44 protein-coding genes and 3 pseudogenes (1 of these 47 running past the window's edge) are annotated in these 57,671 nt (G+C 68.3%); 25 read left to right on the plus strand and 22 right to left on the minus strand.

Features of this window, described 5'->3' with window-relative positions:
- Positions 1 to 14: 14 nt before the first annotated feature.
- Both FNH08_RS01250 and FNH08_RS01255 read right to left on the minus strand, forming a co-directional pair.
- The gene (locus tag FNH08_RS01250) at positions 15 to 647 is read right to left on the minus strand and encodes an acyl-CoA-like ligand-binding transcription factor (protein ID WP_228033800.1); all 633 of its coding nucleotides are present in this window, start codon (positions 645 to 647) and stop codon (positions 15 to 17) included.
- Positions 648 to 716: 69 nt separating this feature from the next.
- Positions 717 to 1,346: a TetR/AcrR family transcriptional regulator gene (locus FNH08_RS01255; protein ID WP_152769349.1), complete on the minus strand. Its 630-nt coding sequence runs from the start codon at positions 1,344 to 1,346 to the stop codon at positions 717 to 719.
- Between the two features lie 351 nt (positions 1,347 to 1,697).
- On the opposite strand from FNH08_RS01255, the gene FNH08_RS01260 reads away from it, so the two are divergent.
- From FNH08_RS01260 to FNH08_RS01270, 3 genes are all read left to right on the plus strand, one after another.
- The gene (locus FNH08_RS01260) at positions 1,698 to 2,732 is read left to right on the plus strand and encodes an AraC family transcriptional regulator (RefSeq protein ID WP_152769350.1); all 1,035 of its coding nucleotides are present in this window, start codon (positions 1,698 to 1,700) and stop codon (positions 2,730 to 2,732) included.
- A gap of 116 nt (positions 2,733 to 2,848) precedes the next feature.
- The gene (locus FNH08_RS01265) at positions 2,849 to 4,183 is read left to right on the plus strand and encodes a flavin-containing monooxygenase (protein ID WP_152769351.1); all 1,335 of its coding nucleotides are present in this window, start codon (positions 2,849 to 2,851) and stop codon (positions 4,181 to 4,183) included.
- A 67-nt stretch (positions 4,184 to 4,250) separates the two neighbouring features.
- Complete coding sequence (locus tag FNH08_RS01270) at positions 4,251 to 4,982, plus strand: SDR family NAD(P)-dependent oxidoreductase (protein ID WP_152769352.1); 732 nt, start codon at positions 4,251 to 4,253, stop codon at positions 4,980 to 4,982.
- 52 nt (positions 4,983 to 5,034) lie between these two features.
- Here FNH08_RS01270 and FNH08_RS01275 read toward each other — a convergent pair whose 3' ends face one another.
- From FNH08_RS01275 to FNH08_RS01300, 6 genes are read right to left on the minus strand one after another with little or no spacing between them, the layout of a single operon-like run.
- Positions 5,035 to 6,510 (minus strand): aldehyde dehydrogenase, encoded by a 1,476-nt coding sequence (locus FNH08_RS01275; RefSeq protein WP_152769353.1) that lies wholly within the window; start codon positions 6,508 to 6,510, stop codon positions 5,035 to 5,037.
- A 23-nt stretch (positions 6,511 to 6,533) separates the two neighbouring features.
- Positions 6,534 to 8,036, minus strand: a complete 1,503-nt coding sequence (locus tag FNH08_RS01280) for a xylulokinase (protein WP_152769354.1) — start codon at positions 8,034 to 8,036, stop codon at positions 6,534 to 6,536.
- Positions 8,033 to 8,728, minus strand: coding sequence for a class II aldolase/adducin family protein (locus FNH08_RS01285; protein WP_152769355.1), 696 nt, complete (start codon positions 8,726 to 8,728; stop codon positions 8,033 to 8,035). Before FNH08_RS01285 ends, FNH08_RS01280 begins: the two co-directional genes overlap by 4 nt.
- Positions 8,729 to 8,757: 29 nt before the next feature.
- Positions 8,758 to 8,988, minus strand: a complete 231-nt coding sequence (locus FNH08_RS01290) for a hypothetical protein (RefSeq protein WP_152769356.1) — start codon at positions 8,986 to 8,988, stop codon at positions 8,758 to 8,760.
- A complete protein-coding gene (locus FNH08_RS01295) occupies positions 8,985 to 9,767 on the minus strand; it encodes an FAD-dependent oxidoreductase (protein ID WP_152769357.1) in 783 nt (260 codons plus the stop codon). The genes FNH08_RS01290 and FNH08_RS01295 overlap by 4 nt, the downstream gene beginning before the upstream one ends.
- Entirely contained in the window at positions 9,764 to 11,152 is a 1,389-nt protein-coding gene (locus FNH08_RS01300; RefSeq protein WP_152769358.1) for an NAD(P)/FAD-dependent oxidoreductase, read from the minus strand. Before FNH08_RS01300 ends, FNH08_RS01295 begins: the two co-directional genes overlap by 4 nt.
- A gap of 338 nt (positions 11,153 to 11,490) precedes the next feature.
- Here FNH08_RS01300 and FNH08_RS01305 point away from each other — a divergent pair, with 338 nt between their 5' ends.
- Together FNH08_RS01305 and FNH08_RS01310 are read left to right on the plus strand one after the other, a co-directional pair.
- On the plus strand, positions 11,491 to 12,282 hold the full coding sequence (locus FNH08_RS01305) for a DeoR/GlpR family DNA-binding transcription regulator (RefSeq protein WP_194238324.1): 792 nt from the start codon (positions 11,491 to 11,493) through the stop codon (positions 12,280 to 12,282).
- 90 nt (positions 12,283 to 12,372) lie between these two features.
- Positions 12,373 to 13,260 carry a GNAT family N-acetyltransferase gene (locus tag FNH08_RS01310; RefSeq protein ID WP_152769360.1) on the plus strand — a complete coding sequence of 296 codons (888 nt, stop codon included), beginning with the start codon at positions 12,373 to 12,375 and terminating at the stop codon, positions 13,258 to 13,260.
- A gap of 330 nt (positions 13,261 to 13,590) precedes the next feature.
- On the opposite strand, the gene FNH08_RS01320 is transcribed toward FNH08_RS01310, so the two are convergent.
- Positions 13,591 to 14,649, minus strand: coding sequence for a LacI family DNA-binding transcriptional regulator (locus FNH08_RS01320; protein WP_322723444.1), 1,059 nt, complete (start codon positions 14,647 to 14,649; stop codon positions 13,591 to 13,593).
- 420 nt (positions 14,650 to 15,069) lie between these two features.
- On the opposite strand from FNH08_RS01320, the gene FNH08_RS01325 reads away from it, so the two are divergent.
- The 4 genes from FNH08_RS01325 to FNH08_RS01340 all read left to right on the plus strand — a co-directional run bounded on the left by FNH08_RS01325 (position 15,070) and on the right by FNH08_RS01340 (position 20,964).
- Positions 15,070 to 16,014 (plus strand): NAD(P)-dependent oxidoreductase, encoded by a 945-nt coding sequence (locus tag FNH08_RS01325; protein WP_152769361.1) that lies wholly within the window; start codon positions 15,070 to 15,072, stop codon positions 16,012 to 16,014.
- A 71-nt stretch (positions 16,015 to 16,085) separates the two neighbouring features.
- Entirely contained in the window at positions 16,086 to 17,345 is a 1,260-nt protein-coding gene (locus FNH08_RS01330) for a M24 family metallopeptidase (RefSeq protein ID WP_152769362.1), read from the plus strand.
- 362 nt (positions 17,346 to 17,707) lie between these two features.
- Entirely contained in the window at positions 17,708 to 19,183 is a 1,476-nt protein-coding gene (locus FNH08_RS01335) for an NAD-dependent succinate-semialdehyde dehydrogenase (RefSeq protein WP_322723446.1), read from the plus strand.
- A 128-nt stretch (positions 19,184 to 19,311) separates the two neighbouring features.
- Positions 19,312 to 20,964: an amidohydrolase gene (locus FNH08_RS01340; RefSeq protein WP_152769364.1), complete on the plus strand. Its 1,653-nt coding sequence runs from the start codon at positions 19,312 to 19,314 to the stop codon at positions 20,962 to 20,964.
- 586 nt (positions 20,965 to 21,550) lie between these two features.
- Here the strand turns inward: FNH08_RS01340 and FNH08_RS01345 are convergent.
- The 4 genes from FNH08_RS01345 to FNH08_RS01360 all read right to left on the minus strand — a co-directional run bounded on the left by FNH08_RS01345 (position 21,551) and on the right by FNH08_RS01360 (position 29,140).
- A complete protein-coding gene (locus FNH08_RS01345; protein WP_152769365.1) occupies positions 21,551 to 22,936 on the minus strand; it encodes a purine-cytosine permease family protein in 1,386 nt (461 codons plus the stop codon).
- Positions 22,937 to 24,232: 1,296 nt separating this feature from the next.
- Entirely contained in the window at positions 24,233 to 25,423 is a 1,191-nt protein-coding gene (locus tag FNH08_RS01350) for an NAD(P)-dependent malic enzyme (RefSeq protein WP_322723448.1), read from the minus strand.
- 125 nt (positions 25,424 to 25,548) lie between these two features.
- On the minus strand, positions 25,549 to 26,913 hold the full coding sequence (locus FNH08_RS01355; protein ID WP_152769366.1) for a dihydrolipoamide acetyltransferase family protein: 1,365 nt from the start codon (positions 26,911 to 26,913) through the stop codon (positions 25,549 to 25,551).
- A gap of 43 nt (positions 26,914 to 26,956) precedes the next feature.
- Positions 26,957 to 29,140, minus strand: coding sequence for an alpha-ketoacid dehydrogenase subunit alpha/beta (locus tag FNH08_RS01360; RefSeq protein ID WP_152769367.1), 2,184 nt, complete (start codon positions 29,138 to 29,140; stop codon positions 26,957 to 26,959).
- Between the two features lie 142 nt (positions 29,141 to 29,282).
- On the opposite strand from FNH08_RS01360, the gene FNH08_RS01365 reads away from it, so the two are divergent.
- Complete coding sequence (locus tag FNH08_RS01365; RefSeq protein ID WP_152769368.1) at positions 29,283 to 29,837, plus strand: VOC family protein; 555 nt, start codon at positions 29,283 to 29,285, stop codon at positions 29,835 to 29,837.
- Between the two features lie 19 nt (positions 29,838 to 29,856).
- The gene (locus FNH08_RS01370; protein ID WP_322723450.1) at positions 29,857 to 30,492 is read left to right on the plus strand and encodes a GntR family transcriptional regulator; all 636 of its coding nucleotides are present in this window, start codon (positions 29,857 to 29,859) and stop codon (positions 30,490 to 30,492) included.
- A gap of 256 nt (positions 30,493 to 30,748) precedes the next feature.
- Here FNH08_RS01370 and FNH08_RS01375 read toward each other — a convergent pair whose 3' ends face one another.
- Positions 30,749 to 32,026: an MFS transporter gene (locus FNH08_RS01375; RefSeq protein ID WP_152769369.1), complete on the minus strand. Its 1,278-nt coding sequence runs from the start codon at positions 32,024 to 32,026 to the stop codon at positions 30,749 to 30,751.
- A 77-nt stretch (positions 32,027 to 32,103) separates the two neighbouring features.
- On the opposite strand from FNH08_RS01375, the gene FNH08_RS01380 reads away from it, so the two are divergent.
- Positions 32,104 to 32,994: a LysR family transcriptional regulator gene (locus tag FNH08_RS01380; RefSeq protein WP_322723453.1), complete on the plus strand. Its 891-nt coding sequence runs from the start codon at positions 32,104 to 32,106 to the stop codon at positions 32,992 to 32,994.
- Between the two features lie 381 nt (positions 32,995 to 33,375).
- Positions 33,376 to 34,065: an isochorismatase family protein gene (locus FNH08_RS01385; RefSeq protein ID WP_152769371.1), complete on the plus strand. Its 690-nt coding sequence runs from the start codon at positions 33,376 to 33,378 to the stop codon at positions 34,063 to 34,065.
- Positions 34,066 to 34,185: 120 nt separating this feature from the next.
- Here FNH08_RS01385 and FNH08_RS01390 read toward each other — a convergent pair whose 3' ends face one another.
- Positions 34,186 to 35,289, minus strand: a complete 1,104-nt coding sequence (locus tag FNH08_RS01390) for an AraC family transcriptional regulator (protein WP_194238325.1) — start codon at positions 35,287 to 35,289, stop codon at positions 34,186 to 34,188.
- A gap of 428 nt (positions 35,290 to 35,717) precedes the next feature.
- Between FNH08_RS01390 and FNH08_RS01395 the strand changes: the two genes are divergently transcribed.
- Both FNH08_RS01395 and FNH08_RS01400 read left to right on the plus strand, forming a co-directional pair.
- Positions 35,718 to 37,112 carry an amidohydrolase family protein gene (locus tag FNH08_RS01395; protein WP_152769373.1) on the plus strand — a complete coding sequence of 465 codons (1,395 nt, stop codon included), beginning with the start codon at positions 35,718 to 35,720 and terminating at the stop codon, positions 37,110 to 37,112.
- 138 nt (positions 37,113 to 37,250) lie between these two features.
- On the plus strand, positions 37,251 to 37,868 hold the full coding sequence (locus FNH08_RS01400) for a TetR/AcrR family transcriptional regulator (RefSeq protein WP_322723455.1): 618 nt from the start codon (positions 37,251 to 37,253) through the stop codon (positions 37,866 to 37,868).
- 94 nt (positions 37,869 to 37,962) lie between these two features.
- Here the strand turns inward: FNH08_RS01400 and FNH08_RS53825 are convergent.
- From FNH08_RS53825 to FNH08_RS01425, 5 genes and pseudogenes are all read right to left on the minus strand, one after another.
- Positions 37,963 to 38,223: pseudogene (locus FNH08_RS53825) on the minus strand (DUF1275 family protein); the annotation flags it as partial.
- The gene (locus FNH08_RS53830; RefSeq protein ID WP_152769374.1) at positions 38,121 to 38,483 is read right to left on the minus strand and encodes a DUF1275 family protein; all 363 of its coding nucleotides are present in this window, start codon (positions 38,481 to 38,483) and stop codon (positions 38,121 to 38,123) included. The gene FNH08_RS53830 and the pseudogene FNH08_RS53825, both read right to left, overlap by 103 nt.
- A 30-nt stretch (positions 38,484 to 38,513) precedes the next feature.
- Entirely contained in the window at positions 38,514 to 39,182 is a 669-nt protein-coding gene (locus tag FNH08_RS01415; protein ID WP_152769375.1) for a nucleotidyl transferase AbiEii/AbiGii toxin family protein, read from the minus strand.
- Between the two features lie 5 nt (positions 39,183 to 39,187).
- Positions 39,188 to 39,580, minus strand: coding sequence for a hypothetical protein (locus tag FNH08_RS01420; protein ID WP_152769376.1), 393 nt, complete (start codon positions 39,578 to 39,580; stop codon positions 39,188 to 39,190).
- A gap of 150 nt (positions 39,581 to 39,730) precedes the next feature.
- Entirely contained in the window at positions 39,731 to 40,711 is a 981-nt protein-coding gene (locus FNH08_RS01425; RefSeq protein ID WP_152769377.1) for a PucR family transcriptional regulator, read from the minus strand.
- Positions 40,712 to 41,054: 343 nt separating this feature from the next.
- On the opposite strand from FNH08_RS01425, the gene FNH08_RS01430 reads away from it, so the two are divergent.
- The 8 genes and pseudogenes from FNH08_RS01430 to FNH08_RS01465 form a co-directional block, all read left to right on the plus strand.
- Entirely contained in the window at positions 41,055 to 44,333 is a 3,279-nt protein-coding gene (locus tag FNH08_RS01430) for a S8 family serine peptidase (protein WP_152769378.1), read from the plus strand.
- A gap of 227 nt (positions 44,334 to 44,560) precedes the next feature.
- Positions 44,561 to 45,118, plus strand: a complete 558-nt coding sequence (locus FNH08_RS01435) for a DUF1269 domain-containing protein (protein ID WP_194238326.1) — start codon at positions 44,561 to 44,563, stop codon at positions 45,116 to 45,118.
- A gap of 107 nt (positions 45,119 to 45,225) precedes the next feature.
- Complete coding sequence (locus FNH08_RS01440) at positions 45,226 to 46,590, plus strand: alpha/beta hydrolase (protein ID WP_152769380.1); 1,365 nt, start codon at positions 45,226 to 45,228, stop codon at positions 46,588 to 46,590.
- Between the two features lie 69 nt (positions 46,591 to 46,659).
- Positions 46,660 to 47,262 (plus strand): hypothetical protein, encoded by a 603-nt coding sequence (locus tag FNH08_RS01445; RefSeq protein ID WP_152769381.1) that lies wholly within the window; start codon positions 46,660 to 46,662, stop codon positions 47,260 to 47,262.
- A gap of 103 nt (positions 47,263 to 47,365) precedes the next feature.
- A complete protein-coding gene (locus FNH08_RS01450; RefSeq protein WP_322723457.1) occupies positions 47,366 to 49,138 on the plus strand; it encodes an AMP-binding protein in 1,773 nt (590 codons plus the stop codon).
- A gap of 572 nt (positions 49,139 to 49,710) precedes the next feature.
- Complete coding sequence (locus FNH08_RS01455) at positions 49,711 to 50,466, plus strand: SDR family NAD(P)-dependent oxidoreductase (RefSeq protein WP_152769383.1); 756 nt, start codon at positions 49,711 to 49,713, stop codon at positions 50,464 to 50,466.
- A gap of 47 nt (positions 50,467 to 50,513) precedes the next feature.
- On the plus strand, positions 50,514 to 51,521 hold the full coding sequence (locus FNH08_RS01460) for a bile acid:sodium symporter family protein (protein WP_152769384.1): 1,008 nt from the start codon (positions 50,514 to 50,516) through the stop codon (positions 51,519 to 51,521).
- 332 nt (positions 51,522 to 51,853) lie between these two features.
- Positions 51,854 to 52,078, plus strand: a pseudogene (locus FNH08_RS01465) (dihydroxy-acid dehydratase domain-containing protein); the annotation flags it as partial.
- 405 nt (positions 52,079 to 52,483) lie between these two features.
- Here FNH08_RS01465 and FNH08_RS01470 read toward each other — a convergent pair.
- Positions 52,484 to 52,870, minus strand: a pseudogene (locus tag FNH08_RS01470) (transposase); the annotation flags it as partial.
- Between the two features lie 99 nt (positions 52,871 to 52,969).
- On the opposite strand from FNH08_RS01470, the gene FNH08_RS01475 reads away from it, so the two are divergent.
- The gene (locus FNH08_RS01475) at positions 52,970 to 53,800 is read left to right on the plus strand and encodes an IS5 family transposase (RefSeq protein WP_322723459.1); all 831 of its coding nucleotides are present in this window, start codon (positions 52,970 to 52,972) and stop codon (positions 53,798 to 53,800) included.
- 568 nt (positions 53,801 to 54,368) lie between these two features.
- Here the strand turns inward: FNH08_RS01475 and FNH08_RS01485 are convergent.
- The gene (locus FNH08_RS01485) at positions 54,369 to 55,208 is read right to left on the minus strand and encodes a class I SAM-dependent methyltransferase (protein ID WP_194238327.1); all 840 of its coding nucleotides are present in this window, start codon (positions 55,206 to 55,208) and stop codon (positions 54,369 to 54,371) included.
- 420 nt (positions 55,209 to 55,628) lie between these two features.
- On the opposite strand from FNH08_RS01485, the gene FNH08_RS01490 reads away from it, so the two are divergent.
- A protein-coding gene (locus FNH08_RS01490; protein WP_152769388.1) for an alpha-galactosidase crosses the window boundary here: on the plus strand, positions 55,629 to 57,671 show its 5' portion. 168 nt of this gene lie beyond the right edge of the window; the window shows 2,043 of its 2,211 coding nt (coding positions 1-2,043); its start codon is at positions 55,629 to 55,631; its stop codon lies beyond the right edge, outside the window.

The raw sequence follows: 57,671 nt of genomic DNA on the forward strand, positions 1-57,671 counted from the left end.
GGGCTCGGGGGCGGTCATGGGGCGCTCCGGGTTGAGGTGTGGTCTGGGGCGAGCAACAGGTGCAGGAGGGCGACCGAGCGCTCCACGTAGGGCACGGGGGAGTCGGAACCGTCCGTGGTGAGGTCCGACGACCAGCGCTCCATGCCGGTGCGTACGGCGGCCATCGCCACGGTGGCGATCAGGTCGGGGATGCCCTCGTCGGCGTCCGGGCCCATGCGCTGGGCCACGGCCGCGGCCAGGGACTGCCGGAAGCCGTCGAAGCGCGTCATCAGCGCTGCGAACACCGACGGCGTGCCGTGCGCCAACATGAAGATGTCGTGCACTTCCTGACGCTCCGGTGGGTCCGCGGCCATCTGGTCCACGATCGCCCGGGTCAGCTCTTCGAGGACGGTACGGGGATGGGCCGGCCCGCCCGCGACGAAGGTGTCCAGGAGCTGCGGTGGAAGCGCGCCGGGCGTCCGCCCCACCACCGCGACCTCCTTGCTGGGGAAGTAGTTGAAGAACGTGCGCGGGGAGACCCCGGCCTCCGCGCTGATCATGTCGACGGTGACCTTGTCGAAGCCGTGTTCCCGTGCCAGGCGCATCACTGCCTCATGGATGGTCTGGCTCGTCTCTCGTCGCCTGCGGTCACGCAGGTCCTCTCGCATGGGCGTCACGAGACAATGATTGCACATTCTGCAATTCTTGCGTCAATGCAGAATGTGCAGAGTGTGCAATCACTTGTCGTGCGCGGTCCCGATCGTGGTGCCGTCCGGTCGGGTGACCAGGCGAATCAGGTCCGTCCAGGTCTTGTGGAGGTGGTCCGCGGACACCCCGTGCTCGCGGGTCAGGAAGTCCACCGTCTCGAAGGTGGCGAACGCGAGCAGCGCGTTGGCGAGCAGGTCGTGTTCGGCGTCGACTCCCGCTTCCCTCAAGAGGGTTGCGACATGACGGCGGCACGCGCGGCCGGATTCGGAGGCGTTGCGGTTCTGGGGACGCAATTGCCGTGCCAGGGCGGAGCCGAGATCGGTGACGGCGGTGGCGCGGTCGATCAGCGCACAGCCGAACGCGGCCAGCCGGTCCACCGGCGGTGCGCCCGGACCGAGAGGCGGCGGGCCGCAGGTGTAGGCCTCGCGGAAGTCGGCCTCGGCCTCGTCGAGCAAGGCGCACAGGAGGCCTTCCCGGTCGCCGAAACGGCGGAAGAGCGTGCCCTTTCCCACCCCGGCTTCCTTCGCGACCGCTTCCATGGTCACGTGCTCGGCGCCGTGCTCACCCACCAGTCGGCGCGCGGCGGCGAGCAGCAGGGCGCGGTTGCGGGCGGCGTCGGAACGCTCGGCACCGGCGGTGGTGCAGCGTGTCGGAGTCATCGGCCTTCTCCGGTCACGGGCGCATACGCGTGCCCGTAGTCGATGTGAAGTTGGAGGTCATGAGGAACAGGCCCGGGGCGCCCCAGTCGGCTTGTTCGGGTGGTCGGTGCACTGACCGATGGTGGGGGGATGGGGGGGGAACAGCCGTGTGAGGACGGTCGCCACGGACAAGGGTTCAAGTGCGCGGAAGAAGCCTGCGCGACGGGTGTGAATCCTACGGCCACTTCCGTCAGCCCACGCAGCCCGGGTGAGGGCGGCGGAACAGGGATCCGGTCATGACCGCGGGCGCGTCGTCAGCGGCCGGTCCGGCACAGGCTCGTGCCGGACCGGCGGGCCGTCTAGGGTGACGGCATGACGCGGCCCCCGGCACATGAAACGACCGCCGCATCGATCGCACCGCACATCATCCGCTACTTGATGCTGGTCGCCGAGGAGTCGGGTGTCTCGCTCGAAGCGATCGTGGAAGCGGCGGGACTGTCGTCCGACCTCCTGGACGCGCGGGGTCTTCGTGTCTCGTTCAGGCAGGGCAGACAGGTCATCGAGAGCGCGATGGCGGCACTCCCCGTGCCTGCCCTCGGCATCGCGGTGGGCCTGCGCCAGCCGATCACCTCGACCGGCATGCTCGGGATGGGCATGATGTCCTGCGCGACGGTTCGGGACGCAATAGATCTCGGGGTGCGCTACCAGTACCTGGCAGGCTCGATGGTGCATTCATGGACCTCGGACGAGACCTCGTCGGTCGCCCTGATCGCCGAAGTGCACGGTGCTTCACCACAGGTCGACGAGTTCCTGATCGACGAGGCGTTCGCCAATGTCACGAGAATGGCCCGCGATCTGACCGGCCCGGAATTCTGTCCGGAACGCGTGGAGCTTGCCCGAGCGGTACCGGCCGACTCGCGGCCCTACGCCGAGTGTTTCCGGTCACCGGTGGTCTTCGGGGCAGGGCGGAACGCGTGGATCGTGTCGAAATCGGCCTGCAGGACCCCGATCAGCACCGCTGACCGCTGGGCCTGCGCAGAAGCGAGGTCCCTGCTGGATGACGAGGTCGCGGAGGCCATGGACCTGCACGAGCTCGTCGCCGTGCTCTCGACGCGGGTCGAGGAGGCACTGCCCCGAGTCGTTCCACTGGAAGGCCAGGCCCGCGTGCTGGCGCTGAGTCAGCGGACGTTGCGCCGACGGCTCGCCGCACTCGACATGACCTACTCGACCGTGGTGGACGAAGTCCGGCGACGCATGTTCAGCAGGCTGATCCGTCACCACGACCTGTTGCTCGCCGATATCGCGAGACAACTCGGCTACACGGACGAGCGGTCCCTGCGCCGCGCCGTACGGCGCTGGTTCGGGCAGTCGGCCAGTGAGTTGCGTGAGTCCGGCCCACCCTCCTGACCGGACAGGGCGGGCTCGTGGCTGGCCTCTGCTGTCCGGAAGTCTGGCACACGCGGACCGGTGAATTGCCGAATGCACCGCCTAGCATTCCTTCTGTCCGAACAGAGGAGAAGAGGATGCCCGTTTGCATAATTGGCGCCGGCCCGGCCGGTCTCGCCATGGCCCGTGCGCTTTCCGAGCGTGGCATTGAATACCGTCAGCTTGAGCGCCACACCGAGGTCGGCGGTATTTGGGACGTACGCCGAACCGACGGCCCGATGTATGAATCGGCGCACTTCATCTCCAGCAGGACCTTGTCGGGTTTCAGTGGTTATCCGATGCCGGACTCCTATCCGGATTACCCGGGGCACCGGCAGGTGCTCGGCTACCTGCAGTCTTTTGCGGACGCCTACTCGTTGACCCGGAACATCGAATTCGGTGTAGAAGTCTCTTCGGTCCGCAAGAATGCGGACAGTTGGGTGGTGACGCGTAGCGACGGCCTGTCGGAAACATACGAGTCAGTGGTCGTCTGTACCGGATCCCAGTGGTATCCGAATATTCCTGACATCCCGGGTGACTTCACCGGTGAGGTGCGGCACAGCCAGACGTACAGCCATCCTTCGGAATTCACGGGGCGTCGAGTTCTCGTCGTCGGTGCAGGAAACTCGGCATGCGACATCGCGTGCGACGGGGCCCGCAACGCGGTGTCCGCATCCATCAGTATGCGACGCGGCTACTGGTTCATACCCAAACACATCCTCGGGGTTCCGGCGGACGTGTTCGCCAGCAAGGGGCCCCGGCTGCCCAGACGTGTCCAGCAGGTGCTGACCCAGCCGCTGCTCCGTCTGCTCACCGGTGACCCTGAGAGGCTCGGCCTGCAGAAGCCCGATCACAGGCTCTTCGAAACCGCGCCTCTGATCAATTCCCTGCTGCTTCACCATCTGCAGCACGGGGACATCACCGCCCGCCCGGGCATCCGTGACGCAAAGGGCAAAACGGTGCGTTTCACCGACGGGACAACAGATGACTTCGACCTGATCATCCTGGCCACCGGCTACCGGCACCGAGTGCCTGTCGCCCAGGAGTTCTTCGGTGATGAACAGCACCCCGACCTCTACCTGAGCTGCTTCCCCAGGGAGTGCCAGGGCCTGTTCGGAGTCGGTTTCATCGAGGCCAACACCGGTGCCTTCCATCTGTTCGACGCCCAGGCCCACCTGGTTGCCGGCTATCTCGACGATCTCGGAAAGCGTCAGCCACTCGCGCACCCGTTCACGGAACGGATCCGCAATGACCGGCCCGACCTGTCGAACGGTCTGAGGTTCGACGACTCGCCGCGGCACACCGGGTACGTCGACGCCGATGCCTACACGACCTACCTGGAACAGGTCAGCCGCACGTACGGCTGGCCGCTGGTGTCCGGTCCTCCGCGCCGCTCGTCCGACGCGGGTCCGACGACGAAGGCGGTACGGTGAGCTTCCGCCTCGGGTTGTCTGTCGAACAGGCCGGCGCGGCGTCGGCCGACACCGGTGGGTGGCGCGGATGAACCTTCGCTCCGCGCTTGTGACGGGCGCGTCGTCCGGTGTCGGACTGGCCGTGGCACGCCTTCTGCATTCCCACGGAACACGCGTCGCGCTGGTGGCACGCCGTGCCGAAAAACTCGATGAGCTTGCTCAGGAGATGGGCGATCGAGCGATCGCCCTGCCTGGCGACGTGGCGAACCCGAATTCCGTCTCCAGCGTCATGGAGAAGGCTTTCACCGAGTTGGGTGACATCGACCTGATAGTCAATTCTGCGGGCATCATCAAACCCTCGGCACTCACAGAAATCACTGACGAACAGTGGCGTACCACGATCGATGTCAACCTCTCGGGAAGCTTCTACATCGCACGCGAGGCAGCGCGGCGGATGTCGTCGGGATCCATCATCAACGTCGGCTCGGAACTCTCGGTCCTGGGTATGGCCCTGAACGTGGATTACTGCGCGGCGAAGGCCGGCGTCATCGGCCTCACCAAGGCACTCGCGATGGAGCTCGCGCCGAGAGGGATTCGTGTGAACGCGGTGTGCCCCGGGCCCATCGATACACCCATGATGGACGCCGAGATGCAATGGTTCTCCGATCCCGAGGCCGCCAGGGAGTCAGCGATCGGCAGAGTTCCCCTGAAGCGATTCGCCACCTCGGCGGAAGTCGCTGAAGCAATCCTGTTTCTTGCTTCCGCGCCCTTCGCAACGGGAACATGCCTGGCTCTTGACGGCGGGACGACCGCAGGTTGAGGGACTGAACCGTTCCGGGTTCGGTGGGCGTTCTCCGACCTGCCCACGGTGCTCAGCGCAGCGTAATCCAGATGGTCTTGAGCTGGGTGTACTGCTCGAACGCTTCGAGACCGTTGTCACGGCCGCCGAACCCGGAGGTCTTGTAGCCGCCGAAGGGCGTACTGATGTCGCCTTCGCTGTATCCGTTGACCGCGACGGTGCCGGCTCTGACACCGCGGGCGAGTTTGAGGGCCCGGTCGATGTCGTGGGACCAGACGGTGGCGGCCAGCCCGTAGTCGGTGTCGTTGGCGATGGCGAGGGCTTCCTCGTCGGTGTCGAACGCCAGCACCGCGACGACGGGGCCGAAGATCTCCTCCCGGGCCACCGCCATCGTGGGGGAGACGTTGTCGATCACGGTGGGTGCGACGAACCAGCCGCCGGAGTCCTGGTGCAGCCGCTCGCCTCCGGCGACGACCGTGGCGCCGTCCTCCTTGGCCTGCTGGATGTAGCCCAGGACCCGGGTGAGGGCGGACTCCTCGATCAGCGGGCCGATCGCCGTCTCGGGGGCGGTCGGCTCGGCTACGCGACGGCCGTTGGCTTCCTTGACCAGGGCGGCGACGAACTCGTCCTTGATGGAGGAGTGGACGAGGATCCTCGATCCCGCGGTGCAGTTCTGGCCGGCGTTCCAGAACGCGGCCTCGGCGAGGTCGGCCGCCACCTCGGGGATACGGTCGGCGTTGTCGGCCGTCACGATCTGCGGGCTCTTGCCGCCGCATTCGAGGACGATGTTCTTGAGGTTGCTGTCGGCCGCGTAGCGCAGGAACGCGCGCCCGACCTCCGTCGATCCGGTGAAGGAGACCACGTCGACGTCGCGGTGCAGGCCCAGGGCCTTGCCGGTGATGTGGCCCAGTCCGGGAACGACGTTGAGGACGCCGGCCGGAATGCCGGCTTCGGCGGCGAGTTCCGCGATGCGCAGGGTCGTCAGGGAGGCGAGCTCCGGGGGCTTGACGACCACCGAGTTCCCGGCCGCGAGTGCGGGAGCCAGTTTCCATGCGAGCATCGCGGCCGGGAAGTTCCAGGGAAGGACGGCACCGACGACACCGATGGGTTCACGCACGATCAGGCCGACGTGCTCCGAACCGGTCGGTGAGGTCTTGCCGTAGACCTTGTCGATGGCTTCGGCGTACCAGCGGAAGGTGTTGATGACGTCCGGCAGGTCGAAGTCACGGCAGTCGGTGATGGGCTTGCCGGCGTCGATCGACTCCGTGAGAGCCAGCTCCTCGCGGTGTTCCTCGACGAGGTCCGCGAACGTGAGGAGGATCTTCTTGCGTTCGGCCGGTGGGAGTTGGCTCCAGACACCGCTGTTGAACGTCTTGCGGGCGGAGGCGACCGCTCGGTCGACGTCCCCGGTGCCGCATGCGGCGACGTGGACCAGGACCTGGCCGGTCGCCGGGGCGAGGGACTCGAAGGTCGCACCGTCGGTGGCGTCGGTGAAGGCCCCGTCGATGAACGCCTGGGTGCGGATGGTGGGTGGGAGTACTGCCGGCATCGGTGTTCCTTCGGGTATGCGGCTCAGCGCAGGACGGTGAGCCCGGCTAGTTGGGGGAAGACCTGGTCGCGCGTACGTTCCCAGTGCAGGCGCAGATCCTGGTAGGTGTGGTGGCTCGCGGGAACAGGCTGGATGGGCGGATCGACCCGAACCACGGCGTCCACTCCTTCGCGTGGGGTGGCGAAGGCGTCTGATCCGACACCGGCAAGAATCGCCGCGCCGATGGAAGGCGCCTCGACGCGCAGGGCCGGGACCAGGGGGTGACCAAGGACATCCGCCTTGATCTGATTCCAGGCCGTGCTGCGTGCTTCTCCGTCGGAGATCGTCAGGCTCGTCATCCGCAGTCCGCGCTCGGTCAGCGCGTTGAGCAGGGCCGGGTACTGGTACGCGATGCCTTCGAGTGTGGCGCGGACGAAATGCGGCAGGCCGTGGTGTCCGGAGATCCCGTGGAACACCGCGCGAACATGGTCGTCCTGGATCGGGACGCTGGCGCCCTCGATGTACGGGAAGCACAGCAGACCGTCGCTGCCGGGCCCTACCTCGTCGGCGCCCGCGATGAGTTCCTCGTACGGGGCATTGGCGCCGAAGGCACCGCGCAGCCAGCGCAGGGTGGTGCCGCTGCCGACCGCGACCATCTCGTGGAGGTAGCGGTCGGGCACGACGTGCGGCATCAGTCCGAGCATGCCGGTCGGATCCAGCACGGGGCGTTCCGCGACCGCGCGCCAACTCATGGAGGAGCCGGTGCCGACACTGACGCCGCCGGGCTCGATGACGCCCGAGCCCAGGGCGGCGGCGGGGTCGTCGCCCCCTCCGGCCACCAGCGGGGTGCCGGGGACCAGACCGATCTCATGGGCGGCCGTGCCCAGTTCGCCGCGGACCTGCCAGGGCCGGTACTTGACCTCGGGCAGCAACTCGCGCGGAATTCCGTACACGTCGCACAGCTCTTCGCTCCAGGTCTCGGTTCGCCAGTCGTTGAGGATGCTGCGCGTGGGGCTGGTCGGGTCGGTTCCGATGTCGCCGGTCAGGCGGAGGGCGAGATAGTCCTTCGGCTGCAGGACGTGCCGGACCCGGCGCCACAGGTCCGGCTGGTGCCTCCGCGTCCACAGCAGGTTGGGCAGAACCAGCCCGGGGATGGGGAGCGTGCCGGTGATGTCGACGAGGCGACGGCGTCCGAGGCGGTCGTAGGCCGTGGTCGTCTCGTCGGGGGCACGCCGGTCGCTCCAGTGGATGACCGGCGCCAGCGCGCGACCCGCCTCGTCGGTCAGCACGGCGATGTCGCGCTGACCGACCAGGCACAGGGCTCCTACGTCCGAGGCGGCGACGTCGGCCTGGGCGAGGGCCGCCGGGATGGCTCGGGCGAGTGCCCGGTACCAGTCCTCGGGGTCGTTCTGAGCCCATCCCGGGTGGGGCCGGTACATGGGGTAGTGCTGCTCGGAGACGGCCACCACACCTCGCTGCGGGTGCACCAGTGCGGCCTTCAGACAGGAGGACCCGACATCGGCTCCGATGAGCCAGGGTCGGCTCATGCCGACACGGTCCGCGGAGCCGGCAGCGGCTCGGGAGCGCCGGGGAACTGCACGCGCCAGTAGGAGGCGATCCACTCGACCTGCTCCTTGGGCAGTTCGTCCACCTCGTCCTTGAACTGCCTCGCGGACAGGTACACCTCGCACGCGCCCTCGACCACCGAGGCGGTGTGGAAGGCGTGCTCCAGGTCGACACCGATGGCCAGCAGACCGTGGTAGCGCATGAACGTCGCGCCCCGGTCCTCCAGCGCGGCCGCGGTGAAGTCGGCCATCTGGTCGGTCTCGGGCTGCGAGTAGGGGGAGGTGAGGACGGCCCCGCCGGTCGCCTCCACCAGACCGGTCAGGATGGGCGGCAGGGTCCAGCCCAGGTTGGCGAAGGTCATGACGGCCTTGCCGTGGGTGTGCACGATGGAGCCGATCTCGGGGCGGCGCTTGCAGATGAGGGTGTGCATCGGCACCTCGGAGGTGGGGGCGCGACGGCCTTCCACCTGTTCACCGTCGAGGGTGACGACCGCGATGTCCTCGGGCTCCAGGAAGTCGTACTGGGTGCCGGTCGGCGTGCAGGCCAGCAGGTTGGGCTCGCCGGGGATACGGACGCTGATGTTGCCGGCCGTGGAGTACACCAGCCGCTCGGACTGGAGCTTGCGGGCGAATGTGACGACCTTCTGCCGGGTGTCGAGCCACTTCGTTGCCATGGTGTGTTCCCTCGCTTCGGTTTGCGGGTTCAGGAGGATCGGCCGTGCGCCGTGCGGCGCCGGCCGAAGACGGTGACGATGGCGGATCTCAGGGCCGCCGCACCGAGCGCGACCCTGATCAGCCGTGGGATGTCCTTCCGGCTGATCTGGACGCGGGCGGGCCAGGCACCCATGACGCCCTCCAACTCGATTCCGGCCCTGGTGTACCGGAGCTTCGTGGGCTCGAACGGAAGCTCGCCGATCGGTGAGCTGACTTTCATGCGCTCTCTCCCTGCGAATGGATCCACGCCCGTGCGACCGCGGCCCCGTCGGCGGCCCTCTCCACGGCGCCGACCACGGTCAGGGACTGGACGAAGGTGACGCCGTCGGCGTCGTCGAACAGCGCGCCGTCGACATTGCGGTTGGGACGGGCGTCGGCTGCGAGCACGATTCCGTCGCAGGTGATGCCGACGGTGTCGGCTCCGGTGTGTACCCGGACGCCCTCGACGCGGTGGGTGCCCAGGACTTCGACACGGCCGTCAGGGAAGCGCTCGTCCGCCCAGTCGGCATCGCCCAGGCCCAGGACGGTGCTTCCCCTGTGCCGGAGCTCCGCGGCCAGGGGGGCTGCCCAGATGTCGTTTCCGATGATCAGCGGACGTTGCCAGAGGGCCACGCCGCTGGTGAGGAGGTGTTCGACGACGGTGGCCGGCAGGACGCCGGCGGGTCGCTGCCCGGTGATGCCGAGATCGGCCTGGGTCGCGGGACGACGGCCTCCGGCGTAGAAGAGATGGTCGCCGGGCAGCCGCTCGACTCCCATCGGTGAGATCAGCAGCAGTCTGCGGTCCTGCCAGCGGACGGCCAGGGCGCCCAGGCGCAGCGCGACTCCCGCGGCCTCGGCCCGGGCCGTCAGTTGCCGGACGTGGGGCTCGTCCCACCCGGTCTCGCCCCCGGTGACGGGGATGCGGTCGATGAGGACCACCCGGGCACCGGTGCCTTGGGCGAGGGCGACGGCGCAGCCCAGGCCGCTGGGACCGGCGCCGACGACAAGGTACGTGGTCATGATCCGACGGTCCCTCGGGTGGTGTGCATCACGGTGGCCGGATCGGTGCCCGTGTTCATGGCGGTCATGAAGGAGATGCCGGCCAGGCAGAGCGAGCCCTGACAGCGGCCGTAGCCGGCGCCGGTGCGCTTGCGTACCCCCTCGACGGACGTGGCGGGCACAGGGCCGGTGAGAGCCGCTTCGATCTCCGCGGAGCTGACCTGCTCACAGGCGCACACGACCATCCCGGACGACGGGTTCTCGGCGATCAGCCGCTCGGGGTGCTCACTGGTGCGCAGCCTGGGCACCGGGGGGAGAACCCGCTGGGCGGAGGGCCGGTCCGGGGCATCGAGTCCCGCCTCGCGCAGAAGGCCGAGCGTGTAGTCGGCGGCGGCGGGCGAGATGCTCACCCCGGCCGAACGGTCGGTGCAGTGCAGCAGGTTGGGGACCTTGGTGTCGAAACGGAGACGGTGCTGCTCGTCGCCGGCAGGACGGTTGGCTGCGAACGTCTTCATGATGTAGGCGTCGCGGACCTCCGGCACCAGCCGTGCCGCCCGGTCCACGACGGACTCGATGGTCTCGGCATCCGTGGCGCGGTCGTCGGGATCCTCGATGTCCTGGGCCGTGGGCCCCAGGAGCACCGATCCGTGTGTGGTCGGCACGACGTTGGTGCCCTTGGTGTCCGGCAGATGCGTACAGAAGACGATCGATGACAGCCGCTGCCCGAAGGCGCGGTCGACCACCGCGTACTGGCCCTTGCGGGGCCGGCTGACCAGGGGTTCGCCGCCCGCGATGCGGCTGATCCCGGCAGCGCCGACTCCGGCCGCGTTGACGATGAAGCGGGCGGTCAGGCGTGAGGTGGGGGTGATGACGGCGAGGACTTCGTCGCTGTCCCGCTCGATGCCGACCACTCGCTCCGCGAAACGGAAGTCGCATCCGTTCGTCGCGGCCAGACGGGCGTAGGCGGCGGTCAGCCGCATGGGGTCGACGATGCCCTCGTCGGGTAGCAGCAGCCCTGCCACCGCATGCGGTGTGACCAGAGGTTCCCTGGCCAGGACCTGACGTGCGTCCAGGGCCTGGACAGCCACTCCGCAGGCGAGGACTTCCTGATGTGTGTGCTCCAGGCGTTCCGCCTCGGCGGCGTCGAGGGCGACCATGACCCCGCCGATACGGCGGTACGGCACGTCCAGGCGCGCGCACACCTCCTCCCACAGCGGGGCACTCGTGTTGATCAGCTGTGTCTCCAGCGTGCCCGGGGCGCCGTAATAGGAGACGGCGACGCCGGCGTTGCCCTTGGAAGCATGTTCCGCGACGTCGTTCTCGGCCTCGACGAGACCGACGCGCGTCTCGGTACGGGCCAGTCGCTCCGCAACGGCCGTTCCGAGAACGCCGCCTCCGATGATCAAGACGTCATAGTCGGATCGCGGCGACACCGCGCACCTCGCTTCCCAGGAGAGTTTCGGTCATCCATTTATGTTCGTTAGAACATTTATTGTCGCGTAATGAACACTAGATGCTTGTTCAAGTGACATGCAAGCCTTTCGGTTCTCCGGGTCGTCCTGTTGGGCCCGCGTCTGTTCCCTGGCTCTCGCCGAACGGAAATGTTCGTTCGCTCGCGCATCCGGAGACGTGCGAACATGAACCGTGTGCGGTGACGTGTTCCGTGGCCCAGCAGTACGGTTCAGTCCCGCGAGCAGTGGTGGCCGCCACGGCCCCTGAGACACCCGGAGGTCAGGCAGTGCCCGTGTCCGCATCACACGACACGCGATGGGATGCCGCCGCGCGCCGTGCGCACATCCTGGAGGTTCTCGAGACGCAGGACTTTGTCGGGGTCAAAGAACTGTCCGAAGAGTTCGGCCTCACCGCGATGTCCGTACGACGTGACCTCACGGCCATGGCGAACGACGGTCTGATCACTCGTGTCCGCGGCGGAGCCGCCAAGCCGCCGCCCGCGGTGAGTTCACCCCAGTACGCCCAGGCGGCAAGCAGAAACCTGCACGCCAAGCGGATCATCGCCGCACGGGCGGTGGAACTCCTGGAGCCGGGGCTCTCCGTCTTCTTCTACTCCGGTTCCACGGTCGCTCGCGTCGCCGCACACCTGCCTCGGGAACTGCACTCCACGCTCACCGTGGTCACGAACTCGCTGCCCGTCATCGAGGAGATCAGCAGCTGGCAGGACCCCCATCTGGTCGCTGTCGGCGGAACCTATCTCCACTCCTACATGACATTCGTCGGTCCGCAGGCGGTGCTGGCGGTCGAAGGGATGAACGCCGATGTCGCGGTCATCGGATGCGACGGACTGAGCTCCGACGGGGGTCTCACCACGCCCCATCAACTTGTCGCGGAAATCGGATCGACCATCGTCCGCCAGGCTGCTCGAACCATCGTTGTGGCCGACTCGACCAAGATCGGAAGGCGTGGGTTCACGCAGATCGCGCCGATCGGCGCGATCGACGTACTGGTCACGGACCTGGGCGCGGACCGGGACGAGTTGGCCCGACTGGAGGATGCCGGAATCGAGGTCATCGTCGCCTAATACGCCTTCGCGGAATCTGCACCATCTGTTCGCGTGCCCGACGTTGATGCTTGCGATGAGTATCGGAGGTCGAGCGGTACCGTCGTTTCCATGATCAGGCGTGTGCACTTCGCCCCATCGACCCACGGGCCTGTCGTACCCGCGCAGATCCGCTCCGGAGAGCAGTTCGGTGCCGAGGTGGCCATGGGATCCGCGATGGTCTCCATGCGCGTCTGGCGCTTGAGCCCGTTCGCCATCGATGTCGAGGTCCCCGCCGCGGTGCCATTGGTCGGCAAGGCAGCGCCCGACGCCACGCCCGAGAGCATGGCCGACGCCGACGACGCCCGGTCGCGCATCTTCATGCTGTGCGTGGGCGGGCAACTCGTCGCGACGAGCCGGGCCATCTTCCATCCTGACGGAGCGAAGCTGGAGCACGAGCGCTATGTGCCCTCGCCGCCGGGGTTTCCGACGAACGACGAGCTCGTCGAGGCATCGCGGGTCGCCACCCATCCCGACTTCCGGCGAAGCGATCTTCTGTTCATGCTCCTCAAACACATGCTCCTCGTCAACCTGCAGGCGGGGCGGCGATGGACGGTCGGGTCGGCCACCGAGAAGCTGGTGCCGCTCTACAAGCGCATCGGCGCACACTTCCCCGGTGTGACGTTCGAGCTGGCGACACTGAACAACGAGAAGCATCACCTGTTCATGCTCGATCTGCCCGCGCTGCTCCGCGGCCGGGGTGTGTCTCCCCTCGTCTGGAACTACTTCTTCGAGGACCCCTTCGACTTCGCCCGGATCGCCGGGGTCAACGACCTGTCAGCCGCCGACCGCTTGCGGATGAGGTGCCGACGACTTCTGCGACCGCTGGTCATGTATCTGCGCAAGCGCCGGAGCAAGGCATCGCCGAGTTCCCGGCCGTTCGTCTCGCACTACGCGGTGTTCGCGCAGTACAACAGCCAGTGCTTCGGGCCGGCCGCCGCAGCCTGCTCGCATACATGAGATACCAGAGGGCGTTCCGTGAGGGCTATGTCCGTACTGCCGCGGGCGACGAGGCGTTTGAGTGTTGCGCGCAGGCTTTCGGTGTGGTTGACGGTGCTGGCCAGGGGCGTGTCCGCTGCGGGTGGGTCGTCGGTGGCCGAGGCCGCCATCACCACCCCCGCGATGATCAGCCCGAGCGCGTCCACGGCCAAGCCCCGCTTACGCCCTGGCACCCGCTCCGCAGCACCCTTGCCGGTCGTCGCGGTCGGCTCTCTCCCGTGCCTGACAGCGCAGCAACCTGATTGGGTGGGCCTGGCGACGAGGTGCCTGTCACACCACTTGCGGTGCGGCTCAGCCGAGTCCCCCCTCACGGTCCGCCACGTCCGCGGTCGATTCCCGTACGACCAGATGCAGGGGGAACAGCACGGTCTTGGCCACCGGCGCCCCGCCGGCGGACTCTTCCGAGCTGTCCAGTTGTTCGAGCAGCAGGCGCGCCGCCTCCGCGCCGAGTTCGAGATGCGGCACATGGACAGTGGTCAGCGGGGGCTGGAACTCGTCCGCGAACTGCATGTCGTTGAATCCGACCAGCGATATGTCCTGCGGGCAGCGCAGTCCCCTGGCACGCAGCACATGGAGCGCTCCGAGCGCGATCAGGTCGTTGCCGGCGACGATCGCCGTGGTGGCCGGGTGGTGGTCGAGGAGTTCCTCCGTGGCCCGCTCTCCCGCCGCCACCGTATAAGCCTGAGCTGGTACGACGAGGGCCTGCTCATGGCTGATTCCCGCAATCTCCATCGCATGACGGAAGGCCCGGGCCCGGGTGATCCCGGTGGACACGTCCTGCGGCCCGGCGACATGAGCGATGGACCGGTGCCCTCGGTCCAGCAGATGCCGGACGGCGAACAGGATGCCGGTGTTGTCGTCGCCCGCGACGAGCGGGAAGAGCGGCTGATCGGTGCATCTGTTGAGCAGCACGATCGGCACACGGGACTTGTGCGCCTCTTCCAACAGTGCGTGTTCGCGCTGCGCTGTGGCAACGATGAACCCGTCGACCTGGCGCCCCAGCAGAACGTCGAACTGGTGGCGCTCCTTGGCCTCGTCGTTGTCCGTGTTGGCCAGCAGCGCGGTGTAGCCACGGGCTGTGAGTACCTCCTCGATTCCCCGTGCAACCGGAGGGAACAGCGGGTTGGTGAGATCGGGCAGAAGCACCCCGACCGTGAATGAGCGGTTGGTGCGCAGGCTGCGGGCGGCGGTGTTGAGGGTGAACCCCAGCTCCTCCGCAGCAGCCCTGACCCGCCTGGCTGTCGCCGCGTTGACCCGGCCGCTCGTACTGGGGTTGAGAGCACGGGAGGCCGTGGCCTTGTGGACACCGGCAAGGCGTGCGACGTCGGACATGGTGGGGCGCTTACTCACTCGCGCATTCTATGTACGCCCCCGCTTCACGACAACCGATCGCCGTGCCGACGCGCCTGCCGACAGCGTCGGCCGGCTCGGGCGTTTCCCAGCCCTTTCCACGATCTTTGACCTCGCCCCAGGATGCAGGCGTCGCACCCCTTGACAGCTGTGAAACCTCAGAGCAAACATGACATGGCGATCGGTTGCAGAAATCAGGACTGAAGCGATGCATCGACTTCCGCTCATCTCGAAGGCAAAAGATGATCAGCGCAGATCAGTCCGCCGTTCCTTCCCTTCGCGATCCAAGCATGGCAGGTGTCCAGTGGAGGCAACCGAATGCACTCCATACAGCGCCATCGGCCTTCCACGCCTCGGCCGGGACTGTCGAGGGCCGGCTTGGAACCCCTGCTGAGCCGTCTTCCAAAGTGAGGAAACACCATGACGTACGCAGCCACGGACCGTCCCCGTATCGGCTGGATCGGTGCCGGCCGGATGGGATACCAGCTCGCCTCGCGGCTGCTGGACGCCGGCCATGATGTCGCCGTCTACAACCGGACGCGGGCCAAGGCAGCGCCGCTGGCCGACCTGGGCGCGACGATCGTCGACCGGCCCGAGGAACTGGCCGACCGCGATGTGGTCTTCGTGATGGTCTCTGCCTCCGCGGACCTGGAGTCCGTCACCACCGGCCCCGGAGGCGTGCTCACCGCGGACACCGCGCCGGGCGTGCTGATCGACAGCTCCACCGTCTCGACCCAGGTCTCCGCCCGCGTACGGGAGGAAGCCGCCAAGCGGGGCACCGACTTCCTGGCCGCCCCCGTGAGCGGCAACCCGAAGGTGATCGCGGCCGGCAAGCTGACCGTCGCCGTCTCGGGCCCGCGCGAGGTGTTCGACTCCGTCGAGCCGCTGCTGAACCTGCTGGGCCGCGGTGTGACCTACGTCGGTGAGGACGAGGTGGCCCGTCTCGTCAAGATCGCGCACAACGTCTTCCTGGGCGTGGTCACCCAGTCGCTGACCGAGATCACGCTCCTGGCGGAGAAGGGCGGCGTCAAGCGTTCGGCGTTCCTGGAATTCCTCAACGACTCGGTGATGGGCTCGGTCTTCACCCAGTACAAGTCGCCGGCGCTGGTCAACCTGGACTTCAAGCCGACCTTCACCAACATCCTGCTGCGCAAGGACTTCGACCTGGGGCTGACCGCGGCCCGTGAGCTGGAGGTCCCGATGCCGGTGGCGTCCGCCACCGCCCAGCTCGTCCAGGCGGCGATCGGCGCCGGGCACACCGAAGAGGACTTCGCCACGCTCCTCCTTGAGCAGGCACGCCGCTGCGGCATCACGCTGGAGCCGGAGAACGTCGCGGTGGACGACGGCCTGACACCCGAGTCCTGAGCGCTCCTCCTCCGACCACCCGCACGGCCGCCGGTGAACGCCGGCCGAAGCGACAAAGGACCGACCACACGATGACAGTGACGAGCACGAACAGCTCGCGCCCCATCCCCGCACACGGACACAGCGCGGTCGACTACGAGACGCGCGTCGACTACGACCGCTTGCGGGCCTACCGCCTGGGGCGCGCCCGTGCTGCCCTGGACGCGGGCGAATGCGGTGCTTTCCTGCTGTTCGACTTCTACAACATCCGCTACACCACGCAGACATGGATCGGCGGTGCCCTTGGGGACAAGATGACCCGGTACGCGCTGCTGCCCCGTGGTGGAGAGCCGGTGCTGTGGGACTTCGGTTCCGCGGCCAGACACCACCAGCTCTTCGCACCCTGGCTGAAGCCCGAGAACTCCCGTGCCGGCATGCTCGGCATGCGCGGCGCCATCGCTCCGGACGCCGGTCTCATGGCTTCCGCCGTGCGCGAGATCAAGGGCATGCTCGAAGACGCCGGCGTCGCGGACATGCCGGTCGGTGTCGACATCGTCGAGCCGCCGTTCCTGTTCGAAATGCAGCGGCAGGGCCTGAAGGTCGTCGACGCCCAGCAGATGATGCTGGACGCCCGGACCATCAAGTCGCAGGACGAGATCGCTCTGCTCTCCATGGCGGCGGCCATGGTGGACGGCGTCTACCAGGACATCGTCGACGTGCTCAAGCCCGGAATCCGGGAGAACGAGATCGTCGCGCTGGCCAACAAACGCCTCTACGAGATGGGTTCCGACCAGGTCGAGGCCATCAACGCGGTCTCCGGCGAGCGCTGCAACCCGCATCCGCACAACTTCTCCGACCGTCTCATCCGCCCCGGTGACCAGGCATTCTTCGACATCATCCAGTCGTACAACGGTTACCGGACCTGCTACTACCGCACCTTCGCGGTCGGCAGTGCCACCAGCCCGCAGCGCGACGCCTACACCAAGGCACGCGAGTGGATGGACGCCGCGATCGCCGTGGTGAAGCCGGGAGTCGGCACCGACGAGGTGGCCCGAGTGTGGCCGGCCGCGACCGAGTTCGGCTTCGCCGACGAGATGGCCGCCTTCGGCCTCCAGTTCGGGCACGGCCTGGGTCTCGGCCTGCACGAACGGCCCATCATCAGCCGCCTCAACAGCCTGGAGAACCCTGTGGAGATCCAGGAGGGAATGGTCTTCGCCCTGGAGACCTACTGCCCGGCCTCCGACGGCTTCTCCGCCGCGCGCATCGAGGAGGAGGTCGTGGTCACCGCGGACGGTCCGCAGATTCTCACGAAGTTCCCGGCGCAGGAACTGTTCGTCGCCAACGCGTACTGACAGGACCAGCCCCGTCCGGGCCGCTGCGCCGGCCCGGGCCGACAGCGCCACCAGACGCAGCGAACCAGTGACGACGGCGGACGGGCGCCCGCCGATCCCATGGGGGTACGAAGCGAGCGGCCACCCGCGCCCAGGACGGCATGGGAGCCGTCGGCGATGACGGCCCACCGCTCGCTGTGGAGACACCCGGCTGTGCGACGGGCGTACAGAGCGGCGATTGCTGAGGAGAATCGCTTTCGGCTCGCGTCGGCCCTCGGTTCTGTGTCACTCCGCACATGCCAAGCCCTGACGCCGACGCGCAGCACCACCCGGCGCCCCTCGGCGGACCACAACATCAAGACCGTGCAGAAGGCGATGAATCAGTGAGCGCACACAACTCGGGCTCCCCAGCCCGACTCCGTATCGACAAAGTCCCCACCGGCCTGTTCGTCGGCGGCCACTGGCGTCCGTCGAGCGACGGCTCCCGCTTCGATGTCATGGACCCGGCCACCGGCGAGAAGTTCGCTGATGTCGCCGACGCGACCACACAGGACGCGCTCGCCGCCGTCGCCGCGGCCGACGCCGCCCTTCCCGGCTGGGCCGCCACCCCGCCACGGCAGCGAGCCGAGCTCCTGCGCCGCGCCTTCGACCTGATGACCGAGCGGGCGGAGGAGTTCGCCGAGCTGATCGTCATGGAGAACGGCAAGGCCCTCGTCGACGCCCGCGGCGAGGTCGCCTACGCCGCGGAGTTCTTCCGCTGGTACGCGGAGGAGGCCGTGCGAACCCTGGGCAGCGTCCAGACCGCCCCGTCCGGCTCCAACAAGATCCTCGTTCTGCACCAGCCGGTCGGCGTGTCGGTCCTGGTCACGCCATGGAACTTCCCCGCCGCGATGGCCACCCGGAAGATCGGCCCGGCGTTGGCGGCCGGCTGCACCGTGGTACTGAAGCCGGCCAGTGAAACACCGCTGACCGCGCTGGCCATCGGCGCCCTCCTCCAGGAGGTGGGCGTTCCCGACGGTGCGGTCAACGTGCTGCCCTCCCGCCGCTCCGGGGCGGTCGTCGGCGCGATGCTGGACGATCCCCGGGTACGCAAGCTGTCGTTCACCGGCTCCACCGAAGTCGGCAGGGTCCTGCTCGCCGCCGCCTCCAGGACCGTGGTCAACTGCTCGATGGAACTCGGCGGCAACGCGCCGTTCCTGGTCTTCGCCGACGCCGACCTGGACGAGGCCGTGGCCGGCGCCATGGTGGCGAAGATGCGCAACGGCGGTGAGGCCTGCACCGCGGCGAACCGTTTCTACGTCGAGGCTCCCGTCGTCGGCGAGTTCACCCGCAGACTGGCCGAGGCGATGGGCGCTCTCAAAGTCGGTCCCGGCCTCGACGAGGGCGTGCAGGTCGGCCCGCTCGTCAATGCGGAGAGCCGGGACAAGGTCGCCGTACTCGTCGAGAGCACCGTGCGAGCCGGCGCCTCGGTGGTGACCGGCGGCGAGCCGTCGGCGGGTAGGGGCTACTACTACCCGCCGACAGTGCTGAAGGACGTGCCCCCGGGCGCGCCCGTACTGGAGGAGGAGATCTTCGGCCCCGTGGCCCCGGTCGTCGGCTTCACCACGGAGGACGAGGCGGTCGACCTGGCCAACGCCACCGAGTACGGTCTTGTCGCCTACGTCTACACCACCGATCTGGCCCGCGGCCTCAGGGTGAGCGAGCGCCTGGACTCCGGCATGGTCGGCCTCAACCGTGGCGTCGTGTCCGATCCGGCGGCACCCTTCGGCGGCACGAAGCAGAGCGGCATCGGCCGCGAGGGCGGCCACGAGGGTCTGCTCGACTACACGGAGTCCAAGTACATCGCCCTGGCGTGGTGACCGCGTTCTGTCACTCATGGGGACCGCGTCCGTCACCGCAGGGCACATCGGCCGCTTCCGTGACCAAGCCCCCCGCGCACTCAACAGCCCTCCGGACATCGAAGTCCCGGAAGGAAAGGAACCCCGGAATGGAGCATTCCCAGCCCGCCTCCTCACCACCGGACACGGTCTACGTCAACGGCCGGATCTGGCCAGGGCTGCCTGTCCACGGCGACACGGCCGGTGAGGTCAGGGAACACGAGGCCCTCGCGGTGGCGCGAGGACGGGTGGTCGCCGTGGGCAGCGTCCCGGGCCTCCTCGCGCTGGCGGGACCGGCCACCCAAATCGTCGACCTTGACCACCGGAGGGTGATCCCCGGCCTGGTCGACGGCCATATGCACGCGGTACGGGCGGGCTCCACCTGGTCCAGCGAACTGCACTGGTCCGGGATGCCGGCGCTGGGGCATGCGCTGGAGAGCATCCGGGCCGCCGCCAGGGGCTCGGCGGCCGGCGCGTGGATCCGGGCGATCGGCGGCTGGCATCCCTGCCAGTTCGACGAGAACCGGCCGCCCACGCAGGTGGAACTCGACGCGGTGGCGCCCGACCACCCGGTCTATGTGCAGGGTCTCTACGACGTGGGGATCCTCAACAGCCGGGCAGCCCGCACCGTGGGCCTGGCCGAGTGGACGGACCTGCCCGGCGACGCTGTGGAGCGGGACCCCGCCACCGGGCGGGCCACCGGGGTGATCCGGGGGCTGGCGGCGTTCACCCGGTGCATGGCCGCCATCCCTCACCCGAGCCACGCCGAACAACTCAGCTCCACCAGGGCGATGTTCGCCGACCTCAACGCGGTGGGGCTGACCGGCGTGGTCGACCCCGGTGGCTTCGGGATGTCGCCCGAGCGCTACGAGCCCCTCTTCGATCTGTGGCGGGCCGGAGAACTGACCACCCGTATGAGGCTGTACGTCTCCGCGGTCGACGCCGGACAGGAGCTCGACCAGCTCGACGGCTGGCTGCGCCACACGCAGAGCCGCTTCGGTGACGACCTCCTGCGGATCCTCGGTGTGGGAGAGATCATCCACTACGGCTGCCACGACTTCGAGGGGCTCACACCGTTCGAGCTGGGCGACCAGTCCTACAAGGAACTGCTGGCCATCACCCGGCGGGTCGTCGAACGCGGCTGGCCGATGCACATACACGCCGTCCTCGACTCGACGATCGACCGAATCCTGGACGCATGGGAGACGGTCCACCGCGAGACCCCGCTCGACGCACTGCGTTTCTCCCTCGCCCACGCCGACACCATCAGCCGCCGCAACATCAGGCGGCTCAAGGCACTTGGCGCCGGAGTCGTCGTGGACGACCACCAGGTGTTCAAGGGCGCTTCGTCGGAGCGCGGCTGGGGCCCGGGCAGCATGGAGACGGTACCTCCGCTGGGAGATCTGCTGGAGGCCGACTTGCCTCTCGGTGCGGGCACGGACGCGACCAGGGCCTCCTCGTACAGTCCTTGGCTGTCACTGTGGTGGCTGGTCGAGGGCCGTTCCCTGGACGGCTCGGTCCAGCGCGCCCCGCGACACCGTCTCTCTCGCGAACAGGCACTTCACCTCTACACGCGCGGCAGCACCTGGTTCTCCTTCGAGGAGCCCGACCGGGGCCATCTCCACCCTGGAGCCCGGGCCGATTTCGCCGTTCTCAGCGACGACTACTTCAGCGTGGCCGCCCAGGTGATTCCCAGCATCACGTCGGAGCTGACGGTGGTCGGCGGACGTGTCGTCCACCGGTCCGCGGCCTTCGCGGCCTGACACCACGACCGGGCCGAACGCCCGGGCGCCTCCTGCGCTGTCAGGCGCTTCGCTCAATCCCCACCGCGTGCGCCGCGAACCCAGGCCGGCGCACCCAACGCACTCCAGGCCCGGCGAGCTCCGGGCCTGGAGTGTCTGCCGTTCGTCTGGCTCCGCGAGAACCAGTCGTGAAGGGGCTGTGCGACAGGCCGGCACTACCTGCGCGCCTTTGTGATGCGCTCCTTCGCCGGCAAAGCCTTGCTCCCCGCGGACACCGCGGCGGAAAAGAGGAGCCGCCTGGGTTCGCGCCAGCGGCAGACGCCCGACCGGCAGGCACCCGGTCTGCCGGTCGCTTCGGCCATCGAAGCCCCGCTTGCGGCACGTGCCCACTTCCGACGCCCTGAACAGCGAGCGCCCGGGCTGGTCGCCGACCGACCAGCCCGGACGATGGCCGCACCACGCTGCCGGGCCGTCCCAGGGTCTCCCGAAACCGTGCCCCACCCGCCGTGCGCTGAAGCCGTCGGGCTCCGGCGCACGGCGGGTGGGGCGGGGGCCCATGGGATCAGCCCCGGTACCGCCGCTCCCGTTCCGGGGGCAGTGGTGGCACCTATGCGGGGGACGTCGCTGCCGGGGCCGAGGTGTCTTTGCGGCTCTGCGCCAGGGCCGCCTTCCGGAAGTCCGTGCTCCCTTCGGCGCAGGACGCGCAGATCGCCGCGTCCTCGGCGGTGGGGTCACGGTCCACCTCGATGGCGGTGTTGTACCGCTTGCACCGGTGGCAGCGAATCATGGTCGTCCACGGATCCGTCACCTCGTCGCGCGGGTCGTCACCGCGCTGGAGGACCGGGGAGCGGCCCCATCGGGCGGTGGCCGTGTACAGGACCCAGGACAGCGCGAACACACCGATCAGGACGCCCTGGGTGTACCAGGCGCCGGGGGCGCCGTACTCGGTGATGAGGATGCCGGTGACCGATGGGACCAGCCAGGCGACCAGACCGACGGAGAACCGGCTCAGGCGGCCGGGGCGGAACTCGGGGGTGTCGGACTTGCCGTCGCGGTCGTGGGCGAGGTGGGCGAGCATCACGCCGACCCAGGCGACGACGAACACGCCCTGCCAGGCGAGTGCGGTCAGGAGGTAGGACAACACGTTGGTGAGCATGAACACGTAGGTCAGTGCCCCGGTGACCAGGACCCAGACGAAGCGGGGCCACTGGATGCGCAGCACCTGGGCTGCGACGGCGTCCAGGTTGGAGGAGGCGAGGAAGTAGTTGGCCGTGTTGATGCGTGTCTGGCTGACGAAGATGAGGAGCAGTCCGGCGAAGCCCAGGGTGTTCAGCACGGCGTCGACGATGCCGGTCTCCGACGCCAGTTGGCCGGGGAACACCGCTTCCATGACGAAGAGGCCGATCAGGCCGTTGCCCATGAAGGTGGCCACGTAGAAGACCGGGCCGAATGTCACCAGTCCGTGGAAGCGCGAGTCGGAGGTTCTCCCGAACCTGGCGAAGTCCACCGTCGACATCATCATCACGGAAAGGCCGAGGTAGATGCAGAAGGCGTAGAGCCAGCCGGGCAGGTCGCCGGTCGCGGCCGGGGCGGCGACGCTCAGGAACCTTCCGTGGAATCCGTGCTGGGTTCCGGCTGTGACGACCAGAGCGATCATGCCGATGACATAGAGGGGCAGCAGCCATCCGTTGAGTCTGTCCAGCCACCTCTGGACGCCACCCAGGGCGAGCGGGATCGCGTAGAGGACGCAAACGGCGTACCAGATGCGTATGTCGCTGTTCGGGGCGAAGTAGTGCTGGAAGGTGACGGCGATGACGGACCCTTCGAAGACCGCGTAGTACAGACAGGTCGCGCCCAGGATGAGCGGTGCGAGCGTGGCGCCGACGTAGCCGAACAGGCGCCGCGATCGCATGGCGACGCTGAGGCCGGATTTCGCGGCGTAGCGGGCGAGCACCATGTTCACCGCTCCGAAGAGGGCGGTTGCCAGGGCCATGCCGATCAGGGCGTCGGTACTGCCGACCGCCTGGGCGGTCGAGACAGCGGCGTGAGCCAGAACATCGCGCTGAACAGGGACCAGAAAGCCATGTTCAGGGAGAGCCGGCCAGGGCGACCGGCGCGCGGGGCGACATGCAGCGGATCGTTTCCTGATTCCACGCCGGAAGCGGGAACGGCGGAGTGATCTCTCATGTCGAGCGGTTGGCGCGCGTGGGAGGACGTTTGAGCAGTCACATCAGGGTCCTTCGCGAACGTAGCTGGTGGGAATACCAGCCGGATGTGGATGAGGTGTGACGGACCGGATCTTCCTGGCCGCCCCGAGCGGTGCCTGGATCGGAGTCGGCTGCTGTGTGCTCGGTCAGGGTGTGAGGAAGGCCGTCAATCGGGTGGCGGATGGCCCTGGTCCCAGCGGGGGCGGGCCTGTGGTGCACGACTGTCCGACGCCGGCTTCCTGCGCGATCGCCTGCGTGAGCGCGGTTCTCGCGCTGTGAAGAGTGAGGATGACCAAGGCCAGGCCCCTGTGGGCCACAAGGCCGGTGGCCCCGACGACGGCGGCCCTGGCACCGAAGACGTCCGTCGACGCGAATCACATGATCATGGAGAGGTGGGATTGGCTCCCAGGAGAAGGTCAGTGAGGGGCGCGGCACCACCGTCGACCAGGTCGCGGCTCGCTCTGCGGTCCCGGCGAGGCGGCGCCCGGCCCGTCGGTGCGGTGGTGGCGGTCACGATGACTCCTTTGTCTCCCGCTCTGATCTCCGGTGCGGCAAACCGGTGACCGGGATACGGGTGGTCGGGCACACGCGTTGCCGTGGTGCGGTGATGAGGACGCGCGGCGGCTCTGCCCGCTCTTCCTTCGAGGGGTTGCCTCGGGACACAGCTGGGCCTCGGGTGGGTCGGCGGCGCGTCCGATGCGGACGGTCCGTTCGGAGAGCCGGCACACGTGGGTGGACCGCCGGCTCTGCCTCAGTGCGGGCTCCCCGCTTCTCTGCAATCGGATGCATGCGGTGAAGTCATGGAAAGAGAGCGGAAAGAGACCGACTCGCAGTCCTTTGCACCAGCTCGCACTCGAGCCCTGATCTGCCTGTTCGGACCCGATCTGCAACCGATTGCAGTACGCGCCATGCTGACGGTGCGCCCCAGGAGCTGTCAACCCTTGTGACGCCGGCCAGAGAACGGGGATGCCCGGTGGGTTGGGGGAGCCGCCGGTATGCGGCTCACACGCAGGAGCGCCGGCCATGCGGTGCACGGCCGGCGCGAGCGCCCGTACGCGTGGCCGCGTGCGGCGTGGCGAGGATTATCGGCGGGCGACCCCGTCGGCCCTGGCCGCGCCCGCCACTGCGTCAGCGATCGCGGGGACGACCCGCTCGTCGAACGGGCTGGGAACGATCCGCTGTTCGGACAGTTCGTCCTCCACGACCGCGGCCAGTGCCCGGGCCGCCGCCAGCTTCATGTTCTCGGTGATGCGGGTGGCGCGCACCTGCAGAGCGCCGGCGAAGACCCCCGGGAAGGCAAGGACGTTGTTGATCTGATTGGGATAGTCGGAGCGCCCCGTGGCCACGACCCTCGCGTACTTGTGCGCGATGTCGGGATGGACTTCAGGCGTCGGGTTGGCCATGGCGAACACGAAGCAGTCCTTGTTCATCCCGGCGACCGCCGCTTCGGGCACGGTCCCGGCGGAGACACCGATGAAGACGTCGGCGCCGATGAGGGCCTGCTCCAACGAACCGGTCCGGCCGGCCTTGTTGGTAGTGGCAGCGAGTTCCTGCTTGACCGGGGTCAGGTCGTCGCGTCCGAGGTGCAGCACGCCGCGGCGATCCGCGACAGCGACGTCACCGATGCCTGCCTCCACGAGGATCCTGGTGATGGCCACACCGGCCGCACCGGCGCCGGAGATCACCGCCCGCAGCTCGCCCAGTGAACGCCCGGTGAGTTTCGCGGCGTTTCGCAGCGCGGCCAGGGTGACGATCGCGGTGCCGTGCTGATCGTCATGGAAGACCGGTATGTCGAGGCGCTCCTGCAGGCGGCTTTCGATCTCGAAACAGCGCGGTGCGGAGACGTCTTCGAGGAAGATCCCGCCGAAGGAAGGCGCCAGGCGGGCTGCTGTGTCGACGAGTTCAGTGACGTCGGTGGAGTCGAGTGCGATGGGGACCGCGTCGATGTCCGCGAACTGCTTGAGCAGGACGGCCTTGCCTTCCATGACCGGGAGGGCGGCATATGGACCGATGTCTCCGAGGCCGAGCACTGCGGTGCCATCAGTGATGACCGCAACGGTCGAGGATTTCCACGTGTAGTCGTATACGAGATGCGGCTGACGCGCGATGGCGGAGCACACCAAGGCCACACCGGGCGTGTAGGCGAGGGACAGGTCGCCTGCGTCGTTGAGCGGCACGGTCGGGCGCGTCTCAAGCTTTCCGCCTTGGTGGAGTGCGAAGGCCGCCTCCAGCAGTTCGGTGTCCGTCTGTGCGAATGGGGTGTGTGATTCCACGGGTGTACGAGCCTCATGTTCGGTCGAAATCCGAAGGGTTCTGCGCTGGGGCCGCCAGGTCGCGTCCCTGAGTGGAAGAGCGAGGAGAAGGGCCTGAAGGACCCGGACTACCGGTAGGACCTCTACTAAACGAGCGTGAGCAAGGGCTGCTCCATCGCCTTGGTGAACTCGCTCATCCAGCGTGCCGCGTCAGCGCCGTCGACGGCCCGGTGGTCGACGGAGAGCACCACCCTCATGACGGTCGCCGTGGTGAGGGTTCCTTCGCTGCTGATGACCGGCTCCTTTCGGCCTGCGCCGACCGCGAGGATGGCGGCCTGGGGCGGGTTGATGATGGCGGTGAACTCCTCCACCCCGAACATGCCGAGGTTGGTGATGGTCAGGGTGCCGCCCTCAAGGTCACCCTGGACGAGCCGTCCGGCGTTGGCTTGCTCGACGTACTGCTTGACCTGCGCTGCCACGCTGCTCAGGGCCCGCGACTCCACGGACCTGACGACCGGGGTGACGAGGCCTCGGGAGGAGGCGATGGCGATGCCGATGTCGGCGGAGGCGTAGCGGAGCATGGCCTCGTCCTGCCAGATGGCGTTCATCTGCGGTACCTGCTGGTGCGCGTACGCCGCAGCCTTGATGACGAAGTCGTTGACCGAGACGCGGACGGCGGAGACCTGGTTGATCTCGTGCCGAAGAGCCAGGAGATCGTCTATGCGGGCACTGCCCTTGAGATAGAAATGCGGCGCCTGCTGCTTGCTCTGCGTCAGGCGGGCAGCCACGGCACGCCGCAGGCGTGTGTGCGGGATGGTCTCGGCGACGCCCGGTTGTGCCGGTGCGGCATACCGGCCGGCCTCCACAGCCGGTGAATGGGCGGGCGACGTGGTGGCCGGGTCGGCCTTGGCCGGCAGGGCCCGGCTGACGTCGACCGGGTTCTCCGCCGAGGACTTGGGGGCCGAGCCGTTGTCCGCAGCCGTGCCACCGCCTGCTCGGGCTGCGATCGCCCGCTCGACGTCCTTGCGGACGATCCGTCCGTGCGGTCCGGTGCCCTGGACGTCGGTCAACGACAGTCCGGCCTGTTTCAGCAGCCGCCTCGCCAGTGGACTGGCGAATATCCGCTCGGCCTCCTCGGGTGGGACCGGGGTTGCACCCTGCCCGTCCCGGGGCGGGCCGGCCGTGGTGTCGGCCCGCGCAGTGGTGTCCGCGAAGGGGCGCTCGGTGACTCCCAGCCGGGCCAGCACCGCGACCAGATCGGTGGCTTCCTCGCCTGGATCCAGGAGCACCGCGATGGGCGAGCCGACCTCCACAGTGCTGCCGGCCTCCGCGAGGATGCCCGCCAGCGTGGCGTCATGTTCCGCCTCGAGCTCGACCAACGCCTTGTCGGTTTCGATGACGGCAATCGGATCCCCGGCGGCGAAGTCGGCGTGCTCCTTGACGAGCCACTGCGACAGCATCGCCTCTGTTGATCCTGCCGCCACCTCTGGCATGTGCAGCAGCTTGGCCATGACCTCTCCTAATGTCCTGTCGTACTGCGGGATGCAGGCGAGCTCAGTCGACTTCGCAGATCTGCTGGAGCCGGGCGATGATCTCCTCGGTGCCGGCTATGGCGGCGCGTTCGAGAATCTTGCTGATGCTCGGTGACGCCTCGGCCCCCGTCACGCGCTGCACCGGCTGGTCCAGCCAGTCGAACAGGCGGCGCTGTATCTCGTCAGCGAGCCAGCCGCCGTAGGACGTGCCCACGGCCCCCTGCTCGACGATGAGGACGTTGTTGGTCTTCTTGACGCTCTGCTCAATGGCCTCCCAGTCGACGTCGGCCCGGTTCAGCCACCGCAGATCGATGACATCCGCGTCGACCGTCCTGACCGCGTCCAGAGCCTCCAGGCACCGGTCCACCATCGACAGGTAGGAAATGATCGTCAGATCCTGGCCTCGTCGTCTGAAGGCGGCTTTGCCGATCGGAACGCAGTAGTCGAAGTCGTCGACCGGTCCGATGCCCGACGAGGTGTACAGATCGACGTGCTCCAGGACCACGACCGGGTCCTTGCAGCGCAGGGCGCTGTTCATCAGTCCCACGTAGTCGAAGGGCGTGCTCGGTGCGACGATGCGCAGGCCGGGGGCTGACGCCAGGATCCCCGCGGGGTCCATGGTGTGCTGGGAACCGTAGCCCGTGCCGGTGGCGATCTTGCTGCGCAGCACGAAGGGCACGTCACTGTCGCCACCGAACATGTGCCGGGCTTTGGCCACCTGGTTGAACAACTGGTCGGCGGCCACCCACATGAAGTCGGCGTACATCAGTTCCACGACCGGCGTGTAGCGTCCGTCCAGGGCGATGCCGCCGCCGAGCCCGACAAAGGCGTTCTCGCTGATGGGTGTTCCCAGAACACGGCCCGGGAAGTTCTCGGGGAGATTCTTGGTGGCACCGTTCGTGCCACCCCTCAGCTTGTGGACGTCCTCGCCCATGACGACGACACTTTCGTCCTGTGCCATGCGCCGCTCCATGACCTTGCTGACCACGTCGATGAACTTGACGGTGTCGGTGGCGCCACTGAAAGTGTCCGCTTCCTCGAACCGGACGCCGTCGAACTCGCTCAGGTCACCGCGGACGCCGACGTCGACGAAGGTGGTCCGGGGCCACTCCGACGGCTTGATCCGCCGTTGACCCGGCTTGCCGCCGGGTTCCGGTTCCAGCAGCTCGTCGTCGATTTCCGAAAGGGTGGCGGTGATGTCGGCGGCGGCCTGGTCGATCTCCTCCTGGCTCGCGAGTTCACGCCGCAGGATCTGCCGCTCGAGCAGGGCGAGCGGGTCCCGCTCGCGCCAGGCCTTCTCCTCGGCCTTGTCCCGGTACCCGAAGGCGCTGCCGGGGTACGGACCGTTCTGGTGGAAGAACCGGTACAGATCCGCCTCGATGATCGTCGGGCCGCCCCCTGAGCGCATCACCGCAACGGCTTCCTGCATCGCCAGACAGACGGCCACGGGGTCCATGCCGTCCACGCGCCAGCTGGGGATGTTGAACCCAAGGCCGCGGGCGGACAGCCGCGGCTCGGCGGTCACCTCGGCCACGTGCGTGGAGACCGCGTACTGGTTGTTCTCGATGAAGAAGCAGACCGGCAGCTTCCACGCGGCGGCGAGATTGAACGTCTCCAGCACCGAGCCGATATTCACCGCGCCGTCACCGAAGTAGGTCACGGAGACGGCATCGGAGCCCGCCTGTCGGTGGGCCCAGGCGAAGCCGGCAGCCTGCGGGACACCGCCGCCGACGATGGCGTTGGTACCCATCGCTCCGGCATCGCGCCACTGCAGGTGCATGGATCCACCGCGGCCCCGGCAGAACCCCCGTTCGAGACCGCAGATCTCGGCCAGCGTGCGCTCCACAACCGTCCGCACGCTCGGTGTGATCTTCTGGAGTGATCCGGACGGGGCGTCAGCGACATGCGCGAAGGCCTTGGCCAGGAACTGGTGGTGTCCGCGGTGGGTGCCGTTGATGGAGTCGTCGTCGCGCAGCGGCTGCACGGAACCGACGGCCCCGCCCTCCTGGCCGATGCTCGAGTGGGCGGGGCCGTGGATCAGGCCTTGCCCGGCGAGCTCCAGTACGTGCTCCTCGAAACGGCGGATCCACAACAGGTGACTGAACATGCGGCGCAGGACATCGCCCTCGACGCTGTCCCAGTCCTTCTCCGTGGATCGCAGTTCCACCCAGTTCGACGCCGCGCGCAGCCTGTGGTGCGTGGCCATGAAGCCTCCTCGACGTGGCTTGAAACATCGACGACACTGACACACATTGGATCCAATGACAAGCCGTGCGTCTTGATCTCACCAGGTGTTTCCGGCTTAGATGGAGCTGACAGCTCCTGATCGGATCCAATGAGGGATAGCTATGACGGCGTCACCATCCGGACTGCCCGGACTCGCGGGGATTGATCACTTCGGATTCACGGTCCCCGACCTCGAAGAGGCGCGGCAGTTCCTCGTCGATGTCCTGGGATGTGAGTACATGTACACACTCGGCCCCTACCAGGACGACGGAACCTGGATGTCGGACCACCTCAACGTGGCACCCGACACGGTGATGCGCCGCCTGCACTTCTTCCGCTGCGGCGGAGCCGCGATCTTCGAGGTGTTCGCGTACGAGGCCGCGGACCAGCGCCGAGAACAGCCCAGGAACAGCGATATCGGTGGTCACCATGTCGCCCTCTACGTCAATGACCTCGACGCAGCCGTCGCATACCTGCGGGAACGCGACGTCCGCGTACTCGGCGCTCCGACGGCGAGCAAGGGCCCCAGTGAAGGACAGCGGTGGGTGTACTTCCTCGCACCCTGGGGCATGCAGTTCGAACTCGTCTCGTACCCGGGTGGCAAGGCCTTCGATAGGCTCCCCTCACCAGCTCAGATCAAGAAGCAGCCGCACTGGAGGGCATGTGGCGACGACTAAGGCAGCACTCAGGCCTGGCGTGGCCAGCCGGCGCATCGCCGAGCACCTGCGCGAGCAGATCCTCGCCGGGCGGCTGTCACCTGGTGAACGCATCGTCCAGGACGAACTCGCCGCGCAGTTCGGCGCGAGCCGGCTGCCCGTCCGGGAAGCACTGCGCATACTGGAATCCTCCGGCCTGGTGACCCTGCGCTCCAGCACCGGAGCCTGGGTTTCCACGATGGAACAGCGCGACTGCGAGATCGCCTACAAGATCCGCGAACGGGTCGAGCCGCTCGCCCTGGCGGAATCGATCCCCGCGCTGCGCGACACCGACATCGACCGGATCGAGGAGATCCAGGCACAGATCGAGGCCACCGACGATGTCGAGGACTTCCTGCGCCTGGACCGCGAGCTGCACACACTCACCTACAGCGGCTGCACCAGCACCGAGCTCGGCAGCATGGTCAACCGCTACTGGGACATGACGCAGCACTATCGACGCGCGTTCACCCGCATGGCGACCCTGGACCGGAAATGGGTCCTCAACGCCGAGCACCGGCTGCTCATCGAGGCCATCCGGCGCCGGGACGTCGAAACAGCGGAACACGTGCTCATCGGCCACATCAAACGCACTCGCCTTGAGCTCCTGCGCCACCCTGAGGTGTTCTCCGGCTAGTGTGATGCGCCTGAAATCGCGGGCTCAAATCTGTCGCTGGTTGTCCTGCGCCGGAGATCCGTCGGCAGAAGCGGGCTGGGCGGTCGGGGATTTCTTCGGCTGTCTTGGTCCGGAGAACGGCTCGGGGTCTTCGTTCCATTACCTGACCCATGCGGACATCGTGCGCGCGGCGGAAACCTCCGTCGCGGAGATCACCGGGGAACACCTTCCATACCTGCGGTCCTCGGCGTGCCGGGTCGGCGCGACGGGCGCCCCGCTACCCCCGGCTGACGCCCGCTTCGGCGGTGCGACGGGTGTGCTCGGCGGCCACGAGGCGCGTGCAGAGCAGTACCGCGGCGGCCACGAGGACCACGAACACGAGCATCACCACCCGCGGGGACACGTACCGGGACGCCACACCCAGCCCCACGACCGGGACGGACAGGCCGACGTAGGCGCCCAGGAAGAAACCCGCCAGCACCTCCGCACGGGATTCGGGCCGCGCCGTCGCCCCGGCAGCGGTCAGCGCGCCGCGGAAAGCCAGACCGCCACCCGCCCCGGACAGCACTCCGCCGACCACGAACATCGTCAGGTCGGGCAGCCACATCCCGGCTGTCAGCAGCGCCAGGCCGGGGATCAGCAACAGCGGCCCCGTGGACAACGTCCGCTGCAGCGTGGCCCGGCTGAGCGAGATCTGCGCGACGGCACCGGACGCGAACGCGCCGAACGCCACCGCGCCGGCCAGCGCATGCGAGTCCTCGTGCAATGTCCCCGCCAGGAAGGACGGCGCCAGGGAGTTGAACACGCCGTAGACCGCGAAAGCGGCCACGGCGGTGGCGGCGAAGAACATGCGGCGGGCGTGCCTCGGTACGGCGACCCGTTGCGGGCGGTACCGGGGAGCGGGATCCGGCATGTCTGTCGTTTCGGGCGACAGGGCGATCAGGGCAGCCAGTATGAGCAGAGCGGTGACGAAGACGATGTACGGCAGCCGCAGCGGCTGTGGCGCGTACTGGGCCAGCAAGCCCGCGACCAGCGGTCCGACGCCGATGCCGCCCAGATTCGCGGCGGTGGCGACCGTCTGGGCCCACTGCGGTGATCCCTTCATGCCTGCGGTCGTCCCGAGATGTAGCTCGCCCAGGTAGGCGGTGGCCGTCGCGGTGGTCAGCCCAACCGAGACGCCACAGACGATCCGGGCCACCAACAGCCCGGGCAGACTGGGCTCGAAAAGGAAGATCAACCCACTCACCGCGCTCACCAGCAGAGCGGGCACCAGCACTCGTTTGCGTCCGACCCAGTCGGAGACGTGACCACCGAAGAACAGGCTGGCGATCACGCCGATCGCGTACGCCGCGTAGATGACCGTGACCATGATCGTGGAGAAGTGGTCGCGACGCTGATAGAGGACGTAGAGAGGAGTGGGGACAGCGGAGAACCCCATGTTCACCAGGAACGCGAGCGTCGCGACCCAGAAACCGAACGAGTGATGCCGACGGCGGGCGTGAGGAGAACGGGACCGATCGGCCCGGGCCCTTCCGGCTGAGATGACAGAAGACATGCAGCTCAGCCTTCTCCGGACCACATTATGGTGTCCAACGAAGAATATCGATGGCGATCATCAATGGGGAGCATGATGTGGAGCTTCGGCACCTTGCGCACTTCCTCGCCGTAGCCGAGGAGCGCAGCTTCACCAGGGCGTCGCAACGCCTCCACCTCGTGCAGTCGACGCTCTCGGTTTCCATCCGCGCCCTGGAGCGTGAGCTCGGCGGGCGCCTCTTCGATCGCACTACCCACCCGGTGGCACTCACCGACGCCGGCAGGGCGCTGCTTCCCGAGGCGCGTACCGCTCTGGCCGCTGTGGACGCCGCCCGGGACGCGGTCGCCGCCGCCCACGGCGGACTGCGCGGCACCGTCCACGTCGGCATCATGCACTCGCTGTCGCTGATCGACCTGGCCGGGCTTCTGACCAGGTACCACCAGGAGCGCCCGCAGGTGCGGATCGTCCCGGGCACAGCTCTGGGCGGCTCCGCCGAACTGGCGGCCAAGGTGGCCGACGGCACCCTCGATCTCGCCTTCGCCGCTCTCCCCGGCGACTATCCGAGCGGTCTGACGGTTCGTCCACTCGCCTCGGAGCCCCTGCTACTGGCCTGTCCGCAGAGCCACCCTCTCGCCCGGCAGGAGTTGATCCCGCTCACGGAACTCGACGGCGGACGCTTCGTGGACTTCCCGGTCGGCTGGGGAACCCGGGCCAGTGTCGACCAGGTCTTCCTGCGGGCCGGCCTCCGACGCGAGATCGCGGTCGAGGTGACCGACATCCCCATGGTCGTCGACCTGGTCAGGGCCGGCTTCGGCTGCGCCTTCCTGAGCGGCTCGCTGATCTCCGCTTCTGGCGCCGACAACCTCGCCCTGCGCCCGGTCCACCCCGAGCCCCGCTTCGAGGTTTCGCTCATCACTTCCGCGCACCGGCGGTACTCCGCCGCGGCCCGAGCCTTTCTCGACCTGGTTCTGGCCGGCCACGCGGAATAACCCGGGAGTCGGGGGCGTCGCCTCGCCAGGACTCGGATCCAGCCCTTTGTGAGCGGCGCGGATCGTGTGTGGTGCGGATCGTGTGTGTGGTGCGGAAGGAAACGGGAGGGACGTGCGCTCTCCGGGCCCTGGCATCCAGGGGGGAGAGGCTGCACAGCCGACTCGGTTGCCGGTCGTCAAGTCAGGTGACAGCGCCTGGTTACGCAGGAAACAGAGCGCCGCGCCGCTCCTCCCCCGCCGAAATCCGCACGCGAGAGTGATGGGCGTCACAGACGCGTATGTTGTGGGACCCCGGCAGGAGGTTTAGCGTTCAACTAATGGCAATCGGTTGCGCATCGGCTTAAGCCGACCCCGACGCCCTCTTCTCCCAGGAGACGCCTCATGTCGAATCAGAGCAATCTCATCGACCCCGCGGACAGCGTCCTGCTCATGGTGGATCACCAGAGCGGGCTGCTCCAGATCGTCGATGACCTGCCCATCAGCGAACTTCGGACCAACGTCAGCGCCCTCGTCAAGGCCGCGACTCTGGCCGGCGTCCCCGTGGTGGCCACCGCCTCTGTCCCCGAGGGCCCCAACGGCCCGCTGATCCCCGAGATCCTCGGGAACGCACCGCACACGATCTACGTCCAGCGTCACGGTGAGATCAACGCCTGGGACGTCGCGGGCTTCCGCCGCGCCGTCGAGCAGACCGGCCGCCGAACCCTGATCATCGCGGGCATCATGACCAGCATCTGTGTCGTCGAGCCCGCCCTCGCCGCTCTCGCTGACGGCTACCGCGTCTACGCGGTCATCGATGCCTCCGGCACCTACTCCGAGGTGGCGCAGCGTGTCTCGATCGAGCGCCTGAGCCGCGCCGGCGTCACCGTGGTCGACACCCTGGGCGTCGCCGCCGAACTGCAGAAGACCTGGGCGCGCGAGGACGCGCTGCAGTGGGGCGGTGTCTACGCCGGAGTCAGTGCGGGATACGCCGCGGTCATCGAGTCCGTGATGCGCGCACAGGCCGAGGCCGGCGTCGGTGAGGGAGCAGCGGCCGAGGTCAGTTGGGCCGCGGCTCGGGGGCAGCTCATGTGACCTGGGATCCGCCCTCCGCGCGACGGCCGTCGCGCGGAGGGCGGGTGGCCTGCCCGTTTCACGCCCACCCCTGGTGCTCGCCGCGCGCCTACCTCTCCGACCCGCAGGCGAGCGGTCGGCTCAGCCATTGCGGAGCGTCTCGGACGGGAGGACCCCGAAGCGCTGCCGATACACCGCGGAGAATCGTCCGAGGTGGGTGAAACCCCATCGATAGGCGATCTCGGCAACGGTCGTCTGCTGTGGATCCGCCGACCTCAGGTCCTCGTGAATCCGTTCCAACCGCACCGACCGGAGGAACTGCCGCGGAGTCAGATCAAAGTGTTTGCGAAACGCCGATTCCAGAGTGCGGACCGCGACGCCGACCGCGCACGCGATGTCCTCAACGCTCCAGGGATCCTCAGGATGTGCCTCCATCATCGCGGCGGCGCGCCGAGCGTTGCGTTCGCTCGTGGAGCGGTCCGCCCCGGAAGCGAGCATCGAGGAGTGGGAGTGGGGCAGGCTCAACAGCATTCCCGTTGCCAGCATCGAACTCATCTCGCGCTCCATCAGCCAGTGTGAGTTGACCGAGAAGGGGTTCGTGGCGGCCGGTACGAACGCCTGGAGCAGATGGATCCAGGGGCGCACCGTCGGGGAGGTCAGGTCGAGCCTGTTCGCGAACACGATCGGTCGCCGCGAAGGTGAGCCGGTGAGGGCCTGGAAGGTGCGCTCGACGAGTTCACGGTCCAGTTTGAAGCCCACGACGTGGCTTCGACGGCTCCAGTGATCAAGGGTCGTGTCATCCACCGGATTGAAGACACCGGCTGTGTCATCCATCAGCTTCAGCCGTCGTCCGCCTGCGGTGGCTTCGACTGTTCCGGTCGTGGCGATGTTGATGTTGTAGCCCGTGTCGAGGACGCCGCATTCGATACGCACCGAACGGGAGTAGGTCATGCTGCCGACGGTCACCTGCCCATAACGCTTCACCGCCAGCTCCATACCGAGACCTCCGTGACCCTCCAGCACGACCAGACGCTGTGGGTAGTACACCTGCGCGCCGAGCTGGCATGCCCACTCGATGTCGTCGGTGCGGTACCGCTCTACCGGATTCACCCCTGGTCGAGCAGCATCGAGGTTGTCGTCCCGGCGCGGTCTGTCCTGCCCAGGCCTGGAAAGCGGAAGTGCGGACCCGTCGGTGTGACGCACACGCCCAGGCTGCCGGCCGGGTTCGGTCCTGAAGATCGTCATCGCGTATCTCCTGTCAGCCAGGATTGTGTCCATGTATTTGACAACCGGGCCGGCGCGCGCAGCAAGCTGTGCGCCACCTGCCGATCTGTCGAGGGCGGCCGGCTTGTCGCAGGCGCGAAGTGGATAGCGCGCGACGATTAGTGGCCACCGTGAACAGCTCAAGCGCTCTACCGTTCCGACGTGAACAGGGGCCCGGTGAAGCAGGAAACATCCCGGCAGGTCCGGTCGCGCTGGTGTCCGGCGTGTGTGTGCTGAGCGCGCGTTCCCCCGAGGGCAGACGGCTGGGCACGATGGCGCTGTACTTCTCGCGGCCGTAGTCGCGCCGCCACGCCGACGAAGCGCTTCGCAAGCAGTCGAACAAGTGTACGTCTACGCCAATCGCCAAGCGCAGCGCAGCCGCGGCTGCGCTGGGTCTTAAGGAGACCGACATGGGAAAAATTCTGATCTCAGAGGGCTGTGTGATCGACCCCGACCGCACCCCGATGGTGATGTGGCCCGCGGACGTGCTGGTCGACGGCTCCGTCATCGCGGAGGTGGCCCAGCACATCTACGCACCCGACGCCGAGGTGATCGATGCACGCAACCACATCGTGATGCCAGGCCTGATCGACACCCACCGGCATGTCTGGGAGGGGCAGATCAGAAACATCGCGGTGGACGCCACGCTCAACGAGTACTCCACCGTGACGCTGTCCGGACTGGCACCGAACTATCGGCCGGAGGACGCGTACGCGGGTGAGCTCGTCGGCCTGCTGGAGTGCGTCAACGCCGGTGTGACCAGCGTCTTCGACTGGTCGCATGTGCAGAACTCCCCCGAGCACACCGATGCCGTCGTGCAAGCGATGAAGGAGTCGGGGATGCGCGTCGTGTTCGGGCACGGCTACCCCAACGACGATCTCACCGCGTGGATGTGGGAGAGCGTTCTCCCTCACCCCGAAGACGCGAGGCGCGTCAGGTCGCAGTACTTCTCCTCCGACGACCAGCTGCTCACCATGGCCATCGCCGCGCGCGGACCGGAGTACTCGACGATGAAGGTCGTCGAGCACGACTGGCGGCTCGCCCGCGAACTCGACTGTTGGATCAGCCTGCACATCGGAGGCGGCGAACTCGGCCCCAAGTACGAGGGCATCACGCGGATGCACGAACTGGGCCTGCTCGGCGCCGACATGAACTACGTGCACTGCACCACGCTCACGGCCGCGGACTTCGACACGATCAAGGACACCGGCGGCACCATCTCGATCGCCCCGGCAGTCGAGGCGCAGATGGGCCACGGCTACCCGCCGGTCGACGAGGGGCTGCGGCGCGGCATCCCGACCGGTCTCGCGGCAGACGTCGTCACCAGCACAGCAGGTGATCTGTTCTCGCCCATGCACGGAGCCTTCTCGATGACCCGTGCCCGGCAGACTGCGCGTGCTCTCGAAGAGGGCGCCCAGTTCGGTTCCAACGAGAATCCGGAACAAGGAGGGGCCACCACAGGGCTGATCACCACCCGCGACGTTCTCCGGATGGCGACGATCGACGGTGCCCGGGCTGTCGGCCTGGGCGACAAGGTCGGATCGTTGGCAGCGGGCAAGCAGGCCGACATCCTGATGCTCAACCGCCGTGCCCTCAATCTCGCCCCGTTGCATGACCCGGTGGGTGCGGTTGTCACCGCGGCCACCCCGGCCAACGTCGACTCGGTGATGGTGGCGGGTACCTTCCTCAAGCGGCATGGCCGACTTGTCGGGCACGACTTGGACCACGTACTGGACATCGCGCAGAAGTCCGCCGACTACCTGACCGAGAAGGCGGGCATGCAGGACATCTGGCGCCATCGGTGAGAGCAGCGGTTCTCATGGCCGGGACGATCTCCGCGTCACGGACACCGCTCCACCGGGCCGTCCTGAAACTGCGATCCCCAGGAGCTGTATGCCCTCGTCCACGTATCCACTGCGCACGACTGTCCCCGGAACGACGAAGTGACTCCCGATCTGCAACTTTCCGCCACGAAACGGTCTGACGCGGCCCGAAACCGGATTCGGCTGCTGGAAGCGGCGGCTCGACTGGTCGCGGAACGAGGCGCTCAGCATGTGACCATGCAGGCGATCGCGGAGGAAGCCGGAGTCGGGAAGGCCACGCTCTTCCGACAGTTCGGCGACCGCAACGGCCTGCTCCTCGTCCTGTTGGGCGAATTCGAAGCCCAGTTCCGACACTCCTATACCGCAGGCCCGCCTCCGCTGGGACCAGGAGCCTCCGCCGTTGCCAGATTGACGGCCTTCGGCTGCGCCCTGATCGACCGCACAGCGGCCGACTGCGATCCGGGCCCTGCTCTGAGCCGTCACATTCCCCTCGACTGCCGTTACTCGTCCGGGACTTGGCGGGAGTTCCACCGTCATGTCGCATCACTTCTGCGGGAGGCAGGGGTGATCGGGGACTGCGACATGCTCGCTCACGCCCTGCTCGGTTTCCTGAGCATCGAGCTGGCGGACTACCTGCGCAGCACGTGCGCGGTATCTGCCGCGCGCTTGCAGGCCGCCTGGGAAGACCTCGTACGGCGGGTGGTCGGTAGTGAGTCACGGCAGGCGACGTTGGGCTGACGGTGAGGGCCCTGCTTCGGCGGATCGGTTCAGCGGCACGTGGCCCAGGTTCCGGCCGAGCGCGCGTCTCGGATGCCGGTGATGCGACGGCGGCCGGCAAGGTCGCGACAACCATGAGCGTCCACGAGTCGGGTCGGGCGTGAGCCAGTGCGGCGCCGATGAGCGCACCACTGAACATGCCGGCTACGGAGACCGGTCGGACACCGACGCGCCCGGCTCCGTTGTCCGCCGAGATGCCGGTGAGGGGCAGCGTCAGGCCGGTGGTCCTGAGATCCGGGACGCCCAGCCCGCGGACGACAGCGTTCTGCGGCCCCGTCCCCGCACCCAGCAAGATGATTGGCGCGAATTCCGGCACGGTGCCGAGCGGGGCGGTGCCGGCGACGCGACCATGACCGCGGCCGTGGTGATGGCCAAGTGCACGAGGGCCGCGATGCAGATCCTTCCTCCTCGGCGGTCACTGTGCCGTCGTGTGATCCTTCCGCCCATGTGGGCTCCAGCGCCGGAGGCGCCAAGGGACAGGATCGAAGTCCAGGCGCGGAACCCTGGTGCTCCGGCGAGCGCGAATCCCAGGGAGACGACGTCGCCGGTCGTGTTGGCGAGGAAGACGTTGCCCAAGGGGGGCCTCCCCCTGAGTGGTGGACACGCTCAGTCCGTGTCCGGATCCGGGGACTCGCCAAGGAGGCGGCCCCCGAGATCGTCGGCCCACTCCACGGCCCAGCCGCGGAGAGCGACGATGGTGGCGTCGTCCAGGCCGTACGCGGCGAATGCCTCGTCGTCGGTCCACTCGGCGCCTGCGAGATTCGCCTGGAGATCCTCCCGCTCGAAGCGGCCTCGGGCGTGGCGGCGGCCGAACTCCTCCAGCTCGGTGTTCGTCCGGCGGCGGGAGGCCGCGAAGACGTCGATCAGATCGCGGGGCGCACCGCGATCGGCGAGGGCCCGGACCTTGGTCCCGATCACGTCCTCCTCCGCGAGGACGGGCCCATAGGCGCTCTGGACCACCGGCCGCCAGAAGATCTCCTTGAGGATGTCGACTTCGCAGTCCTGTCCGGTGGCCGGGTCGGAGACGGTGAACCGGGCGGAAAGAGGGGCGGTCTCCAACGCCTCTACCCGCCAGCCCCGCGCTTCCAGGCCGTCGCGGAGCGTGGCCGCGATGTCGTCCATGGGCGCCGGGTTCTCGGTGGCGACGTCGAGGTCCTGGCTGGGGCGGCTCACGAGGTGGTGGGCCCGCACGGCGTACCCGCCGGTGAGGACCAGCGGATACGGGGAGCCGAGAGCGATCACGTCGGCCAGGAGCCGCGCGTGCAGCTCCGGCATGTCCGTCACGCCACCGCCCGGGTGCGAGCGGCGAGTTGAGGGAAGGAGTCCTCCCACACGGTGCGTACGGTACGGCCGACGAGAGAGCGCAGCACCGGCCACATCTGGAGAAGGAGATCCTGGTTGAGGTAGCGGGGCAGGTCGTCCCGCAGCCCCTCGTGCAGGACCGTGCGGTACAGGCCCATGCGCTGCCGAGGCTTGTCCATGTCGTACGACGTCATGCCGGACCAGGCCATGTGCAGCGGCAGATCCACGATCCCGTGAGCCGGACCGTGCAGGTCGTCCAACGACTGTGGCAGACGTCGGCGGAACTTCGCCTGGTACAGGGCCAGGTCGTCGGCGTCGGTGCGCGACAGGCTGTCGGGGGCGGGCGCGGTCGGCTGTGCGCTGGAGGACATACCTTCATTATGACGGTCGGAGACCGGGCGCGGCTCATGCCGTCCGAGCCGACACCGTGAGGAGCCGCTCCTAGCCGGCACGGGGCGGAATGTGGCGCTCAGTACCGGCCACGTCGCTGTGCGCAGAGGCGCTGGACCGAAGGGGTCACGTCAGGCCAACGCGTCCACCATCAGCGCGGCGGCGAGCATGTGGGCCTGTCTGGGGCTTGTCGCGTCGTAACCGGTCAGTTGGCGGATACGACTGAGCCGGTAGTCGAGGGTCGACGGGTGGATCACCAGTCGCTGCGCCGACTTGATCCGGTTGCAGTCGGTGTCCAGCCAGACCATGAGGCTCTCGCGCAGCGCCTCATGGTGAGCCAGCGGGCGAACGATCCTGGTGAGTGCGGCGTGTATGAGATCGGACTGGGCGATCGCGTACTCCAGAAGCACGTCGTCGAAGCGGTACAGTCCGGCGGGCCGTCTGGCCGCGACGGCGACCCGCAGAACGCGCAGTGCTTCCCGGTATCCGGTGGCTATCTCAGCGGCCGGCCTGTCCGCGACCGCGATCCAGCTGTGGGCGCCGTACCGGTCGGCCACCGTGGCAAGGGCCTTCTGCGTCTGTTCGCCGTCGTCGTTCGGGACGAGGACGACCTCGTGGCCGTCCCGCTGCGTCTGGAGAATCCCTCGCAACCGCTCCACCGCGGTGACCTGCGCGTGTGATTCGGCCCGTTTCGCTTCTCTGGTGCGTCGTACGACACACACCGTGTACCGGGCGGCGAGCCAGGGTGCGTGGGACCACCGTACGACCCGTCCGTCGAGCAGGTCGTCGGCGGCCCCGGCCGGCGCCGGCCCGTGCAGGGTGAGACCGGTCTCCTCGGCCAGCGAGCGGCGGACATCCGCGAGGAACTGCTCCAGCATCCTCGCCACGTCCGCTGCCGATGCTCCCTTGCGCTCCATGGCGGTGGCGCGGCGGGCGGCGTATGCGAGACACCATGCGAGCACGCCCGCCGGCACGGTTCTTCCGTCGGACGCCTCCTGAGTGAGCGGCACCTGCACGGGGCGGCGGTCGGCCCAGTCCGAGCCGACCGCGTCCGGGACGGCCGAGGGGATGGCGCGCGCGGAGGGCTCTCCGGGCGCGACGGATTCGGACATGGTGCGGTCAGGGCCTTTCCGGAGTACCTCATGTCGTGCTTCGCCGTGCTGTCCGACAGCCGTTCACATTCTACGGAGGCTCCGGTGCGGTTCCACCAGAGGGAAACCTCACCGGTCGGCGGCGCGGAGTTGAACATGTTCTCGGCGGTCGGGCCGCGTCGCACCGGTGCCTCTCCTCTCCCGTCGGAAGTTTCTGAGACGTCGACGGAATGCGGCTCGTGAGGCCGATCATCCGTGATCACATGAGGTCGACTTTCCGCCGACGGCTCGAAACAGCCGATCGCTCGTTCCGGTTGATTCCGCCGCCGCGCCCCCCACCTTCCTTCCTTCACAAGGATGACGCATGCCCCCCGCATCCCACCGCCGCGCGAAGGCCCGTGTGCAACACGCGGTCTTCGCGGCTGTGACCGCCGGCCTTGCGGTTGCCCTCTTCACCGCAGGACCACTGCCCGTCTTCCGTGCCGCGGCGGCCGATCCGTCCGCCGCGACCGGTGATAACGATGTCAAGTCCGGGCCCGACAAGCTCGGTTCGCACGATGCCGACCTCCTCGCCAAGGCCGAGGCCAAGGGCGACAAGAACGTCACGATCATGATCGCCACAGCTCCCGGGCAGACCGACAAGGTCGCGCGGGAGCTGGACGGCGTCAAGGGCGCCTCCGTGGGCCGGACATACGACCGGCTCGGCTATGTGCGCGCCACCGTGCCCACGTCGAAGGCGCAGTCGACGATCGCGCAAGCGGCGAAACTCCCCTCCGTGCACGGCATCGACCTGCGCCAGTCCGTCAAGCGGCAGGAAACCCCGCTTCCCGGCGAGAAGACCACCAAGCGTCTGTCGGCCAAGGCGACTTCGCGGACCTATCCCGGGCCCGACCGCGGCACTCCGGCCGAGAACCCGTACAACCCCGTCTTCGAGACGGGCGCCGTCGACTTCGTGAAGAAGCACCCGGAGGCGGACGGCCGCGGGGTCACCATCGGCGTTCTCGACTCCGGGGTCGACCTGGCGCAGCCCGCGTTGCAGAAGACGACCACCGGGGATCGGAAGATAGTCGACTGGGTGACGTCCACCGATCCGCTGCTCGACGGTGACGGAACCTGGCGCCCGATGACGGCTTCCGTGTCCGGGGCGGCCTTCACCTACGCGGGCCGGACCTGGAAGGCGCCGGCGGGTTCGTACCGCATCAATCTCTTCCAGGAGTCGGTGACCGCGGGCGGCGACGCCGCGGGCGACGTCAACCGCGACGGTGACACCACCGACGACTGGGGCGTCCTGTACGACCCGGCGGCAGGCACGGTCACCGTGGACGCCGACGACGACGGCGACTTCACCGATGACAAGCCGATGAAGCCGTACCAGGACGGTTATCAGGTCGGCTGGTTCGGCACCGACGACCCGTCCACGGCCGTCTCCGAACGGCAGCCGTTCGTCGTGCAGATCCGCAAGGACGTCCCCATGGACCCGCTGGGCGGCGACTGGGTCGGCCAGAAGGCGGACTTCGTGAACATCGGCATCATCTCCGGTTCGCACGGCACGCATGTCGCGGGTATCACCGCGGCCAACGGCATGTTCGGCGGCCGGATGAACGGCGCCGCGCCGGGTGCGAAGATCGTCTCGTCCCGCGCCTGCGGGTTCGGGCCCTGGTGCAGCAACACCGCGATGTCCGAGGGCATGATCGATCTGGTGGTGAACCGCCACGTCGACGTCGTCAACATGTCCATAGGCGGGCTGCCGCCGGTCAACGACGGCAGCAGCGCGACCGCCGAGGTGTACAACCGCCTCATCGACCAGTACGGCGTCCAGATCGTGGTCGCCGGGGGCAATGACGGTCCGGGAGCCAACACGATCAGCGATCCCGGCCTGGCCGACAAGGTGATCTCGGTCGGTGCGTCCGTCTCCAAGGAGACCTGGGCCGCCAACTACGGCGCACAGGTGGAGAAGAAGGAGCAGATGTTCGCCTTCTCCTCGGGTGGGCCCCGGGAGGACGGCGGCGCGACGCCGACCCTGGTCGCGCCCGGCTCCGCGGTCAGCACCATCCCGACCTGGCAGCCCGGCTACGCCCACCCGGCCGCGGGCTGGTCGCTCCCGGCCGGATACGCCATGTATCAGGGCACCTCGATGGCCACCCCGCAGACCGCGGGCGCGAGTGCGCTGCTGCTGTCCGCGGCGAAGCGGCAGGGTGTCGACCTGACACCCGCCAAGCTGCGCACTGCCCTGACCTCTACGGCCCGGCACATCAAGGACGTACAGGCATACCAGGAGGGCGCGGGCCTCATCGACGTCATGGCCGCCTGGACGTCGATCAAGGCCGGCGCGACCGCACACGACTACACCGTGAAGGCCCCCGTCGACACCGCGCTCGCCGGGGAGTTGAAGACCCCTGGCTTCGGCACCGGCGTGTACGACCGCGAGGGCGGTCTGAAGGCCGGGCAGAAGAAGACGTACGACGTCACCGTCACCCGCACCTCCGGTCCTGACGGCGCAGTCCCGCACACCCTCCGCCTGAAGAACAACGAGGGCCGGACCTTCGCCGTCGTCGGCGCGCAGACGATCGATCTGCCGCTGAACCAGCCGGTGACCGTCAAGGTGCAGGCCGCTCCGACGTCCGCGGGCATCAAGAGCGCCCTCCTGGAGGTCGACGACCCGCTGACGGAGGGCATCGACAAGCAGATCATGACGACCGTCGTGGTCTCCAGCCCGCTGACGTACACCCTCTCCGCGGCGGACCAGGTGCAGCGCAACGGCTCGCAGTCGTACTTCGTGACCGTGCCCTCGGGCGTGACGGCGCTGGAGGTCTCCCTCGACGGGCTGGCGGACGGCAGCCAGGCCGGGGTCTGGGCGACCAACTCCTGGGGTGTGCCCGCGGACGAGGACGACCCGAACACGCCGACCATCGCCAGGTACACGCGTCCGATGCCCGGCGTCTGGGAGATATCGGTCATGGGCTTCCGTGCTTCGACGCTTCTCGACAACCCGTACGACCTGCGGGTCACCGCGCTCGGCGTGGACTTCGCTCCGCAGAACGTGACCGTGCCGGAGGGCAAGGCCGGTACCCCGACCGCTGTGTCGTGGAAGGTGACGAACCGGTACGGCGCCGTGGACGGCACCGTGCAGGGGGGCCGGGTCGGCTCCGCCAAGGTCACACGGCCGACCATCGCCGAAGGCGGGAAGCAGACGACCACGGTGGTGGTGCCCGAGGGGGCCACGTCGCTCGACGCCGCCATCGGAGGTGTCTCCGAGGCATCCGCCGACCTGGACCTGTACGTGTACGACGCCGACGGCAACCTGGTCGCCCAGTCGGCCGACGGCGACTCCGACGAGTCGGTGTCCGTCGCCGACCCGGCCGCCGGCACGTACACGATCGAGGTGGACGCCTTCGCGCTGTCCGGGACGACCGCGTACGACTACCGCGACACGTTCTTCTCGGACGGCCTCGGCACGATCGACCCCGCCGGTTCCGGGCGGATCGACCTCGGCACGGGCGACTCGGCGACGGTCTCCGCGACGGTGACGCCGCAGGGCGTCCCGAGCGACGGCCGTCAGCTCTTCGGGGAGGTCCGTGTGGTGAACACCCGTGGGACGACCGTAGGGACGGGCGGCGTGACCGTCGAGAAGGTCGAGCCGTAGCCGCACGGTGCCCGACCGACCGCCAACGGCCCGCCACGGCCGCACCGTTGCGGGCCACCCAATGTCGTCAAGCGACCAAGGCTTTTGACTTTGTCTCTTGACTTGAGCGGTCGACTAACTCAATGATGGAGTCACGAAGAGCGACGGGGGTGCCCGCGCCGCCGGACACCCCCGTCGCTCTGCACCGCGAGCCCTGCCCTGCTTCCCCAACGACAGAGGAGAGATCGATGACGGACATGATTGCTGTGGCGTACCCCGGCCAGGACGTGGCCGAGTTGGCCCTCGCCGAACTGCGTCAGCTGGACTCCGAGCACACGGTTCACGTCGTCGACGCGGTCCTGGTGACCCGTGACGACGAGGGTGACGTGAAGCTCCACGGCAAGCTCAGCCCCACCGCCTCCGGCGCGATGGACGGTGCCCTGTGGGGCGGCATCATCGGACTGCTGCTCCTGCAGCCGCTCCTCGGCGCCGCGATCGGAGCGGCCACGGGTGGCGTCATCGGAGCCACATCCGAGGACGACGACCGGACCGAGTTCGTCAAGGCGCTCGGCCGGCGCCTGACCGTCGGCGGCGCCGCCGTGATCGCCGTGATCGGCGACGCCACGCCGGACAAGGCACTGCCGCGCATCGCCAAGTTCGGCGGCGACGTGCTGCACACGTCACTCAGCGAGGAGGACGAAGACGCCCTCCGCCTCGCTCTGCGCACCTGGCAGCCGACTGCCCAGCAACACCCGGCCGACGCGGCCGGGCAGGACGCCGACGCTTCCCCCGCGGTCACCTCGTAACCGGGACTGTGCCGCCCGGCACCGTGCGGCGGACAGGCCGCCGCACGGCGACGGCCGCCGGAACGTCTCTTCTCTCCCACGCTCAAGACAGGTAAAGGGAAACCGACATGACCGAACGTAAGGGACTGTCGCGCAGGGCGGTGGCGGCCGGTGTCACGGGCCCCGGCAACGCCGCGGCGGCGTCGCGCGGGCCGTACGCGACGCACGGGTCGGGGAGAGCCGCTTCGGTGTCGTACGAGCCCGTCCCCGTGGGCAGGGGCGGCGGGCCGAGCGGGACGGACCGTGTGCATGTGCTCAAGGTCGGCCCGCGCGAGGCGCGGACGGTTCTGGTCCTCGTACCGGGCGGGTTCGGCGCCGCGGGCGACTTCCGTCTGCTGGCCCGCGACCTGGTCGAGGCAGTGCCGGAAGTGCAGGTCTGGGCGTTCGACCGGCGTGAGGAGAACCTCGTCGACCGCGCCGGGTTCGACGCTCCCGATCCGGCCGCCTACTACCTGGACGGCCGCTACCGCTCGCAGGACCCGGCCGCCTCCCGGTACGTCGCCGGGTGGGGGCTGGGCGTCGCCGTCGAGGACCTGCGCGCGGTGGTGCGGACCGCCCGGCAGGGTGGTCGGCGCCGGGTGGTGCTCGGTGGCCACTCCTGGGGCGCGACCACCGCGCTCGCCTACGCCGCCTGGGACTTCCGGGGGGACCCGGGGTGCCGGGACCTGGCCGGGCTGGCACTGATCGACGGTGGTGTCCTCGGGGCGTTCGGCGGAGGGCGCCCCAACTCACCGGAGGACGTACGCAAGCGGCTCGCCGCCATCGACGGCGGGGCCGTCTTCGACATGAGCATGGCTGCGGTCAAGTTGGGCGACCGCGCCGAGAGCACCCAGATCTGGTACCAACTCGCCGGCTGGTACGCGCATACCGACCCGGAGGGCCGGTCCGTACTGCAACCCCGGTTGCCGGATTTCCTGCGGACCCCCTATCCGATCACCAACGCCGCGCTGCTGGGCACCTTGGTGGACCAGGGGTTCGGCTGGCCCAACGACATCAGCGTGCACTCGGGGCACCTCGCCGGCACGGGCGACGTACGCGATTGGGTGGACGACGGCATCACCCCGATATCTCGCGTCGCCGCGGCCTACGCCGGCCCGCGCCCGACGGTCTGGGAGTGGTACTGGCCCGCCCGGCTGTCCCTGGACCTGGACGTGACCGACTCCTACACCGACAACGAACTCGCGCGCTCGCTGGGGCTCGCCCTGCGCCACACCGCGGAGCTGAACGTGCCGCTCTACGCCTTCGAGACGAGCGCCTACGGCGGCGCGGCCCTCGCGGCGGCACGAGAAGTCGTGGCCGGATCCCGCATCCCGTACGGGGTGTACGACTCGGACGAGAGCATGAACCACCTGGACCCCCTCTTCGCCACGACAGCGCACAACAGCGCGACGCGCACACTCGCCGCGTTCCTCACCAGATTCCGTGGCGAGTGACGGAACCGGAACCCGTCCTTGAAAGCCCTGGCCGAACACCCCGAACGACAACAGAGGAGTTCTTTTCCCATGACACCCCCCACAACGTCGTGTGACACTGCGCCGAAGACCGGGAAGGTACGGCGTGCCGCCCTCGCCGTCCTCGTCGGGGCCGGGCTGATCGTGGCGGCCACGCCGGCCGACGCCGCGCCCAACGGTGGTTACGCGCACCGGACGGTGACCGCGGCCGACGGGCAGACGTTCCATCTCCGGCTGGCCGCCGGGCCCGTCGTGCTGCCGTCCTCCGGTGGCACCGTGCGGGTCGCGGGCACGGGCTACAACCGGGCCCAGGGCATCTTCCTGGCGTTCTGCGTGATACCCAAGGGCGTCAAGGTCGGTGACCCCTCGACGTACACCACCCGGCCCACTCCCTGCCTCGGCGGCACCCATCCCACGACTCCCGTGTCACGCCGGATCACCGACGCCGACACCGGCGGCGGCGCCCCCGGACTCACCCTCCCTTATCAGGAGGGCGGTTCGTTCGTGACGACGTTGGAGAACGTGCGGCCCGAGATCGCGGACGGGGTCGTGTGCGGCAGGACGGTGGACTGCGCTGTGGTCACCCGCGCCGACTACACCGCGACGGACAACCGCCTGTACGACCAGTACATCCCGGTCCGCTTCACCTCTTGAGTTCTGCCCGGAGAACTCTGTTGTGAATTGCTTGGGGTTGCTTTTTCTTTGCTTTGATTTCTTGAAGGCGGCTCCACAATCGAGATCACGTACCGTTCGCGTCGTGCGCGAATCACTCACCACACTGAGAGAACAGGCGGCGAGCAATCCGCAACAGCCTGTTATGACCTTTGCTTCGGAAGTTGGTCAAAGAAGCAGCACCACAGTCTGCTCCCGGGCCCTCGACAGACATTCCAAGCGCATCGCCTCCTGGCTCCAGGAGGGACTTTCTCCGGGTGAGCGAGCACTTCTCCTTTACTCACCCGAAGTTGAATTCACCACAGCTTTCTCGGCCTGCGTCTACTCCGGGGTGATCGCGGTGCCCGCTCCGCTGCCGGGCCGCTACCGGCATGAGCGCCGACGGCTGGCCGCGATCGCCCGCGACGCTGGGGTGCGCGTCAGTCTCACCCAGTTGAGCGATCTGCCGGAGGTCGAGAAGTGTGTGGCCGAGGAAGGGGTCGCCGAAGCGGTCTGCCATTCGACCGACACCGACGCCGGCGACCCGGACGCCTGGACCGCTCCAGAAGTGTCGCCGAAAACCGTGGCGCTGCTCCGGTACACCTCGGGTTCGACCGGCGACCCCAGGGGCGTCGTGGTCAGCCACGGCAGCCTGACGGCCCAACTCGACCGGCTCGTCCGCGCGCTCGGCATCGGTCCGGACGTCGCCTGCGGCGGCTGGATCCCGCTGTACGACGACATGGGCCCGATCGGCCTGATGCTGACCGGAGTCCTGTACGGCTCCGGGTATGTGCAGATGGATCCGATGGCCTTCCTGCGGCACCCGCACAACTGGCTGCGCCTGCTCGACGAGTTCGACGTCCAGGTCACCGCCTCGCCCGACTTCGGCTACGAACTGTGCCTGCGCCGGGTCACCGACGAACAACTCGCCGGCCTCGACCTCTCCCGTGTGGCGGTCGCCGTCAACGGCTCCGAACCGGTGAGGCCCGCCACCGTGACCCGATTCTTCGAGCGGTACGCCGCCGAGGCCCTGCTGCCCATGTACGGCCTTGCCGATGTACGGCGCGCCCTGGGCCGGGCTGCCGCCGCCGCGCTGACCGCGGAGGCGGTGAACGTGCTCTCCGTCCGCTCGGTGCACACCCTGCCCGGGGAACTGAACGCGATCTCGACGATCACCAAGGCGTACGTTCCGACGCTGACCCAGGACACGCTCGGCTCGCTCGGGGAACCGCTGGGCGTACACGGCTTCCTCACCTCACCGGCAGGCGGCGGTTTCGCCAAGCTGGAGCGCGATCACCGCATCTGTGCGATCTTCGACGGCAGCACGGCCGTCAACCGAGCGGCCCTTCTCCACCAGATGCCGCGTCTGGCCCGTCAGTTGGGCCGTCTCCACGTCGACAGCAACGGTCTGCGGACAGCCGCCGATCTCACCGCCCCTCTGCCCCCGTTCGATCCGGGACAGCCTGACGCTGCTGTCCGACGCGGGATGCAGCGCTGTCCAGGCCCTGCCCGACGCGGTGAACCGGCTGCGGCAGGCCGGGCCGGTGGAGGCGGTCGCTGTCGCCGTGCGACTACTAGCCGAACTCGCGCGACTGGAGACCGAGTCGGTGGCCTTCGTCCCGGTGGACGCGGACTGCCCGGTACCGACTTCACCCTCGCCGAATGCTACGAACGCGCCTACGCCTACGCCGCATGCCTGTTGCTGTGGCTGGAGAACCCCTCTCTGCGCACCGGGCGGCTGGGCACCGAGGGTCTGTGGCTGCGGGCCTGCCTGACCTTCCTGCTGGGCGAGGACGACACCGATGTCCATGACATTCTGGCCGGCGTCCTTCTCACCACACCCGCATCGGAGTTCACCCTTCTGGGAGGTGCCGAGTGAACATCGCCACCGCAGTCCCCCCGGTTCGGGCTGTGTCTGGTGGTGGCCAGTACAGGAAGCGGCTGATAGCCGCCATGTCGATGTGGTGCGCGCAGGTGCCGGCCGGATACGGCTCGACGAGGACGACATCGGGGTGGTCGGCGGCCAGGACGGTGGTGCCACCACAGTGCCTGCCCAGCCCGCTGGAGTACCCGGAGCCCGCCGGTGGCGTGGGCCCGCGCGTTCTACCGGGAGGAGAGGCGGATGTGGACGCGGTCGTCACCACGCAGGGCGGCGCGCGGCACCTGGTGCGCCGTCACCGCCTCCCTTTCGTGAGCGACATCGTCGAGCGGGCTGCCAGGCATGCCTCGGGACGTGCCGCACTCAGGACGAGTGAGCGGACGGGGCTTGGCCGGGGGCTCCGGCCACGGTCGACCAGGTCGCTGCGGCGAGTCAGCACCTTGTTCGCCGCGGTCAGGCCGAGGCGCTGCCGGCCGGCAGCGCGGATCTGGACGACGCGGTCCACTGCGTGGGAGGAACTCAAAGATCAGCGGAAACACTCTCCCCATAGTCACGAAGAAAAGGTCGTAACGATGAACGAGTTCAGGAGCCTCCGGGCCCTGGTCACCGGTGGTGCTTCCGGTATTGGTCGCGCCACCGCCGAATTGCTGGCACTGCGGGGCGCGCAGGTCGCCGTCCTTGATCGCGACCGGTCGGGGATCGATGCGTCGCTGATCGCATTGCAGGCCGACCTCCGGGACGATGCCCAGGTGCGCAGTGCGGTGGCCGAAGCAGCAGGCCAGTTCGGCGGCCTGGACATTCTGGTGAACAACGCCGGGACAGGCGCTGTCGGCACTGTCGAGGACAATCCCGACGAGGAATGGCACCAGATACTCGACGTAAACGTTCTCGGGATGGTGCGCGCAACGCGGGCTGCCCTCCCGTATCTTCGGGAGTCCTCGCATGCGGCGATTGTCAACACCTGCTCCATCGCGGCCACCGCCGGTCTGCCTCAGCGCGCCCTGTACTCCGCCAGTAAGAGAGCCGTTCTTTCACTGACCCTGGCGATGGCCGCCGACCACATTCATGAGGGCATCAGGGTGAACTGCGTCAACCCCGGTACGGCGGACACCCCGTGGGTCGCCCGGCTGCTGGCGGCCGCCGACGACCCGGAGGCCGAGCGGGCAGCCCTCAACGCTCGCCAGCCCATGGGGCGATTGGTCAGCGCGCAGGAGGTGGCTGCCGCTGTCGCCTACCTGGCCAGCCCAGCGTCTGCCTCGGTCACTGGGGCAGCCATCGCAGTGGACGGAGGTATGGCGGGCCTGCGTTTGCGCCCGGCAGCAGATTGAGCCCTTCTCCATCCCCCCCGACCACCATCACCTGGAGGTAAGACGACATGGGTCATCAGCCCGTTGAAGCAGCCCCCGATTCCCCGGGATCGTCCCTGGACCCCCACGAGGACCCGGCCCACGCGGATCGGCTGGCTCGCCGTGCCGTCACCGTCTTTCCGCTGCTCGTGCTCGTGGCGGGCGGCGTCGGTCTGGCGATGCCGTCAGCGTTCATCGATGCGAAGCCGGTCATCCCCTACCTGCTCGGCCTGATCATGTTCTGCATGGGCCTGTCCATGACCTCGCAGGATTTTCGCGGAGTCGTCAAGCGCCCCTGGGCCGTCGCTATCGGTCTGGTCGCGCACTATGTGATCATGCCCGGTCTCGGCTGGGCGATCGCTCAGCTCCTTGACCTTTCCCCACAGCTGGCCATCGGAGTCATTCTCGTCGGTTGTGCGCCGAGCGGCACGGCATCCAACGTGGTGACGTTCCTGGCTCGGGGGGACGTGGCGCTCGCGATGTCCATCGCGACGGTCTCCACGCTGGTCGCCCCCCTCGCCACGCCGTTTCTCGCCCAGCTGCTGGCCGGGCATTCCCTCGCTGTCGAGGCCGGCCCCATGGTCACCGACATTCTCAAGACGGTGCTCGTTCCCGCCCTCGCAGGACTGCTCGTACGGGTCCTGGCCTCCCGGCTCGTGCAGCGCTGCCTGCCCGTGCTGCCCTGGCTGTCCGCCGTCACGGTCGCCGCGATCGTGCTCATCGTGATAGCCGGCAGCGCTACCGCGATCAAGAGCGCAGCGGCCGTCGTACTGCTCGCCGTCGTGCTGCACAACGGTCTCGGCCTCGGTCTCGGATACGGTGCGGCCAGGCTTGCCGGGATGGACACCGCCTCGAGCCGGGCGATGACGTTCGAGGTGGGTATGCAGAACTCCGGCCTTGCCGCCTCTTTGGCCGCAACCTACTTCTCGCCTCTGGCAGCCCTCCCCGCCGCGGTCTTCTCCGTCTGGCACAACGTGTCCGGCGCTCTGGTTGCGGCGTGGATGAACCGCCGCACAGGCGCTCGGCGCCCCCGGTAGACAGGGCCGGTGGTGTCCCCGTTCCTGACGTCCCGAATACGCACCGCTTCCCGCACCGAAATGCGCGGCGACGTCAGGCCCGGCCTGTGCAACGACCGCAGGATCTGGGACGTTTGCCTCTTTTCGGTTCTGCGTATCGGAGGATGCGCGTGAGGCTGAAGCAGGCGAACTCGTTGCCCGCAACCGCCCCGAGACAGCCAGGGGTTGCTGCCGGGAAGGCCCTACCGTGCCCGGCCACTAGCACCTTGATGACACGCCTCCTCCGACGGTACGGCAGGGAGCGGAGCAACAGTGCTTGAGCCCGGGGCACGTATGGTCCCCACGGACGCAACATGGCTGGCGCCCGCGCCCTCATGCGCCTCCGGCGTGGACAGCGCCGACATCGGAAGCCGATCACCGCGGTCGCCAACAGTTTCACCGAGTGCCGTCGGCCGGATCGTCTCCGAGGCGATCAAGGCAGCAGGTGCGTGACCCGCGAGTTCAGCACGACCACCGTCGACGATGGCATCGCCATGGGCCACGGTGGCATGCTCTGCTCCCTGCCCTCCCGCGACCTGACCTCTCCCTGCCAGGCAGGAGCTCTCCACCACCTTCCTCACCGTCCCGCCACCCAGCCGTACCTCATCGGGAGAGCCGGAAAACAACCTGACGTGCGCGAACCAAGTCACTGACAGTCACTCTTCCCGTGTCCAGCTGACTTGCCATCAGACGGCTGCGGGCGGAGAGATCCAACTGGCCACCCACAGTGGTCCGTCATCGGGAGATTTCGCTACTGGGTAGGACGAGCAGGGCCCGCAGGAGCGTGATCGTGTGGGGAGCAAGCGCGCATCCTGGTAAGGATGCGCCTGACACTTCACGTTGCCAACGCAGCAAGCTGCGGTGTCGAGTTCGGTGGGGAAGGCGGTCGGTTCATCGAACACCTTGCGCCTCTGAGAGGGCGTCCTGCTTGAAGAAGCGATAGTTCATGGGTTGTGCCAGTTTATGACCGTTTCACCCGTCGCTCGTTTTGCGAGATTGGAGATCATCGCGAGGCGAATCATGCTCTCGGAGTGCGCCGGTTTGGTCTCGTAGTCGCGGGCGAGGCGGCGGTGCATCATGATCCACCCGAAACACCGCTCCACGACCCAGCGCCGCGGGATCACGGAAAAGCCTTTGACCTGCTCGTTCCGTGGAACGACGTCGACGTCGATACCAAGCGAGGCGCCGTGCTCGATGGCCTTCTTCTTGTAGCCGGTGTCGACCCATGCCTTGCTGATGGTGGGGTGGTCGGCGGCGACGCGGGTGAGGAGCTGGATACCGGCCGCGTTGTCCGAGACGCTGGCGGCGGTCACCATGACCAGCAGTAAGAGGGCGGAATGAGAGTGCATAGGAGTTTTGTCGTCACCTGAACGTGTGGCGGTGCGGCATCCCGGCCGGTCGGCGGCCATGGGCATGTTGGGCTGGTCGTCGTGAGTGAGCGCAAGCCCTACAAGACCGACGTGAGCGACGAGCAGTGGATGCTGGTCGAGCCAGTGATCACCGCGTGGAAGGCCGCTCATCCTTCGGTCAGCGGCCATCAGGGCCGGTACGCGATGCGGGAGATCGTCAACGCACTGCTCTACCAGGGCCGGACCGGTTGCCAGTGGGAGCTGCTCCCACACGACTTTCCGCCGCCCGGCGCGGTGAAGTACTACTTCTACACCTGGCGCGACGACGGCATCGATCAGACCATTCACGACCTGCTGCGCTGGCAGGTGCGGGAAATGGCGCGTCGGAAGGCGGACCCGAGCCTGGTGGTGCTCGACACCCAGAGCGTGCACGCGGCGGCCGGAGTGCCCGCTGAGTCGACGGGGCGTGACGCGGCAAAAAAAGTACCGGGCCGCAAGCGCGGCCTGGCCGTTGACGTTCTGGGGTTGGTGATCGCGGTAGTCGTGGCGGCCGCGTCGGCGCACGAGAACGCCGTCGGCATCGCGCTGCTGGACAAGGTCGCCGCCGACACCGACACCGTGGAGAAGGCCCTGGTCGACCAGGGCTTCAAGAACGCCGTCGTCGCGCACGGGGAGAAGGTGGGCATCGAGGTGGAGGTCGTGGAGCGCAATCCCGCACAGACCGGGTTCGTTCCCCAGGCCAAGCGGTGGGTCGTGGAGCGCGCCTATGGGATCTTGATGCTGCACCGCAGGCTGGTGCGCGACTACGAGCATCTGCCCCGCAGTTCGGAGTCGCGGGTGTACTGGGCGATGACCGCGGTGATACTGCGTCGGCTGACCTCGGCGACCGTGCCGACCTGGCGCACCGCATGACCGGCGGGGAGCTGACCCTCGGCGCGGTGCTGGCACGGCTGGAGGAGCGGGAACGCGAGATCACCGCGCAGGCCGAGACGACGCGGGAACAGATCACGCAGCTGACCGCACAGCTCGACGAACTCGGCCGGGCCGCCGAAGAAGTCCGGATCACCCGAAAGACACTGCTGGGGCTGCCCGACCCGCAACCACCCGCGCCGCCGGCATCGAAGCTGCCGGATCATCCGGCCTATCAGCAGATCATGGCGGTGTTCACGCGGCCGACCATCCGCTGCGGGCCCGGCAGGTGTGCGAGGCGATGGACCTGCCGGTCGCGCCCAACAACATCAACAACGTCCGCCTCAAGCTCAAGCGGCTGGCCGACCGCGGAATCCTGGCCGAGACCGAGCCAGGCTTGTTCACCCAGCCCCGGCCGTAGCCGACCGACGTCGCCACGACCTGCCCGCTTGTCCCGCACGAAACGAAGAATCGGGCATCAGGTCTCATACCGCCCTCTGAGGAATACGCGACTCCCGACTACGCGAGGGCGCCAGTGCGATACCCCTGAAACGGCTTCAATGCGTGAGCGTCAGCCACTGGGACGCCGCCCCATCGTGGTCATCATGCCGGGGGAGAGTTCGGTGAAGTCGGGGTCGCTGAAGGAGGCCAGGGCGTCGGCCAGTACCGAGGAGTCAAGGTCGGAATGAGTGAGTAGCCGATCGTGCAGCTGGCCCCAGGTCAGCCGCCAGAAGCGCGCTGCCGACGAACGGTGGTCGGCGGAGGGCAGGAAGACTTCGGTGCGGACATCGCACAGGCCCTCCTTCCGAAGCAGACTCGGAGTGGTGGGGACCCAGGAGATGTCCGTGCCGATGGTGGAGCGCAGTACGTCCCACATGGCAGACATCACGCGCCGGTAGGGCGTCGGCTCGATCAGGTCGGTGCTCAGGTCGACGAAGTCCGAGAGCACCAACCAGCCTCCGGGGGCCACCAGGGAGGCCAGTCCACTCATCATCTCGGGCCATGTCCGTTGATGCATGAGCACGAACCGGGCATGAACCAGGTCAAAGGTCCCGAGTGCGGAAAGTGAATCTCGGTCTGTGAGATCAACCTTCATGGAGCGCAAGTTGTCGTGGCGAGCGGACAGTTGTTCCAGCAGCCGTACGTCGCGATCCGCCGCGACGACCTCCCCATCGGGGACGTGCGTGGCCAGCCATGCGGCGAGGACGCCTGGTCCGGAGCCGGCATCAAGACAACGCCATGCAGCCTGAGGATCGAGCCTGAGGATCTGGCTTTTGCTGATGTGGTCGTAGGTGCTGCTGAGTGCCGCCAGGCGGGCTGGCTCGTCATCGAGGTCCTGGGTGAAGACCGCGTCGCCATAACGTTCGCGATCGTTGGGAGAATGCGCTGAAAACGTCTCGGGCTCGCTCACACCCTTCATGGTAGGAAGTGCAGGTGACTCGAGAGCAGGGGAAAATGCCTCTGATTTACGAGACAAACAGGACGGGTGGGGCGTTCGCGTGTCGCTGCGGGTGCGCCGGGGTTCCACGGCGCCCGGACGTCGTGCGGGTCTGTCCTTCTCTCGTCGGCCTGGTGGGCGAAGCCTGCTCGTCTGCACATCTGGCGCGCGATCCGCCTCGTCTTCGTGGTGACACCGTCGGGGGCGTTGATGTACAGAAGCGTGGGCGCGGCGATCACGGCGTCGCTGTCCCGTTCCAGGCTGCCGGGCAGCCCGTTCAGGTCAAGACGCACTACTGTCCCGGCGGCCCCGCTTGCGGGGAGAGGGGTACCGCAACTACTGTCCCTCGACGGTAAGCGCTTTCTTTCTCTGATGCCCCCGGAGCCTGCCGCCATGTCCGTCACCTATCTGCGCTGGGGCACGGACGAACTGTCCCTGCTCCTCTCGTACGCCCCCGCAGGCCCCGTAAGACTGTTGGCGGCGGGCAGCCCCGACGAACTGCCCGACCCCGCACGCGAACCGGAGCTGTGTGCCCGGCTCGCGCACCGGGCCCTGCCCCTGGTCGAGATCCAGCTCGCGGGCAGCGGACGTATCGGCACCTCGGGCAAGCGCCATGTGGACGGCGCCGCCGCACGCGCGCTGCGCTACGCCGGCCACGAGGAGGACCGGAAGCGGATGGGCGACGAGGACCTGCGGACCCTACGGGTACGCATGGCCGACGAGAGCACCGGTCTGCGGGTCACCGTCTCCTGCGGAATCCGCGAGGGGCTGCCGGTCCTGAGCACCGAGGCGCACGTGGAGAACGACGGTGAGGGCCCGCTCACGCTGGAGTACGTGTCCTCCTTCGCCCTCTCCAACCTGGCCCGCCACCTCGCCGAGGACCGGCGCTGGGAGGACGGCCTCTCCCTGTGGCTGGCCGCCAACCCCTGGAGCGGCGAGTTCCGCTGGTCCCGGGCCACCCTGGCCGAGCGCGGCATGTACGACGTGGGCATGGTGCCGTTCGGCCAAACCGGCTCCAAGAACCGCGTCGCCGTCACCAGCACCGGCTCCTGGTCCTCCTCCGAGTACCTGCCGATGGGCTGCCTGGAGGAGACGGCCACCGGCCGCGCCCTGTTGTGGCAGATCGAGCACAACGGCTCCTGGCACGCCGAGGTCGCCGACCGCTTCGGCGATGTGTACATCGCCCTGTCCGGCCCCACCGACCGCGAGCACCAGTGGCGCCGCAGGCTCGCGCCGGGCGAGTCCTTCCGTACCGTCCCGGTCGCCGTGGCGTTCGTCGAGGAGGGCGGGTTCGAGGCCGCGATCACCGAGATGACCCGCCACCGCCGGGCGACCCGGCGGCCCCATCCCGACCTCAAGGGTCTGCCGGTCGTCTTCAACGACTTCATGAACAGCCTCATGGGCGAGCCGAGTACCGAGGCCCTGCTGCCGCTGGTCGACGCGGCGGCAGCGGCGGGCGCCGAGTACTTCTGCATCGACGCCGGCTGGTTCGACGACGAACCGCCCGGTGTCGTCGGCCCCGGCGGGGTGCCCGGCTGGTGGGACGCACCGGGGGAGTGGGAGGAGTCGGCCCGACGGTTCCCCGGCGGACTGAAGGAAGTACTCGGCCACATCCGCGGGGCCGGCATGGTTCCCGGGCTCTGGCTCGAACCGGAGGTCGTCGGGGTGCGCGGCCCCGTCGCCGCCGCCCTGCCCGACGAGGCGTTCTTCCGCAGGGACGGCGTACGGCTTACGGAGTGGGGCCGTCACCAGCTCGATCTGCGCCACCCGGCCGCACGCGCCCACCTCGACGCCGTGGTGGACCGGCTGGTGCGCGAGTACGAGGTCGGCTACCTCAAGCTCGACTACAACATCGACATCGGCCCCGGCACGGACGGCCCCGTTACCGGAACGGGCGACGGACCGGGGGAGGGCCTCCTCGGGCACAACAGGGCCTACCTCGACTGGCTCGACGGCGTCCTCGACCGGCACCCCGGCCTGGTCCTGGAGAGCTGCGCGGCCGGCGGCAGCCGTACCGACCACGCCACCCTCTCCCGGCTGCCCATCCACTCGGTCACCGACCAGCAGGACTTCCGCCTGCTGCCCGCCATCGCCGCCGCCGCTCCCACGGCGGTCACCCCGGAGCAGGGCGCGATCTGGGCCTACCCGCTCGCGGAGCACACCGAGGCCGAACTCGGCATGGTCCTGGTGTCGGCGATGCTCGGCCGGGTCCACCTCAGCGGGCGTCCCGACCAGCTGACGCCGGGACAGGCCGTCGTGGTGCGGCGGGCGGTGGAGACGTACAAGACCTACCGCCACCTGCTGCCGAACGCCCGGCCGCACTGGCCGCTGGGCCTTCCCGGCTGGCGCGACGGCTGGCTCGCCCTGGCCCTGAGCACCGACGACGGTACGACCCTGCTGGCCCTGTGGCGCCGCGACGGCGCACCGGAGTCGGTC

The sequence above is a fragment of the Streptomyces spongiae genome, assembly GCF_009377185.1.
GTDB lineage: Bacteria > Actinomycetota > Actinomycetes > Streptomycetales > Streptomycetaceae > Streptomyces > Streptomyces spongiae.

Coding starts and splice junctions, on each gene's coding strand:
- FNH08_RS01250 (WP_228033800.1), bottom strand. CDS start 647: ATGCGAGAGGACCTGCGTGACCGCAGGCGACGAGAGACGAGCCAGACC.
- FNH08_RS01255 (WP_152769349.1), bottom strand. CDS start 1,346: ATGACTCCGACACGCTGCACCACCGCCGGTGCCGAGCGTTCCGACGCC.
- FNH08_RS01260 (WP_152769350.1), top strand. CDS start 1,698: ATGACGCGGCCCCCGGCACATGAAACGACCGCCGCATCGATCGCACCG.
- FNH08_RS01265 (WP_152769351.1), top strand. CDS start 2,849: ATGCCCGTTTGCATAATTGGCGCCGGCCCGGCCGGTCTCGCCATGGCC.
- FNH08_RS01270 (WP_152769352.1), top strand. CDS start 4,251: ATGAACCTTCGCTCCGCGCTTGTGACGGGCGCGTCGTCCGGTGTCGGA.
- FNH08_RS01275 (WP_152769353.1), bottom strand. CDS start 6,510: ATGCCGGCAGTACTCCCACCCACCATCCGCACCCAGGCGTTCATCGAC.
- FNH08_RS01280 (WP_152769354.1), bottom strand. CDS start 8,036: ATGAGCCGACCCTGGCTCATCGGAGCCGATGTCGGGTCCTCCTGTCTG.
- FNH08_RS01285 (WP_152769355.1), bottom strand. CDS start 8,728: ATGGCAACGAAGTGGCTCGACACCCGGCAGAAGGTCGTCACATTCGCC.
- FNH08_RS01290 (WP_152769356.1), bottom strand. CDS start 8,988: ATGAAAGTCAGCTCACCGATCGGCGAGCTTCCGTTCGAGCCCACGAAG.
- FNH08_RS01295 (WP_152769357.1), bottom strand. CDS start 9,767: ATGACCACGTACCTTGTCGTCGGCGCCGGTCCCAGCGGCCTGGGCTGC.
- FNH08_RS01310 (WP_152769360.1), top strand. CDS start 12,373: ATGATCAGGCGTGTGCACTTCGCCCCATCGACCCACGGGCCTGTCGTA.
- FNH08_RS01325 (WP_152769361.1), top strand. CDS start 15,070: ATGACGTACGCAGCCACGGACCGTCCCCGTATCGGCTGGATCGGTGCC.
- FNH08_RS01330 (WP_152769362.1), top strand. CDS start 16,086: ATGACAGTGACGAGCACGAACAGCTCGCGCCCCATCCCCGCACACGGA.
- FNH08_RS01340 (WP_152769364.1), top strand. CDS start 19,312: ATGGAGCATTCCCAGCCCGCCTCCTCACCACCGGACACGGTCTACGTC.
- FNH08_RS01345 (WP_152769365.1), bottom strand. CDS start 22,936: ATGGCCCTGGCAACCGCCCTCTTCGGAGCGGTGAACATGGTGCTCGCC.
- FNH08_RS01355 (WP_152769366.1), bottom strand. CDS start 26,913: ATGGCCAAGCTGCTGCACATGCCAGAGGTGGCGGCAGGATCAACAGAG.
- FNH08_RS01360 (WP_152769367.1), bottom strand. CDS start 29,140: ATGGCCACGCACCACAGGCTGCGCGCGGCGTCGAACTGGGTGGAACTG.
- FNH08_RS01365 (WP_152769368.1), top strand. CDS start 29,283: ATGACGGCGTCACCATCCGGACTGCCCGGACTCGCGGGGATTGATCAC.
- FNH08_RS01375 (WP_152769369.1), bottom strand. CDS start 32,026: ATGTCTTCTGTCATCTCAGCCGGAAGGGCCCGGGCCGATCGGTCCCGT.
- FNH08_RS01385 (WP_152769371.1), top strand. CDS start 33,376: ATGTCGAATCAGAGCAATCTCATCGACCCCGCGGACAGCGTCCTGCTC.
- FNH08_RS01390 (WP_194238325.1), bottom strand. CDS start 35,289: ATGACGATCTTCAGGACCGAACCCGGCCGGCAGCCTGGGCGTGTGCGT.
- FNH08_RS01395 (WP_152769373.1), top strand. CDS start 35,718: ATGGGAAAAATTCTGATCTCAGAGGGCTGTGTGATCGACCCCGACCGC.
- FNH08_RS01415 (WP_152769375.1), bottom strand. CDS start 39,182: ATGCCGGAGCTGCACGCGCGGCTCCTGGCCGACGTGATCGCTCTCGGC.
- FNH08_RS01420 (WP_152769376.1), bottom strand. CDS start 39,580: ATGTCCTCCAGCGCACAGCCGACCGCGCCCGCCCCCGACAGCCTGTCG.
- FNH08_RS01425 (WP_152769377.1), bottom strand. CDS start 40,711: ATGTCCGAATCCGTCGCGCCCGGAGAGCCCTCCGCGCGCGCCATCCCC.
- FNH08_RS01430 (WP_152769378.1), top strand. CDS start 41,055: ATGCCCCCCGCATCCCACCGCCGCGCGAAGGCCCGTGTGCAACACGCG.
- FNH08_RS01435 (WP_194238326.1), top strand. CDS start 44,561: ATGACGGACATGATTGCTGTGGCGTACCCCGGCCAGGACGTGGCCGAG.
- FNH08_RS01440 (WP_152769380.1), top strand. CDS start 45,226: ATGACCGAACGTAAGGGACTGTCGCGCAGGGCGGTGGCGGCCGGTGTC.
- FNH08_RS01445 (WP_152769381.1), top strand. CDS start 46,660: ATGACACCCCCCACAACGTCGTGTGACACTGCGCCGAAGACCGGGAAG.
- FNH08_RS01455 (WP_152769383.1), top strand. CDS start 49,711: ATGAACGAGTTCAGGAGCCTCCGGGCCCTGGTCACCGGTGGTGCTTCC.
- FNH08_RS01460 (WP_152769384.1), top strand. CDS start 50,514: ATGGGTCATCAGCCCGTTGAAGCAGCCCCCGATTCCCCGGGATCGTCC.